Genomic DNA, 56,964 nt, shown 5'->3' with positions numbered 1-56,964 from the left:
CTCGAACGAGACCGACACTGACGCCTCGCTGCTTTCGAGCGTCCGCATCAACGCCTGAGTGATCTCCTCGGCGAGTTCCTGCTTCTGCGCCTCGGATTTTCCGGGCCAGAGTTTGACAAGCACATGCGGCATTTCAGGTCTCCATTTGGTCTGTTTGACAATTATTGTTTGGCCAGCGCCTCTTTTATGAGCGGAAGCGCCGACTGAAGGTCGGCGGCGCGCGCCTGCGCCGTCAGCGCTTCGAGCCGGCGGATGCGTTCCTCGTTGGGGCCGTCACGTCCCCACGCGGCGAGGACCCGGGCGCGCTCGGCCATGAAGTCGGAAAAGGGCAGCGGCTGCGGGCGTGAGTAATCATCCAGGATGCCGGCGTAGCGCTCGGCCCGGTCCCATTCATGGTGGCGGAGGGCGTCGTCGATGGCCGTTTCGCAGAACCAGAAATAATTGTGTCCGACGCAGCCGGCCGTGAGGATCGCTTCCCCTTCCTCCAGCGCCTTGAGTCTTGCGTCGCTGTCTTCCGCCATCGCCGCCCAGCTTGCAAGAATAGCCGGTCCGGTGAAGGTCAGCGCAAATGCGCGCGCCGTATCCAGCGCCTCCTGAATCTCTCTGCGCGCTGTTGCGAGATCTCCCTGTCCTGCCCGCACGCGGGCAAGCTCCCACTGCACGTTGGCCTTGAAATTGCCCGCGCCGATCCTCTGTGTCTGTTCCAGCGCGCGTTCGAGATAATCCACCGCGGTATCCAGATCTCCCAGTCTGAAACTCATCGAGCCGACAAGCAGAAGGCTGGTCACCTCGGCGCGCAGCTGGCTGACATGGGCGGCCTTTTCGGCCGCCGCCAGTCCGTCCTGAAGCGCTTCGCGGAACTCCATCTTGTGGAGGCGCGACCACCCGACCATGTGCCGGTTCGCCACCACGATGCGGCCGAAACCCTGCGCCTCGGCGAGCTGCACGCAGGTCTGGAAGTTGTCATAGGCGGTCAGCATCCGGCCCTTGAGGTAATGCGCGTCGCCAAGGCCGCTCAATGCGCGCGCCTCCGCCTCCAGCGAACCGACTTCGCGCGCCAGCCGGTAGGCGCTTTCGTGCTCCGACAGGCATTCCTCGATCCGGCCGAGCGGGAAATAGAGATTGCCGCGCAGGTAATGGATATGCGCCTGCTCGGCGAGCAGATTGCTGCGGCGGGCTGCTTCCTCCGCGTGGGTGAGCGCCTCGATCGCCCTTTCCTGCTGGTCGGCCATGCGCAGGGCGGCGGCGAGGCCCGTCCAGGCCTCGCAACTCTGTTCGTCAGTCCCGGCGTGCCCGGTCGCCTCCTCGTAGGCGGCGATCGCCTTCTCGGTCTCGCCGATGTTGAGCAGGGCGTTGGCGAGCGTGCAGTTGAGCCGGCACTTAAGGTCGCTGTCTGACGCCAGTGCGACGCCGCGGCGCGCCAGCGACGCCGCCGTTTCGAAATGCAGCGCGTCGCTCTGGCTGGTTGATGCGTCGAGATACGCATTCGGCGCAGACGGGTCGCCGGCGCGGTCCAGATGTTCGGCGTGCAGAACAAGATCCTGCTTGCGATACCAGTCGGCGGCGCGCATGTGCAGGTCCTTGCGTCGCGGCGCCAGAAGCGAATTGTAGACGCCTTCGCGCACCAGCGCATGGGTGAACAGCAATGCTTCGCCGTCAGGCCGGATCAGGTGGCGTTCGATCAGCTTGCCACAACCGTATTGCGGGCTGTCGACAAGCTGTCTGAGCGCCTGCAGGGTAAACCGCTGGCCGAGCACGGAGGCGGCTTGCAGGGCCTGCTTGTCGGGCGGATCGAGCGCGTCCACGCGCGCCTGGACGATACTTTGCACGGAGCCCGGAACCTGTTCTTCGGTCGCCGTTTCGGCGCCGCGCAGCAACTGTTCCAGAAACAGCGGATTACCGTCCGCGCGTTCGACGCAGGACCGCGCGAACTGGTTGGCGACGTCGAAGAACCCGGCGGCGAGCGCAAGGGCGTCTGCCGGCCGCAGCGGGCGCAGGTCGAAGGTGACCACGTTCGTCGCCGTGATCGAGGCGCGCCAGCTCTCGCTCAGCGGATCGCCCTCGATGCGCGACGTCATGACCAGGATCGCCGGCGCGTCGGCGATCGCGCGCGCGAGGCCGGCAAGATGATCGAGCACGATATCGTCGGCCCAGTGCACGTCCTCGACAAGAATGAACAGCGGCGTCGTCCGGGCGAGGCTCCGCGCCAGGTTCGCCACCGTCTCGCGCTTTCCCCGGTTGCGCTGCGTGTTCTGCATCGCATTGTAGAGAACCATGTCCTCCGGCGTCTGGTCGAGATCGAGCAGGTCTTTCAAAAACGTGATCTGGTTGTCGGCGACGACGCCGTCGGCGGCCGCCTTGCGGACTGCGGCGGCGCGGTCGCTGCTGTCATAGGGCGGCGGGATTGCGAGCAGGCTGCGCACCAGCGAGCGGATCGCGTCCTGTCCCTTGCCGGCGCCGAAGTCGAGCACAAGCGAGCGGTGCGCGCGGAACCCGCGTTCGCGCGCCCGGCGTTCGAATTCTTCCGTCAGCCGCGTCTTGCCGATGCCGGCTTCGCCGCGCAGATAGACGAGATAGCCGGCCTGCGTGTCGAGGCAGGCGTCGAGCAGCGCCGAAAACTGCTGCAATTCGGTCTGCCGACCGACGAACGGGCGGTCAGCGCTGTGCGCGGGCGCGGCGTCATAGGACAGGAGCCTGTGAATGCGCACCGGCTCGGCAATGCCCTTCAGCGACAGTTCGCCGAGCGCTTCGGTGCGGCAGTCGGAGCCGACGGCCTGGCGCACGGCGGAGGAAAGGTAGGTTTCGTCCGCGCCCGCCTCGTCGGTCAGCCGCGAGGCGAGGTTCACCGAGTCCCCCGTTACCGTGTAGTGGTTCTCGCTGCCGACCTGGCTCGCCACGACCTGGCCGCTCGCGACCCCGATGTGGACCTTGATTGCATGGCCGGCTTCCGCCGACACGCGCGGCATGGCTTCCTGGATGGCGAGCGCCGCCCTGACGGCCCGCTCCGGGTCGTTGCTGTGGGCGACGGGGGCGCCGAAAACCGCCATGACGCTGTCGCCGATATGCTTGTCGACGGAGCCGCCGTAATCCGCGATGATCGCGTCGACGGCGCCGAAATAGGTCGAAAGCAGGCTGTGGATCTCTTCGGCGTCCAGTACGCCGGAAAGGTTGGTGTAGCCGCAGATATCGGCGAACAGGATCGTGACCTGGCGGCGTTCGGCGGAAAGCTGGTCCTCTCGTGCGCCTTCAACGCTGGGGTCTTCGGCGTTGGCGGCGAGCGCGGCAATGGCGCGAAGCAGTTTCTTCCTCGGCCCCATGGGGATGCCGAGTTCCCTCAGATCATTCTCGTTGAGATCCCGCGCGGCGTCGAGGTCGATCTCGTTCTCCTCGAAAACCGCAGCATGATCTGCGAGGCCATGGGTGTCGAGCCAGTTCCTGATCAGCATTGCGTTCGAGGCCTTCCCACCAATACTGTGCGAATGTGATGAGTTTCCTCAATCTTGGCAAGTATCGCCGTCCTTTGCGACAGCGGTTTGGGGGCCGATTGACCTCAAGGCCTTGAGGAGGCAGACGCAGGCCGGAATAGCCGAAGACCGCCGCAGGCCCTAACGGATAAAGGGCGGCGCAATGCCCTCTGCGACAAGCATTGCACATGACGAAGACAACAAACAACGGCATCGGCATCTCGAAAGATCATCTGGACGCTCAATGCGATGTCACCGGCGCTGCCGCCAGGATCACCAGCAATCCGGTCGGGTTCAGGAAACTGGCGCTGGATTGGAGACAGGCAATCTCGTCTGCTGCTTTGTGAAGCAACCGGCTCGGGGAATTGACCGGCTGCCGGACGTCACACCCTGGGGCAGATCGCGGAGGCCTCCGCAGGACCTGGCAGCTGCGCCCAAAAGTGCATCAAAGCCTCGGCAACCGGCGCGGGCGTCTCCTCCGGCCACCAGTGGCCCACGCCCGCCAGATGCGCCATTTTCGCGCCCGATCGCTCTGCTGCCCACTCATGCTGCTCAATCGTCCCGCTGGCTCGTCCGAAGTCGTCGACGGCGATGAGAGCGAGTCCCGGACGTTGTGCGGCGCTCGGCAGGAGCTGTCCCGCCTCGGCCATCGCCGGTTGTCGCGCCGACCGTAGCAGCTTGAGCACGGCGTCGCCCATCTCGGGATCCATGCCTGCCGCGACCCGCTCCGCCATGCGCCCGGTCATGCCGAGGGATGACGCCACCTTGAGCCGCTGCTCCAGGTCGCCTCCCCACAGTTCCCGCACCGAGGATTCGCCCGGGCCCTCTTGCTGCCAGACCTGCGCCCGCGCGTGCCAGGCGTAATCGGGAGCGAACACGCCAAGCGCATCCGAGGCCCAGCTGCGGATCAGGTCCGGACGGCTCATCGCCAGCACGGCGACGTGGATTCCGCCCCAGTCGTGTCCCACCAGATCGACCGGGGCGCGGAACAGTTCCAGTTGGGACGCCAGCCAGTCTCGATAGGCTGTCATCGACGGTTCGAAGCCACGCGGCGCGGGGACGCCGAATCCGGGCGGGGACAGGGCGACCGCGTCGGCCCGATCGAGCGCCTTGATGAGCGGTCCCCAGATGACCGCCGACTCCGGGTTGCCGTGAACGAGGACGAGTGGAGTGCGCGACATGAAACTGTCTCCAATAAACTTGTTTGTTAACACACAAGTAAATAGACATGATTGGCATTCAGACGCAAGAGCCGATCTTTCCTCCCGCGCCGCTTGCGCGCGCTCTGTCGCGCGTGCTACCGACCGATGAGCGCACAAACCGGCGGACCATACGCTTCGTCGTCCCGATATCTGGACAGTCCCGATGCCTGATCAGCCTCCCGCTCGCCGTACGCAGCAAGAGCGTCGTGAGCAGACCGAACGCAAGGTGATAGCCGCCGCGACGGCGCTGATCGCCGAGCGCGGGTCGCGCGCGCTCACCCTGGCGGAGGTCGGCGAGGCCGCCGGCTACAGCCGGGGAATTGTCTCCCATCACTTCGGCAGCCGCGAAAATCTGCTCCGCGCGGTCATGCGCGATGCCCAGGCTTTCACCCTCCCGGATACCGGGGACAGCGCCGGAGCCTGGCTGTCGGACACAGTTCGCGCCTACCTGAAGAACGTGACCAACAAGCGTCCCGCCGCCCGTGCGTTCCTGCAGATGTGGGGCGAGGCGATTGCCGCCGATCCGGTCCTGATGCCGCTCTACGCGGAACAGGACGCCCGCTTCCGGCGTCTGCTCGCCGACAAGGTTCGTGAAGGAATCAGCGACGGCTCGGTACGGTCAGACGCCGATCCTGACGCGATGGCCGTGTCGCTCTTTGGCCTCCTGCGCGGCATCGCACTGCAACTGATCTCGACTCCGCCTCCGACGCGGGTCAAGGCGATCATCGACGAAGCCGAGCGGGCCACGCGGCGTGCGCTGGGACCCTGATCCCGAAACCTTCGGCGCTAGGTCTTGGAGAGGAGGAGGCGCAGGCCGGCATAGCCGAAGATCGCGGCAAGCGCGCCCTCGACGAAGCGGCGGGAATTGCGGTAGGCCCGCCCCATGAGCGCGGTCGAGAAAAGGAAGGCGTAGCCGACATTGACCGTCAGTCCCAGCGCCGCGCAGCCCGCTAAGATCGCCGGCAATGTGTAGGCGGGAGAATCGGGCCGCAAGCCAAGCGCCATGATCGCCATCCACCCGAACACTGCCTTCGGGTTGGAGAGATGCAGCAACAGGCCGCGTCGGAAGTGCGCGGATGTTTTCGCAGCCGCGAAGGACTTCTTCGGCTGCGGGTCGGCGGTCAGCGCCGACCGTGCGGATTTCCATGCGAGGTACAGGAGATAGAGACCGCCTGCGATCTTGATCGCGGTGAGCGCCTCCGCATAGGCCGTCAGGATCGTCGAGATGCCGGTCGCCGCAAGCAATGCCCAGAACAGGCTGCCCGACACGACGCCCAGCGCGAGCGCAATGGCGGGCGGACGGCCCTGGTTCATGGCGACGCCCATGATCGCCATGGTGCTCGGGCCCGGGCTGGCGATCGCCAGGAGATAGGCCGCGTATACGAGCAGAAGATGCTGGGCATGCTCGATGAACATGGGGTTCGCCTTATGGGTTGCGGAGAAATCGGCTGAGACGGAATCATATCATCCGACATCCGTTTGTCATCGGACTTCTGTCGCCCGCACGCCTGATTTCATGGTCTATCTGGACAGCGTCTGCAGTGTGGTGAATTCCGGCTCGAAAATGGCCGATATCTGTCCGAAATCCTCGACCACTTCGTAACGCACAAATGCGTTTTCTATGCGCGACAGTGCGCTGCGGTAGTCGCAATGCGGATCATGGGCGCCGAAGACGATCTTGATGTTGACGGCGTCGTCCGGGATGAGCGGTATCCAGTCGGCCTGCATCAGCGCATGGTCGTTGGCAAGGCCCGGTAAGCTCTGCGTGGCGGTGCGGATAACTTCCCTGACGACACGGTCCTGCGAATTCAGGATCGCCAGATCCGGTGGGCTGCCGGCATAGATCTTTCTGAAACTACCCCTGAACGCGTCGACAAGGCTCATCATCCGGACCAGCAGGCCGAGAGCGCCGATCATCGCCTTGCTGGATTTTCCCGCAAGCCGTATCGCTTCCGACATGAAGCCGGGAACCTGCTCGTGCGGTTTGCTGATATAGGTTGGCGAAAAAAGCACGACCTTAGAATGTCGGGGCGAATGCGCCATGAGCTTCAGCGCCGCGAACACACCGATCGTGTGGGAAATGACCGGCGCCTCGGACAGATTGAAGGTCTTCGCGAAATCGGCGACGTCGCGCGCAAAGGTCTCCATGTTGTCCAGTCCGTCGCCGGCGTGCACAGGGGTTCCGAGATAACCGGGCTTCAACGGCATGAGTATTCGGACATTCAGCCTGTCGAACGACTCGACCTGGTCCGGCATCGGATAAAACGGCAGGAAGGTCGAATGCATGACGATGATCGGCCGCCCGCCGGATGGCCCGACATCCATCACGAACAGCTTTCGCCCGCTGCTCATCGTGAGATTGTGCAGGCGCCCCGCATCGCCGAACAGCCTTCCGGTCGTTTCATCGGCGATCCTGCCGGCGTCGGCCGTGTCCTTGCGTCGCGCGCTGATGTTCGTCGCCGCCAGCGCCGACATGATCGTCAGCAGTTCCGACTGCCTCGAAAGCCCGCTTTTGGTGAGCAGCGCCTTGGCCTGGGTGCGGCGTGTCTCGTAGGTTGCGCCGGTTTCGGCGCTGATTTCGCGCAGCGTCCGGTTGGCGAGCAGCGATTTCAGGAGGGACATCTCGGCGCGAGTCGGCGTGTTCGCGAATCGCTGTTGAAAAATCTGCATAAGCTGCTCGTCGGAAATAAAGCCGATCGCATGGGCTTCGACGCCAGGGCTGCTCTCCATAAAACGCCCTTCACTATCGAGCAGAAGCCCGCCGGTCGCGCCTGCGCCGTAAAGATCTTCCGTCAACCAGCTACTGAGGATTTCCGGAGACAGACGGCTTTCGGCCGGCAGCATCGTCATCAATGAATCCAGAGTTTCGCGGGTCAGGCTGCGATCGAATCGAACAGGCTCGAAAGTCTCAAAAGAATTCATAAAGCAACGTTACTCCGACGTCATTTAAGGCTGATCGCAACGGGAATCGGGGCAATTTAACCCAATTGGGTGAAGTATTCTTGATACAGCTATTCAGGAAATTCCGCCATGAAATGCAAGTACCTTTTCTCGTATCGACAAAGCTTTATCCGGATGCTTGGAAGGCCATGCATCGATTCAACGATATGTTGCGGAGCGGCGGGGGACACACCGCTCTGGACATCGGGTCGGCGCCGGAGCAGCTGCGACGCCGCGGATGACGCGTGGCGTAAGCGCAAAAAAAGGATGGGCAATACATGGGGTCGATGGGAATAAAAGTCGGGCTGGCATGGGGGTGCCTGCTCGCAGTGCTGGCGGTGGGCGCCTCGGACAGTCGCGCCGAAAGCAGGCCGTTCTGCCGCCAGTACGCCTCCACGACAGCGGATGTCGCGAGGGACGCGATCAGCAAAAATCCGGCCTGTCAGGATTACAACAGAGGCGTTCACGCCAACTACGACATGCACTTCAACTGGTGCATGAACAATTCCCGTGACACCGTCATGGGCGCCGCGGAACATATCCGCAGCCTTGCCGCGAGCTGCGCGGGCGCCGCCCGCAATGAGCCGCCGGCCGGGCCTGCCGAACCGGGGGTCTATGCCCGCCACCAGGCATGGGTCGTTCGCAGGGACTATCCGGGTGCGTGCAGCGCGGAAATCATCGACAGGTCGAAGGGCCAGTATCTCGGAGAGCTGCTCCGGTTCCAGTTTTCATCCGGCGATTTCCGGCTGATCAGCGATTACACGGCCGGGGGAGACTTCACCCACATTCTGGTGGACGGTCAGGCCTATCCCACGAAATTCGCACATGAATCCGACGTTGTCGTCGCCCGCATCGATCGCAATCTGGTCGCGGCGCTCAAACGCGGGTCTGTGCTCAATCTGAATTTCGACCCGGGCGGGCCGCAATATTCGCTGTCCGGATCGTCCGCCGCGATCGACCTGATGATGCAGTGCGCGCGCGGGCAGAGTCCGTCGCCGCAGCCGGCCCCGCCGCCGGCGTCGGCGTCGACCGGCGGTTCCTACGTGATCCACGGCGCCTGCAGGCTCACGGTCGACGGCAGGTTGTTGCTTGATATCCGCCAGGACTGCCCGATCTGGATGGCGAATGACGGCACCGGCGCCTTCTGGATCAACACCGATCGCGACAGCTATCTCGGCGATTACATCGCGGAAGTCACCCCGTCCGGAAACGGCCTGGCCTCGGGTCACTGGAACGGCGAGCGCGGCGCGACCCACGCCCAGGCGTGGCTGGGGGACGATTTCCGTCTCGGCAATGGCGGCTGCTGGTCGAACGCCCGGGCGACGATCTGTGCGTCCAGGTAATGCCACCGGCCGGGCTCTGCCCGGCCTCGTTCCCGTCTTCACCGGCTTCGGATATCTCATGCGCACATTTATCGTTGTCATGGCTTTGTTCGCCACACTGGCCACCGCCGTTTCCGCAGTGGCAGGCACGAGCCGGCCCGTCGATTGCGAACTCACCGTCGACGGCACGACCTGGATCGAGGGCAGGTGCCAGTATTTCCCCTCCACGGACGGGTCGTTCCAGATCGGCAACGACGACTATTTCGCGCAGGTCGACGTGACCGGCAGGGATGTCGCCGAGGCGAACTGGAACGGCATGCGGGGCGCAACCCATGCGCAGTCCCGGATTGGCGCGGTGAGACGCGAGGGCGCATGCTGGGTCCGGCCGGGCGTCAGGATTTGCGCATGGGCATTGCCGGAGGCGGAAACCAGGGCGGCCCTGGCCGCGCAGCCGGACGGCATGATGCTGTGGCCTTCCTTCGCCCCGGCCGCCTGTATCGGCGTCGAAGGCCCGCTGGAGGAGGGGGCGACCCCCGTCCTGCACAATTGCCGTATTCCAGCCGATCTCATCTTTGCAGCCGCCGCCGACGGAACGCTGTCGATCGACAGGCATCCCGGGCTCTGCATCGATCTCGAAGCCCCCGGCATGTCGAAGCCGCCGCAACTGGTGCTTTCCGTCTGCCGGCCGGATTCGACGCGGTGGCGCCAGGTGCCGTCGGCCGACGGTTCCGGGCCCGTCGTCTCGGACGACGGACGGTGCTGGACCTTTCCGCAGATGAAAACGGACCCGACTGCGCGGTTTCCCTGGGTCGTCGCCGTCGCGTCCTGCACGCAGGACGCCGCGGAGGCGGGAACACTGAACCTGAGCAGGGACTGACCGCAGAAACCCCCGACATTGAAACGACAGGATTTTGATATGACCGGACTGTTTGATGCATCGATGAAATGGCTTGCCAAGGCAGGCGTAACCGGGGTTGCGGCCGCCGCCGCCATACTCCTGACATTCTCCGGGGAGAGCAACGCGCAGAGCAATATCTTCGCCCGCGCGACGCCATGGATCATCTACCAGGATGCGCCGGGCGCCTGCAGGGCGGACATGATCGACACGACCAAGCAGGAATATTTCGGACAGTTGCTGCGGTTCGAACTGTCGTCCGGCAGCTACCGTCTGATATCCGACTATACGCGGGCCGGGACGGATGTTCTCGTTCTGGTCGATGGCCGGCCGTTTCCCTTGGTGTTTTCACAGGAATCGGATGCGGTGATGGCCTGGATCGACGACCGGCTGCTGTCCGCAGTCCGCGACGGCATGACGCTCAATCTCAACTTCGAGCCGGGCGGCCCGCGCTATTCGCTGGGAGGCTCCGCCGAGATGCTGCATCTGCTTGCTCAGTGCGGGCGCGGCCAGGCTCCCTTCGCGCCGGCTTCCCTGCACGACTCTCCGGGCTGGGTGCAGCTTTCCGGCGGCCAGATCGATGGCCGCGCATTCCCGGCCGGCCGGGACACGAACGGCAAGGATCTCTTCGTCTGCGTCGCCGACTACCAGGGCGGACGGCACCCCGGCAAGATCGCCCACGGCTTCGGCGGTTGCAATTTCAGCTATGGCGGGCAAGAACTCACGGCGTCCGTCTATTCGCTGATGGTCGGCAAGGAGAAATGGTTTCCGGCCTTTTTCCATACGCCGCCCAACAATTCCTTGCCGGTGGGGATGGAATCCGACGGTCGCCAGCTCTACGCCTGCCGCACGGAATATAATGGCAGCCTGCAGCTCGGCAAGACGCGCCAGGGGTTCGACGGCTGCAATTTCGGCTATGGCGGCGGGGAACTGGTCGGCAAGCCGTTCGAGGTTATTATCGAGTGATTGAGCAAGCCCCGGCGTCCTTCGGTTCATCCGGGGCCGGGGCTTGCGATCGCAACCGGAGAGGCGGCATAGACGAGCACAAGGCGCCGGGCAAACGATGCCGTGCTGTTGGATGCACAGAACCATACGATCGCTTTGTGTCCCCTCGTCTGCAACGTCGCCATTAAGCCTCGCAAAGGGCCCATTGAAGGTGGTGCGGAACGGGAGCGGCGAAACGGCCCGCCGATGGGAATGAAGATCAAATCAACATGCGCGTTTGTCAGGGCAGGCATTTTTCCGCGTCATCCACGGTTATTCCCTCCTCACACGGCTTGTTCATCAGCAAGGTTGCAACACCATCTTCGTCGAGTTCATAGATGAAAACCTGCTTTACAGGGTCTCGTTCCGGGTCTGGACGTTCAATTCTCTCAAATATGGCGAGTCCATTAATTGGAAAAAATACGTAATCTCCATCATCGATTTCATCTATACTTCTGAATTCACCCAATCTTGTTTCCTCATTGAAATAGTAAGGGTGCGAATAAGCAGGTCTTTTATTGAATAAGGGAAGACGAAAATAATCCATACCGGCAACAGGGCACTCGATTCGTCTATGTACTCTTGTGATCGGTTTATCACTATCGCAAGAATATATTGCGCTATTTGCGAATTCAATAAAGTAGCTGTATCCGTCGGATAGAACATAAATGGCGCTGTCCAAGCTGTTCCATTCGCGTGACAATCTACCAGTGCGGACACGGTAGTAGTCTTCAGGAACAAGAAAACTACTCTTCGACTTATCCCAGAGTCTCCGAGAGAATCGCAGCACTATCTGTGGGGCCGGTATTGCCGTGCTTCCCGTGAAATTGGGTTCACTGCCTTTTTGCAGCCCGTTCGGGTCCACGCCGGCCGGGGTGAACGCGCGCGCTTCATGCCGCGCCGCACGTCGTATGGTCTCGGCGTCCTGTTGAGCTTGAGCGTAGGGGGCGTGGTTGTCTCCGGCGCGCAACGCGTCCGGCAGGCTGGACAGCTTTTCGATGACCTTTTCGAGTTTGCCCAAACGCTCTGACCACACGGTGCTGTCTTCGAGCTTGCCGGATCTCTCCGCGACGAAATACGCGTCCGTCCAGCCATCGTCGATGTTCTGCACGTCGATGCCGTAACTTCGGTAAAGGCCATCCGAAAGCCTTTTGAAGGCCGCGCCGAGCGCCCGGTATCGCTCCCGGTGCTCATAGCCGTTCATATAGGCGTCGTGCAGGTCATAAAGGCTGAGCGTCGCGTCTACGAGCACTGCATCGGTGATGGTCAATCCGTTCGCCCAGGCTGCTCGCGCGGCCTCTTCTTCCAGATAGGTATCAGTCCCGGCGAAAAGCAAAAGCTCATCCCAATCGGGACTGCCAGGTACGTTGAAGGACCACTCGCCCGGCTTGCCGGTAATGCCGACATCCGAGATGATGTGCATCAGCTTGCTGCCATCGCTTACGGTCAGCCGGATCCTGACGTCGACAAGCCTTGGCTTTTCCTGAAGGTCTTGCGGCAATTGCCCGAAACGGATGGTGTCGTATCCGCGCCCGTCGAGGGTCAGAACGGGGATCGTGAGAATTCCGGACGGATTGTCCCATTTGAAGCGTATGGAAGCGACAGGTTCTCCCATGAGCAATCCGAGGCGGGCTTCCGCCTCCCAGTCGAAATTCATCACGGCTCCGTCCGTCGGCGCCTTTACTCCGACAACCCGGCTATTGCCGGAAAACGTTCCCTCGACAACATTCGCGTTTGCCGTTGCGCAGAAAAACGAGAACAGACAAGCTGCCAGGAGGATGCGGAAAGCATTCAATTCAACCACTCCTCGATCTTTGCTCTTCGCTCATCCGTCAACTCCGGGCGTTCACCCGTGTCAACGGCCTCAAGGCTTTCCAGCGACAGTTGCGTCAGTTCAGGAGGGACCTCAGCGCCTTCAAGGACTATGCCTTGAGCGGCCATTTTCTGCACATAGGCCAACCACTTCGGGTCTGATCGCAGGCGGTCGGGGAAGCCGTCTCCCAACACTGCCATCGTGCCCTCCTGTGCGATATCGCAGACCATCGCAGGGCGGCATTGCGCATCCTCCGGCCATTCCGGGCAGAACGTATCGGCACGGCAATTTTGACCGTATTGCATCTCGCGAACGACGACCTGCTCCATGGACACTTCAAAGTCTCGATTGAAATAGGTATCGGCCTGCAGGGTTCTGTATTCATAGCCCAATGCCGGACGATCTGCGTCCGGCGGCCAACTCAAATGCTTCTCCTTGACGCCGAAGGTGCCTGTTCCGCCACCCGAGACAAAATAGGTGACCTCCAGTATCCCGTCGCCATCTATGTCTCTGGGTTCGAGGTCGCTTACGCACCACTCCTCTTTCTCCCATACGATTGGCTCGGGCGAGGCTTCCCGGTACAGCGCCAGCCCCACTCCCCCGTTCGAACAGTAGTAGGCGTAATGAAGGCTCAGTTGGGCGATCGAGCCACGGCCCCTCGGCTCTCCATGGCGAGCCGCCATAGCCGCGAAAAACGCATCGGCGTCCGCCGGTGGACCGCTATCTACGGCGCTGAGATATTTCGCGCTTGTCCAGCCCGAAATCGACGAGTCTTCTTCGAGCAAGACCTGCGCCCAACCGTCTTCGATCCGGGTTATTTCAAGCCGCGTGCCCTCGGGCATCTCGAGAACAACGCCATGTGACGTTCCCGGGCCGCTCCTCAGGTTGAGCCGCTCGGTGGCGACGACAGCCTGGTCGCCCTTTTCCAGCGCGGAAGCCGGGATAGGCACAACGGCCGCAAACAGGAAGGTCAGCATCGCAATCAGCAAGCCAGGCCGATCATGAGGTACGCAGAAAGGAAATCTGGTGGTCAAGAAATGCTCCTCTATAGCCTTCGTGCAGCAAGTGGCGCGCACATGAACGTTGTTGGTCTGGTGGTTCGCGTCGATCAAGTCGTCCCAACCAGACCAGCTTGCTTGATCGTTGGAACTCCACAGGTTTTTTTGCCGGAAGGTAGCATCTACTATTCTGGCGCGCGCAGGGCTTGCAGCTGAAATTCGGACGAGCGCCGGCTTTGGGCTGAAGGCTACGGTCTCCTCTCGACCACCTTTTGGTCATTCACCCAACTGCAGCGATGGCCTGGTATCCAACTGCGCGCAAAATCGCCACTTTACAATACGTGTACATTCGTACATATATACCAATATGAACACCAAGCCAGAACGCGTCCAGACCGGCGTCCGCATTGAAAAGCGCCTGCTGAAGGTCATGAAGGGGCTGGCGGAGCATCTTGATATGTCCGTCGGCGATCTCATCGAGGGCATTGCGCTGCACAGTTTCGAGAACAAGCCGCCCTTCTCGCCGGAGACGCTCGCGAAGATCGCGCAGTTGAAGGACGTCTACGATCTGGAGTGGACGGCGGCCGACAGCCACAAATTCAGGGAGCAGGACGAATGAGCGTTTGTGTTGACCATGCCGATATCACCCTACGGTTCGAGGCTGGCGACATCGACCCCGCGGCGTTCCGCCATGCCGAGCATGTCCATGTCGCCTTCGGTCTTTTGAAGAAGTATGATTTTCTGGAGGCCGCGACGATCTATGCGAACGGCATTCGCGCGCTCGCCGCAAGGGCCGGCGCGCCGCGCAAGTTCAATCTCACCATCACCTGCGCCTTCATGAGCCTGATCGCCGAACGCATGGCATCGAAGGCCTATGACGATCCGGAGATCTTTGCAGGCGACAATCCGGACCTGATGTCGAAGGATGCGCTGGCGGGGCTTTATGCGCCCGAGCGCCTCCACTCGGACATCGCCCGCCGCGTGTTTTTGATGCCCACGTCGCAGGGCGGCGCGGCGTAGGGCGTCTAGCAGTCGGGCATGGGGTACCATTCCTCCGTCGGCCGGCTGCCGCACGACCGGGTGTCCGTGACGTTCAGGGCCTCGTCGAGAAAGTAGAGGTCCCTGTAAACCTCGCCGCCGCCCGATTTGTCGATGCTGTAGAGAGCGAATGAATCATAGAGAAAATACACATAGTCTCCGTCGGAAACCTGGCTTGCGGTCGAGACTGCATATTCCCCGGTCGCCGGATTGTAGACGACTGGCGTCGTGGACGCCTCTTTTCCCTCCAGAACCGGAGCGAGAATGTTGCTGATGTTTGCATTGGGGCAGGGCGCGGCCAGAGAGGGAGAATTGCCCTCGCCCTGCAGATCGGAAAGCCGCTCGTACCCCATATAGACCGGGTCGCCGCTCTGATAGGCGCAGTTGGCAAAGTTTCGCGAGCCATGGGTAAAAGCCAGTTCGCCGGTGCTCACGCTCTGATAGGCGAAGTCGTAGTCGTAGTCCGAGATGTCTTCCAGCCCGGCCTTGCCGCCCAGACTTCCGTCTTCATTGACGGTGATATACTGGTCGAGATCATACCGGTCCTTCCATTTCACGACCACCTTCGGAGCGCGGAAATCACCGCCGAATTCAGGCTCGTAACCCTGTTCCAGCGTGGTCGGGTCGACGCCTTCGGCATCATAGGCGGCGAGATTGCGGACAATGCTGTCGCGAAGCTTCTCCGCATCCTGCACCGCCTGCTCGTAGGGCGCATGGTTGGCGCCGGCTTTCAGATTGTCCGGAAGCCGGGAAAGCTTGTCGAGATGCCGGCCGAGATCCCGCATCCTCTGTGACCATTCTTGCCGCGTTCCAATCTCGCCGGAGCGTTCCGAGACGAAATAGGCGTCCGTCCATGCGCCTTTCTCGGCGCCGATCTCGATGCCGTAGCTGCGTTTCAGGCCATCGGCCAGGCGGTCATAGGCGGATTTGAGCGCGCGGTACTTTTCCCTGTCATAGTCGCGCATGTAGGTCTCGTGCATGAGATGGAAATTGAGATCCGCGTCCTCGATAACGACGGTTCGGAGCGTCAGGCCGCCGGCCCAGGCCGCCTTGGCGGTCTCGGCGTCAAGCATCCCGCCACTGACGCCCTTTCCTTCGAACAGGTCGTCCCAGTCGGGGCTGCCGGGAATGTTGAACGACCAGGCGCCGGGTTGTCCCGTTGCGCCGACATCGGCCACAAGGTCGATTTCGCCGACATCGCTTCCAAACGTCATGCGCAGCTTGACGTCGGTCAGCCGCACGCCCTCCTGCAGCTCGGTCGACAGCTGGCGATACATCATCGTTTCGTAGCCGCGGCCCTTTTCGGTCAGGGTCGGGATCGTCACACGGCCGGCCGCGACGTCGTAGCGGAAGCGCAGAGAGACGATCGGCTCGCCGATCAGCAGGCCGAGTTTCAGTTCGGCGTCCCAGTCGATGTCCAGCGCCGCGCCCTCGGTCCCATGCGCGTCGCCCGCGATGCGGTCTTCGCCCGACAGGGCGAATTCCATGGTCTGGGCCCGGGAAATCCCGCCTGTCAGCGCAAGCGCCGCCGCGGCCAGGATCAGAATTCTCATGAATACGGTCATCATTCCGTCCTTTACTGGAGCCAGTCGTCGACCAGCTTTTGCCGTTCAGGGGTCATCTTCGGTGTGAAAGCTGTGTCATTGTAGCTGGCGGCAATCGCCTCCTGCGCCAGCACATACCCTTCGCTTTGCTCGACGCGTGCAACGAAATCCAGCCATTCGGCGTCGCCTTCAAGAGCGGCGAGCGCATCGTCGCCGACGACATGCATTTCCTGCACTTTCGGAGACGTGGGGCAGGTCTGGACGAGAATGCGGCATCCCCCGCCTTCGGGAAAGGACGGACAGAAATTTCCCCGGACGCATTGATCGCCGAGTTCGACGGACTGTTCCATGCGAAGAAGGAGGTCCACCTTGTCAGCGGGCAATCCGTATTTCTCAAGCAGGAAAGTCCCGTCGCGCTCCTCGAATGTCAGATACTCGCCTTGCGTTCTCAGTGCGTCTCCCCGAGGTGTGAGGAACCCCTGAACCTCGCGGGTATAGCCGTCTCCGTTATACGAGACGGTATAGCGAATATCAGGCTCGCCGTTCATGTCCATGTCGACCAGGTCAATGTCTTCCCCGCAGGGGGCGTTTACAGTCCAACTGCTCGACGTATTGCCGTTGACGCGGAACAGGATGAGGCTGAATCCCTCTTTGGAGCCGCAGTAGCGCATGTAGTGAATGTCGACGGGTTCCAGATATCCCTTTTCGAGCGGCTCGCCATAGGCTTTCGTGAAGCTCTCGTACATTGAGTCCACCGTTTGCGCTCTCGGCGCGCCTGCGCCGACAAGGGCCGCAATGATCGCCAGCGCCGACAGCTTCAGAACATGAAAAATCACGATGTGTGTCCCCGTTCGTCCCCTGAAAATGAAAAACCGCCGAATGGCGGGCATCAGGTTCATAACATGTTACAGGTCAAAGGCCAGCGTGATCGGGAAATTTTTTGCCTTTTCCAGTTATTTTCCAAGCGTTTGGGCGGTGCGGTGGGAAGCGCTATTCAACGAATTCAACCGCCTCGGGCGCTTCGCCCGGCACGAGGGTGACGCTCACCCGGCTGTCGATATCCGGCATTTCCTTGCGCGGATCGGCGCCGTAGATGCCCCTTTGCTGCTGCCGGGCCAGGCGCGCCATGTCCTCATAGGCCGCGCCGGCGCCGGGTTTCGGCTTCGCCCAGCCGTGGCCGGCGAGCCAGGCGGCCGGATCCTGCTTGTTGATCACGCAGTCGGTCACCAGCGTGTCGTCCCAGCTGTCGCCCGGTGTGACGCAGGAAAGCGCCCGGCCGCGCAGGAAATTGCGGAATGCGGTGCGCGCGATGACGCCGCAGGGCCAGTGCGATCCGTCCGGGGCCGTGCACATGTCGCCAGGCAGGACGAGGTCGATGCCCTGGAGCTGCAGCGTGCCCTGGTCGTAGCGGATCAACCCGGCGGCAACGACCTTGGGCCGGAACAGCGGCGTGCGTCCGGGGCCGGCGTCCTGCGTTTCGCTTTCCATCGCGGTTGTGGCAGGCGCGCGCGGCGCAATGCGCTCCAGGCCGGAGGAATCCCGGGTGAAGGGCGCGGCGAACTGATCCGGCGAAATCGGCCGTATACCCGCGTCGTTATCCTCGGTTTCCGGCGCAGGCGTTTCCGCGGTTTGCCAGCGGAAGCTTCCGCTTTTGATCCGCGCTTCCGTCGTGTGGCTCACCTCTGTTTTCGGCGGCTCGTAAAGGATGAGTGCGGCAAGCCCGCCGATCAGCAAGACAAGGCAGATGACAAGCGTGCGCATGTGGCCTTCCTCCTCCCTCTCTACTGGCTCGCCCAGACGATGCGGGCCGCCCATTCGATTTCGGAGCGGCTGAACGCGCGATCCGGATGCTCGGGATTGAGCGACAGCAGCTCCACCCTGTCCGGACCGAAGCGCTTCAGGATCTTCGCCATGATCTCACCGTTGCATGTCCGCACAACGACACGATCGCCCGCGCGCAGGCTTGCATGCGGCTCGACGATCAGCGTATCGCCGTCGCGATAGAGCGGCAGCATGGAATCGCCCTGCACTTTCAGCGCATAGGACTGGCCGCTTGCGCGGGTCGGCAACTCGACCGTGTCCCAGCCGAAGCCGGCCGGAAACCCGGCGTCGTCGAAATAGCCGCCGTCGCCGGCCTGGGCGAAGCCGATCAGCGGCACGGTGCGCGCATCGGCCGGTATGGGCGCGCCGCTCGCGTCGCCGGCGGCAAGCGCCTCGAATTCGCCCAGCGTGCAGCCGGTCGCCTCCAGAACGCGCGACAGCGATTCCGTCGAGGGCCAGCGGGCGCGGCCGTCGGCGCTCCTCCGCTTCGACTTGTTGAAAGCGGTCGGATCGAGCCCCGCGCCTCTGGCGAGCGCCGAAACCGACATCCCGTTGATGCGGGCAAGGGCGTCGATCGCGGCCCAGACGTTCTCGTGCGACAGCATCGCGTTCCACTCGAATGAGATCGTTGCAGCCTGAGTTTAACCCGGCGCCGGTTAAGAGGAAATCAACCGCGCCGGGCAATTCGTGTTTGTGCGTCGAAAATCAGTCGCCCGGTTTGCGATGCGTAACAGTCCAGCCTGCCAGGACTGGCGTCAGAGAACAGAATCTGCCAGTTCAGGCCAGCGAAACCGTTGGGAGGTCTGATTGAGAGACAGCGACTACATCCTGACCGGCTGGCTGCTGTTCATCGTATCGGCGATCGGCTTCATCATCGCGAGCTGGGGCGAATTCTGGCCGATGTTCGGCAGCGTATTCTTTCTGCTTGCCTGCCTGGTGTTTCTGATCCCGGTCTTGCGAGGGCGATAAGTCAGACCGGGGTCTGCCGGGGGCGTCGAGCTTTCACCGGTCGCAACAGTGATCGCGCCTGCTTTCACAGCGCCAACCGAATGCTAAATCGCGTCGTTCAGAATCGCCTGGGCGGTGGGCGCGTCTGTGACGAGGTGGGTCACGTAGCCGCCGAGCATGGCGGCGCGCATGCCGGCCACCTTGTCGAAGCCGTTCGAGACCAGCATACCGACGGTCAGACCGCGCAGCGCGTCTGGCGTAATGCCGACCATGCGCTCGTCGAGCCGGCCGACGACGTGGTTTCCCCTGCCGTCGATGAAGCGGCCGCAGACCACGCCGACGGCGCCGCGCGCGATGTAGTCCTGCAGATCGTCGAGCGAGGCGATGCCGCTTTCCACCACATGGCTGCTGGCCTCGCAGGAGCCGACGGCGAAGACCGCCTTGTTGATGCGGTCGAGTTCGGCGAATTGCGACCGGATCACCGGCTCCTGCTTGAGGATGCGCGCGGCTTCGACCGAGGACAGAATGGCCGGCGCGTAGAAATTCGCGACCCGAGCGCCAAGGCGTCTCGCAATGTTTGTGGAGCAGCTTTCGGCGGCGAAGACATACGGGCTTTCCATCGATCCCACCATCTGCACGATGGTGACGTTGTCGATGCGGCGCGGCGTGATCTTTTCCGACATGGAGAAGATCGTCATGCCCCAGGCGACGCCGACCACGTCGCCCTCGTCGAGCAGGTCGGGAAAGCGCTTTGCCGCGCCGAGCGCCACGCCGCCGAGATCAAGCTCGCTGCCGGGAATGACGACGGCCTCCTGCAGGCCGAAGTTTCGGCACAACTCCACCGACAGGCGCTGGCGGTTGAAGGCGACGGGGTCAAGCCGGATCTCGACCAGCCCGCGTTCGCGCGCCTGCTGCAGGTAATTGACCACGGTGGCCCGCGACACGCCGAATTCCTGGGCTATGTCGCTCTGGTTCTTGTTCTCGTAGTAATACATCCAGGCGGCGCGCAGCAGGATGTCCTCGATCTGCTCGTCCGGCCGGTAACGGCGGCGGCCCCTGGTGCTTTCTCCCTCCAAATCCCGGCGCCTCCCCGATCGCTGAATTGAAACACGCTGCGCGCAGTCTGTCATATCAGACATTCCGCGCTATAATGCGGGCCGTCAATCTCCTCTCGACGGCGACAACTTGACGATTGTCACACTACCATGACTATTGTCAATTAAATAGGCCTGCGATACAAGGGCCGGGAATGATAAAGCCGGGAGAGAGAGCCGATGGACAATCAGTGGAACGACGCGGCCGCGCAGCAGGCGATCGAGGATTACGGGCATGCCGGCGAGGACCTTGCTCTACGCACCTATACGACGCGGCTTCTTGGCAAGGTTCCGCAACTGGTGCTGCACGGCGGCGGCAACACATCGGTGAAAACGCGGGTTACAGATCTGCTCGGCGACGAGTACGACGTGCTGTGCGTCAAGGGCAGCGGCTGGGACATGGCCTTCATCGAGCCGCCCGGCCTTCCGGCCGTCAAGATGGAGCCGCTCTTGAAGGCGCGCGCGCTCGACGCGCTGAGCGACGAGGCGATGGTGGCGCTGCAGCGGAGCAGCCTGATTGATCCGGGTTCGCCCAATCCCTCCGTCGAGACATTGCTGCACGCCTTCCTGCCGCACAAATTCGTCGATCACACGCACTCGACTGCGATCCTGGCGCTGGTTGACCAGGAAAGCAGCCGCGAACTGATCGACAAGGTCTTCGGCGCCCGCATGGGCTTCGTGCCTTACATCCCGCCGGGCTTCGAACTCGCCAAAGCCGCCGCCGATGTCTTCGACGAGAACCCGCAAGTCGAGGGGCTGATCCTCGACAAGCACGGCATCTTCACCTTCGGCGACACGGCGAGACAGGCCTATGACCGGATGATCGCCGCGATTAACGAGGCCGAGGCCTATATCGCCGAAAACGGCAAGCCGCCTTTCACGCCGCGCACGGACCTGCCCGCCAATCCGGCGAGCGCGCTGCAGATTGCGCCGGTGTTGCGCGGCGCGGTGGCGGAAGCGTTGGGCGAGGGTTGCTACAACCGTTTCGTGTGCGACTTCCGGACCTCGCCGGCGATCCTCGATTTCATCAATGGCGCCGATCTCGAAGACTACGCGTTGCGCGGCGTGACGACGCCGGATCTGACGATCCACGTCAAGAACTGGCCGGTGATTTTGCCGCCCTGTCCCGCAGACGATGTCGAGGCCTGGGCCGAGGAGGCCCGCAAGGCGGTGCAGCGCTATACGGAGATGTATCGCGCCTATTTCGAGACCAACAACGCCCGCGACGATATCGAGCGCACCATCCTCGATCCGATGCCACGCATGGCGATCGTGCCCGGGCTCGGCATTTTCGGCTTCGGCCGCACGGCCAAGACGGCGAGCATTTCCGGCGACGTCGCGGAAGTGTGGTCGGCCAACGTCGCCGACGCCGAGGCGATCGGCAAATTTTATCCTCTGCCTGCGGAGGAACTGTTCAAGCTTGAATACTGGTCGCTCGAACAGGCGAAACTGAAAAGCCGCAAGGTGCTGCCGCTGACCGGCCAGGTGGCGCTGGTGACCGGCGGCGCAGGCGGGATCGGCGCAGCCACAGCGAAGCTTTTCGCCACAACCGGCGCGCATGTGGTCGTCGCCGATCTGGATGGCGATGCGGCGGCGAAAGTCGCCAAGTCCATCGGCAACCAGTCGATCGGCGTCGCCTGCGACGTGACCGACGCGCAAAGCGTGCGCGCCGCCTTCGATGCGGCGGTGGAAGCCTTCGGCGGCGTCGATATCGTCATTTCCAACGCCGGCGCCGCCTTCCAGGGCGAGATCGGAACGCTGGACGACGCCGTTCTGCGCACCAGTTTCGAGCTCAATTTCTTCGCACACCAGTCTGTGGCGCAGAACGCGGTGCGGATCTTCAAGATGCAGCAGACCGGCGGCGTGCTGCTGTTCAATACGTCGAAACAGGCGATCAATCCGGGCGCGAATTTTGGCGCCTATGGTGTGCCGAAAGCGGCGACGCTGTTCCTGTCGCGGCAATATGCGCTGGAATACGGCAAGATCGGCGTGCGCTCGAGCGCCGTTAACGCTGACCGCATCCGCTCCGGCCTGCTCGACGACAGCATGATCGCCAGCCGCTCGAAGGCGCGCGGCGTTTCGGAAAAGGAATACATGTCAGGCAACCTGCTGAAGCAGGAAGTGACGGCAGACCATGTGGCGAAAGCCTTCCTGGACCTTGCGATGGCAGAGCGCACCACGGCCGGCGTTCTCACCGTCGACGGCGGCAATATCGAGGCGGCGCTGCGATAGGTTTCCGGCCGGAATTCTGCCAGGCCTCGAAGACTTTTCGTGCCTTGATAGTTTTTCCGTGGCACCTCCGGCACTGACAGGCTGCGGTCCAGACAGGCGGGAAGAAGATGGTGAAGTCCGGCAAATCACCTCACCCCGGCAGTTTGCTCAAAAACAAACCCGGAGGGACCCCGGTTTCCCGTTGAAAAGCACGGGCAAAATTAGCCGGTGTCGAATAGGAAAGTTCCAGAGAGACCCTGGTAACGCTCATATCCGGAAGACGCATAAGTTCCTTTGCACGCTCGATCTTCAGCCGGCCGGCCAGGGAACGGAATCCGATACCGTCGGCATCCAGTGCGCGTTGAAGGGTCCTGGGTCCCATGCCCAACGCCAGGGCGACATCATCGAGCAATGGCTGCCCTTCGCGAATGCGCAACCGGATCTGCTCGGACACGGCGTCAACGAGCGTGGCCGGGGGACGCCGGAGCCGTTCCCGCATGACGTCTTCCATGCTGACCACATCGGTCACGCGCCGCGGCGGTCGCTGCATTGCGAGCATTCGAACCGGGACAGGGAACGCAACGGTTTCAGCGCCCAGTTTCGCGATGCAGCCAAAGGTATCTTCAATACGCTGCACCGATCGACGCGGCGCGATGTTGAATTCCAGCCACTGCGGCCGCCAGCCGGATCCCGCATAGGCGCGAACGATACTCAACATGATCGACGCTGCGACGAACGCAACGTTGTCGTAGTCTTCTCCTCTCGACTCGGCGAAGCGATAGGTGAAACGCATATGGTTGCCGCGCGGTTCGAGAGCCACGCAATCGCCGCTCGCATGCAGCGTCACCGCTTCTCTTGCACGCTGCAGAGCTCCGCCGAGAGTCGGCGCCGTGAGCACGTAGTCACTCCAGAGACCATAGTCGGTGACCGAGAGGACAGGCGCCGCGAGGAGACCGATGTCCCGGTCACCCAGCAGACGACTTCCCTCCGCCACGAAAGCCTTTAGCGATATCTGGGGAATGAAATAGTTGCGGTCTTCAATCAGATGGAGCGGCAGTTTGGCCGCCGCAAATGTCCGCTCCAGCGCCCGCTCGCCGCATTCCCGCAGGATCAGATCGGGCATCTGTCCGAGTGTTCTTGCGGTAATCGTCGCTATCGCCATGACAGGCCGGCCCTGGAAACGCTTTCAATTCGATCCGACGGATTGAATGCGCTTGTCACAAAATGAGTGGTCGTGTGGGCGGACGGTACCATAGCGTTCCGGCGCCGACAAACCGGTGACACTGTCATGGAGGGAGTGACATGCAGTTTCCTGTCCCGTTGATAGCCCTGTCCGGGTTGAGGGCGGGCCTCATATGGGCCTTCGTCTGGTATGGCGTTGCCATGGCTCAGGACAAGCCGACCTATTCCGCAGACATTCCGCCGTCGATTGTCACGGCCGACACGATTGAAACCGACGCACTCGGAACCCTGGAGTTTTTCGACGGCATGCCGCTGCCGGATACCGCCAGACGGCTCTACGACTATCTTGATTTCCACCGCGGGGTCGAAACCTTTCATACAGGCATGCCGGCCGCTTCTGTCTATTCGATCATAGAAGGGCTTCGTTCCACCGGTGTGGAGCCCGGCGATCTGGGCATCTTCGAGGACCTTCTCGATGCGCGCTCCCTGTTTCTGACGCCCAACACGACCTCGCTCTACGCCTGGGGCTCCATCGATCTGACCGATGGACCTGTCGTGATGGAGGTTCCTTCCGGCGTTCTCGGCATGGTGAACGATGCCTATTTTCGCTATGTGATCGACCTTGGAAGAGCCGGTCCGGATGCCGGTGAAGGCGGAAAGTACCTCTTCCTGCCGCCCAACTACGACGGCGCCACGCCGGATGGATACTTTGTCATCCCGACAAGGACGAATTTCCACGAGTTCATCTTCCGCGGATTTGTATCCGACGGCGATACAGCCAAAGCCAGCCAGGAAATCAAAAACGGATTCCGCCAGTATTTGCTGTCAGACGACGGCGCGGGTGGCGAGCAGAAATTCGTCAATCTTTCAGGCAGGCATCTGAACACGATCCATTCCAACAATTTCAGCTTTTTCGAGGAACTCGATGCCGCAGTACAGCGTGAACCGGATGGCGCATTCCCTCCGGAACTCGCCGGACAATGGGCAGCCATCGGCATTAGAAAAGGCAAGGAATTTGCACCGGATGCGCGGATGCGCGCGATTCTCGAGGACGCGGTGAAAGTCGGCAACGCCACCGCGCGCGCATTGAACTTTTCCCCGCGTGACGATCGGTTTTATTTCTACAAGGACCGGCAATGGTGGTCTCCCTTCGCCGGCGGTAGCCATGAGTTTCTCGATGGCGCGGTGCGCATGATCGATGACAGAATCATGTTCCACTATTATGCAACCGGCATCACGCCCGCCATGGTCCTGCCCAAACCCGGAAGCGGCTCGGCATACGAAGTCGCCAACACCGATGCATCCGGAGCCTATCTTGACGGCGGGAAAACATACTCGATGACGCTTCCGGGCCCCGTGCCGGCAGGCGATTTCTGGTCACTCGTCGTCTATAGCGGCCAGACACGGTCAATCCTCGAGACCAATCAGAAACTTGCCGGCCTGGACAGCACCACGGGCAGGGTCGAGGCGAACCGTGACGGATCCTACACGATATGGTTCGGACCGGAGCCTCCGGCAGGCAAAGCGGGCAACTGGATCCAGACCGTACGGGGCAAGAGCTACTCGGTGATTCTGAGGCTCTACGCACCGCTTCAGCCCTGGTTCGACAAGTCATGGAAACCCGAAGATTTTCAACTCATCAACTGATCGAGAGGAGCAACCTGATGATCCGCCAGATTCTGGTTACCGCAGCTGTTTTCGTTGCCGCGACCGCTGTCGCAAAATCCGTCGAACCGGTGTCACTCGACACCTATGCCCGCGCCGAATCCGACGAGCAGATGAAGGGATATATCGAAAAATACGATTCCTTCGGCAAATTCGGCCACTTTCGCGAGCTCTACGACGTCGACAACCAGATTACGATCCGGGGTAACCGCGATACCGTTTATTCGGTGGCGGTTTTCGATCTGACGACACCGCTGACGATCACCATGCCGGAGACCGGAGACCGCTTTCAATCGCTCCTGATCGTCAACGAGGATCACAGCATCTTTCCCGCGATCTACGAGCCCGGAGAGTACGAATTCACCGAGGACGAATACGGGACGCGTTATATCTTTGCGATTGTGCGCACTTTTGTCGATCCCGGCAGCGAAGGAGACCTGGACAAGGTGCACGCGCTGCAGGATGCGATCGAGGTTTCCCAGGCATCCACCGGAACGCTCGAAATGCCGGATTGGGACACCGACCGGATGCATGCGTTCCGCGATGCTCTGAACGTGCTCGCATCGTCGGTTTCGGATACGTCAGCCTTCTTCGGCATTAGGGACGAGGTCGAGAGGCTGAATCACATGATGGGTGTTGCCTGCTGCTGGGGAGCCAACCTGCCGCGGGATGCAATCTATCTCAGTTACGCCCCCGACAAGAACGACGGTAACATTCCTCACCAACTCACGGTCAAGGACGTCCCCGTGGACGGTTTCTGGTCGGTGACGCTTTACGACGGCAAAGGCTTCATTCCGAAAAGCGAGACAGGCATCTATTCCTACAACAATGTCACGGCCAGTCCCAACGATGACGGTTCCTTTACGATCAACTTCGGACATTGCGACGACGACCGCCTGAACTGTCTGGAGATTGTCGAGGACTGGAATTATCTGGTCCGCCTGTACAGGCCGGAGGAATCCGTTGTCGATGGCAACTGGAAATTTCCCGAGGCAATACCGGTTCATTGACCGGCCCACCATCGGAATTCTTGCGTGCTCCGGTTCGCCGCAACCGCTCCGGTGTCAGAGATCGCCGGCCGCTTCCGGACCTTCTCTGGCATGGGGATCAGGCTGCATTTCGGTGTCCGTTCCAGATATCGACCTGGAACAGAGAACTGTAACCGTCATCACTGACCCATGTATGGGGTTCAGTCCAGTCCCTTTTCACACTGGAGCGGGTAGCGGGAATGGAACCCGCGCTGTAGCGCGCCAGCTGGTTCGGTTTTTTTGCCACGAGGTTCTGGAGCATGTTCGGCATATGCGGCTCGAGTCAGCGACCCGTGGAAGGAAGAGGGCTCGTATGTCGGCTTCGAGCCTTTCAACGTCATTCATCTCGATAACCTGAGTGGCAGATTCGCGCTCTCATGCGGGTCGTTTAGCCCCTTCGGATCAGCACCGCATAGCTGCCGTAGCCGCAAGGACTGCAAACGCAACCAATCAGTAATCGGACGGTCAATGCGGCGTTTCGCGCGGGCAACAGGATACAGACAAGCACTATCGACTAAAGGAACTTTCAGTGGGGCCAGTCGTTGGGGGACTAACCATACAGAAGGAGTCCGACATGACGATGAACTCACTCAAAGACATTTACCTCGATCAACTGCAGGACATCTGGAGCGCCAACACCCAGTCCCTGCCTGTCGTGACCGAACTGGGCCGCGCTGCCCAAGACGAGGAATTGTCCGAGGCGCTGATCGATGGCGGCAACGGTATTGCCGATGGCATCGCCGAAATAGAAAAGCTGTGCAACGACCACGGCATTAAGCCGAACGCGGAGCACTGCAAGGGTATGGAAGGCCTCGTGAAGGAAGCGCGCGCGCATGGCTTGTCCGACGAGATCACGGACGCTGACGTGCGCGACGCAGCCATCATCCCGCAATATCAGCGCATGGTACATTACGCACTTGCAGGTTACGGGACGCTGGCCGCCTTCGCCAACCGCCTTGGTTTGGACGGTGACGCGGCGATTCTGCAAAAATGCCTCGATCAGACTTATGACGGCGACCGCCGCATGACAGCGATCGCCATGAAGGGCGGGGTCAACAAGGACGCCGCCTCCTGAATTTTGTCCATCACGGACGAAATTGGGCCGCACCGGAGATCGTGCGGCCCTTTTAATGTCATGGACATTCATCGAGTGAACTTCTGTGCGATGGCATCGACGTCTCGATCAGCGTGCCAGTCAAGTGTTTTGATCTCAAACCGTGTTTTTTCTCTCAGGGACGCCCTGACGCGAAAGGGATCAGCAATGAGACCCATATGCCCGAGGGGCATACGGACTAGAGTCGCGGCATTCTTTCGTTTTGTGTCTGAATGCGGGGACCGGCCTTCATAATCATTGAGCCGAATTTCGGAAGTAATCGCTCCAGCCAACGCAGTCTGAACCGGCTTGGGCGAGGTTTCGCGGCCGCCTCTTCCAAAGCCTCGCGTCGGCATTTCTCAATCAGCGCCGCGATCTCGTCCTTGCGACTGTCAGGACCGATATCGAGAACGACCAGTGTCTCCAACGGGACTCTGGAATGATTGGCCGAGAACGTCGCAAAATCGACGACATCTTCCAGCGTTTCGTCGTTGTGCCACGACGTTATGACAAATTTGTCGTCGGGAATGTCGCCGGGGAATTTTTCGATGTTCGCACAGTCCACGCTGTCGTCCCACAGGATGCAGTCGCGGCCCCATGCCATCATGTAGAGGCACCCCGACGCCACCAGCCAGCGGCTCATCGCGACCCGCCATGTATCCGTCACGTCTTCGCGGATCAGGACAAGGCATTTGAACGGCTTATCGAAACCGAGATCCGGCGGTTGATCCCCGCCGCGCAAATTGAAGTACTCGAACATCGGCTTCGTTGGCTTCACGTTTGTTGATCTCAAGATTGCGAACCGAGTGTGATGACAGACCTGTGAAGAATGCAACTGATAGTACGAAAATATTGCGTCCAATACTTGCCTCGGTGGCGTGGTTCATAAAAAAATAACTTGTGAAGAAATCCACAGGGTATGATGGGTAGTATGTTTTTCAGATTCTTATTTCGTCTTTCGCTTTCATTCGCCATTGCAGTCGGCGTGAGCCTTTCCGCCTATCCGGGTCAGACTGCGTCCAAGAAATCGTCGGGAAACCTGTCTGGCCAATACGGCAAGTTGCGGCGCGCGCTGCCGAAAAATCCGGACGATCCATGCACCGAGGCCGCCCAGGAATACAAGGCCGCAGGCGGTCATTCAGCCTATGCGCAAAGCAAGATCAATTATGAATATGGCGTGTATGTCTGCGGCGTGTCGCTCAATCGACGGTCCGTCGAGGACGCCGAAAAGAACGCGATCCAGCGATGCAAGAACGCCATGAAACGGTGGAAATTCCACCACAATGGCAATTGCCGGGTCTACGCATCAAAATAGCGCGCTAAAAGTCGCGCGGTTCGCCTTCGCTTTCGAGAGGCCGGGAGCGGCCATCCAGCCGGTCGGCTAGAGGCGCGCGGGATTTCGAACATAAAATCAGGTGCTTCGAAGACAAATCCAGCTCCGTGGCAGCGACGATCCTGTTTTGCTGCCCGCAGTTTCCGCATTTCATCAAGAGTTCCATCGTATCAAAGCGCCTTTGTCGTCGGTCAGAAATTTTCCGTCATCATAGGAAACTTCGCCGGGACAATAAATCCGACGCTCGCTGTCCTTGCGCCACCCTTGCGCAATCCTCAATTGCAGCAACTTGCGTAATTTGTACTGTTTGCGTTGAATGACCAAATTGCCTTGGTTCGTTTAATACTGGACGGTCCGATGCCCTCGAACACTCGGGAAACCCGTGTGCAGATCATGTTCGATGAGGAAGAGCTTGCGGCGATAGACGACTGGCGCTTCTCGCAGCGCATGCCGAGCCGGGCGGCGGCGGTGCGGAAATTGCTCCGCCTCGGCATGCAGGCGGCGAAACTGCCTATGGATCCAAAGACGCGGTCAAAAGACTTTGGAATCGTGCGGGATGATGATCCCGACGAAATCTGACGCTGTGCGCATTCTCGCATTTTATTTCACAACAAAGATGATACACGTAAAAAGTTATTTGGTTGGCGTGTCATCCAAATAATAAGATTTGGTTTTACATCTGAGCTGTCATGCGTCTGTAAGAACTCTGCAATCGTCACTTGGACCACGCAGCAGAAATTCTTCGAGCGGACAGTTCCGTATCAGGATAGGACATCATGAAACGAAACGGTATTGGAAGTCGCCGGATAATCACGGGGTGCGCGACGCTGGCGTTTGCGTTGACAATAACAGGTGGTCTGGCCTTCGCCCAGATATCTGAAGAGACCGTGCGGTCGCTCTCGGCGCCCGACACGATCGACACGCACCTCGGAACCCTGGAGTTCGTGGACGGCGTCCCGACCGAAGCGACCGCCTCGAAAGTCTATGACACGCTTGATTTCACCCGGGCGCTGAACGTCTACAACAACAGTTTTCGCGGCGCGTCGGCCATGGCGCTCGTCAAGGGCTTTGAAAGCATTGGCGCGAAGCCCGGAGACGTCATCATCTTTTCCGAGTTCATGGATTCCAGCTCGCTTTTCCTCACGGCCAATGCGGATACGGTCTATTACCTGACAGGTCTCGACCTGAGCCAGGGTCCGATCGTGATCGAACAGCCGTCCAACGCCGTGGGAACCATCAATGACATGTGGTTTTCCTGGATCATCGATATCGGCGGGCCTGGACCCGATCGCGGGCTTGGCGGAAAATACCTGATCGTCGGCCCCGACTATGACGGCCCGCTGCCCGAGGGCGGTTACTTCGTGGCGCATTCGAAAACCAATCTCGCGCTCTATGCGGCGCGCGCCTACCTCGTCGACAACGACCCCAAACCGGCTGTCGAAAATGTCAAGAAAACCCTGAAGATCTACCCTTACAAGCCCGGCGCATACGGCTCCAGCATCGCGCAGGCCCTTGAGGGCGCGGTGCGCATTGCCGGCGAACCGGAGATCCCCGAGACGAAGTTCATCGAGGGAACGGGACTGGCCTACAATACGATACCGCCCAGCGATTTCGGTTTTTTCGAATTGATCAACGAGGTTGTCCAGAGCCAGCCGGCCACCAGCTACGACGTGGAGCTGGCCGGCCAACTCGCCGCAATCGGCATCGTCCACGGAAAGGCGTTCAAGCCTGACGATAGAATGAAGAAGATTCTGTCAGACGCCGCCGCCTTCGGACAGGCGACCGGTCGGTCCCTGAACTGGCGCTACGCGATGAAACACCCCGACTGGGCCTACTACGACGGATCGCACTGGGGCAGCATGCTGTGGGAGAGCGGAGCGTTCTTCGAAACGCCGCCGCCATTGTTCGAAGACGGTATGTTCAAGCCGCTGCCGCCGACGGGCGCGCGCACGCTCGATTCGCGCGCCGCCTTCTACTATGGCTACACGCTGGATTCACCAGGAATGATCATGCGCATTCCGGGCGTCGGCTCGCAGTACCTGATGAATTTCCTCGATTCCGGCGGAAGTCCCTTCGATGGATCGAAAACCTACAAGGTGACCCTGCCGAAGGATATACCCGCCGAAGCCTTCTGGTCGCTCACGCTCTACGACAACCAGACTCGCTCGATGCTCGCCACGCCGCAGAAATATCCACGGGCCGGAAGCCAGAGTTTCCCGTCTCCGGCCGCAACCGCCGCTGACGATGGAACGACCACCGTTTGGTTCTCGCCTGAGCAGCCCGATGGGGTTGATCGTGGCAACTGGATCCAGACCGACCCGGACAAGGGCTGGTTCACGATCCTGCGTCTTTACAGTCCGGAGCCGTCCTTCTTCGACAAGAGCTGGCGGCCGTCGGAGATCGAACCGGCCGAATAGGTTCAATGCCGGAGGCGGCGACGCCGCCCCCGGCCGCGCAGCAAGCGACGCAAAAAAATCACGCCGCGCGTTCGAACGCGCCGCTTCGACGCTCCATGATCAGGCGGGCCATCAGGGAAGGTGTGTTCGCGTCGATCATGTCGGGCAGTGCGAGCGCGCAGCCAAACCGCTGCGCGACGTCTCCCAGAATTCCGGCGGCGATCATCGAGTGGCCGCCGAGGTCGAAAAAGTCCTCATCGGGACCGACATCGTCGATATTGAGCGCCTTGGCCCATATTGATGCGACTTCCAGCGTGACCTGTCCGATCGATGGTACGGCGGAGTGAGCCGGATAAAGCGTGACGGGCATGGACTTCTCCTGATCTTGATGCCGTATGATCTTTCTACGCCGAATGTTTCGCGCCGGATCATACGATCCTGCCCAAACGCCTTTTGACGCCTTGACAGCCGGGCGCCCCGGCGCCATCTGCAAGGCGCACTCTCCAGCCAACGGTCCGCAATGCAACAGCTCCGATCAATCATCGAAAGCCGCAAATTCGAATGGACCATCACCGTGATTATCGTGATCAACGCGGTGACGCTCGGTCTCGAGACGGTTCCGGCGGCGGTCGCCCATTTCGGCGGTTTGCTGCTTTTTCTCGACAAGCTGATTCTCGCGATCTTCGTGGTCGAATTGCTGACCAAGATGGCCGTCTATCGGCTGAAATTCTTTTCAGACCCCTGGCGGATATTCGATTTCATCGTCGTCGGCATTGCGCTGCTTCCAGCCACCGGAAGCCTGTCGGTGCTGCGCGCCCTGCGCATCCTTCGCGTGCTGCGGCTGGTCAGCATGGTGCCGTCGCTCAGACGCGTGGTCGGCGGGCTGATTGCGGCGCTGCCCGGCATGGGCTCGATCGTGCTGCTGCTTGGCCTCGTTTTCTACGTCTTTTCCGTGATGGCCACCAAGCTCTACGGCGCGGCCTTTCCCGAATGGTTCGGCTCGATCCCCGAATCTGCCTATTCGCTGTTCCAGATCATGACGCTTGAAAGCTGGTCGATGGGGATCGTGCGGCCGGTCATGGCCGAATATCCGATGGCCTGGGCCTTCTTCGTGCCTTTCATCGTCGCCACCTCGTTCACCGTGCTCAATCTGTTCATCGGCATCATCGTGTCGGCCATGCAGTCCGAGCATGAAGCCGAGGCGTCCGCCGACCGCGAGGCGATGCACAGCGAGCAGGAAGTGATCCTGAATGAAATCCGCGCGCTCAGGGCCGAGGTGCGCGCCATGAAAGCGGAAGCGGAGAAATCCTGACGTATTGCGTTCAGCCTTCTGGCGAGCGGAAGTGCTTTGAAAGCTTCAGGCCCTGGGCCTGATAGTTGGAGCCGAGGTCGGATCCGTAAAGCGCGCGCGGGCGATTGAGCATGTGCTCGTAGACAAGGCGACCGACGATCTGGCCGTCTTCGAGGATGAACGGCACTTCGTGGCTGCGAACCTCCAGCACGGCGCGGCTGCCTTTGCCGCCCGCTCCGCTGTGGCCGAACCCCGGATCGAAGAAACCTGCGTAGTGGACGCGGAATTCTCCGACCAGCGGATCGAAGGGCGTCATTTCGGCGGCGTAAAGCGGCGGCACATGCACCGCCTCGCGCGAAACGAGAATGTAGAACTCGTCCGGATCGAGGATCAGCGACCGGTCGCCGCGGATGTGAATGGGCTCCCAGAAATCAAGGATGTCGTGCGCCGCCTTGACGTCGACGTCGACCACTTCGGTGTGATGCTTGCCCCGGTAGCCGACGAGACCGTCCGGACCACCGGCCAGATCGACCGAAAGCGCAATGCCGCCGCCGGATATGTTCGGATGATCGGCGGCGACGAGCTGATCGGCGGCGTGCAGGACGGCGAGCTCCGTTTCGCTCAGGCCGGCGCTGCCGGCCCGGAAGCGGATCTGCGACAGGCGCGAACCGCTGCGCACGACGATCGGAAAGGTGCGGGGACTGACTTCCATGAACAGGGGACCGCTATAACCTGCCTCGATCTTGTCGAATTCCTGGGCGCGGTCGGCCATGACGCGGGTGAATATGTCGAGCCGGCCGGTCGAGCTTTTCGGGTTTGCGGAGGCCGATACGCCGTTTGGCAGATCCAGCCTCTCGATCAGCGGCACGATGTAGACGCAGCCGGTTTCGAGCACGGCGCCGTTGGCGAGGTCGATCTCGTGCAGCTTCAGCCGCTCCAGCTTGTCTGTAACGGTGCTGCGGGGGCCGGGCAGGAAGCTGGCGCGTACGCGGTAGGCCTTCGCGCCCAGCCGCAGATCCAGGCTCGCTGGCTGGATCTGGTCAGGGGCCAGCGGCCGTTCGGTGATCAGCCGCCCGTCCCGAAACAAGCCGGAAATATCGTCGTCGCAGAGTATGCCGGTTTGCCGCATCGCTCCCCCTTCCTGTCATGGCGCTATCAATTGCAGCCGCGCATGATTGACGCAAGCAGAGCGAGGCTGTAAAGGATGCTTATCCCGTGGTGATTTGGCCGACCGGCTTGCTGCCACGTTAAACAAGTCGCTAAAAGGTCGGGGTGAAAGCCGGCTCGCGACGCGAAGCCGGTTTTTTTGTTTGGGTGAACGCAATGACGGATTTTGGAAAGAACGACGCGCAATCGAACCGCGACACATGGCGGCCGGCGACACGGATGGTCCACTCGGGAACCAGCCGCTCGCAGTTCGGGGAAACCTCGGAGGCGATGTATCTCACGCAGGGCTTCGTCTATGAGAGCGCGGAAGCGGCCGAAGCGCGCTTCAAGGGTGAAGACGACGGTTTCATCTATTCGCGCTACGCCAATCCGACCGTCGACATGTTCGAAAAGCGCATGTGTGCGCTGGAAGGCGCCGAGGATGCGCGCGCCACGGCCTCCGGCATGGCGGCGGTTTCTGCGGCTCTTCTGTGTCAGCTCAACGCCGGCGATCATGTCGTGGCTGCGCGGGCGCTGTTCGGCTCCTGCCGCTGGGTGGTCGAGACGCTGATGCCGAAATACGGCGTTGAAACCACGCTGATCGACGGCACCGACCTCGACAACTGGCAACAGGCGGTAAAGCCGAACACGAAGCTGTTTTTCCTGGAAAGCCCCACAAATCCGACGCTGGAAGTCATCGACATCGCCGGCGTCGCCACCATCGCGCATGCGATCGGCGCGCGCGTCGTCGTCGACAATGTGTTCGCCACGCCGCTCTACCAGAAGCCGCTGGAACTCGGCGCGGACGTGGTGGTCTATTCGGCGACCAAGCATATTGACGGCCAGGGCCGCTGTCTCGGCGGCGTCGTTCTTTCCTCGAAGGAGTGGATCGACGAAAACCTGCACGACTATTTTCGCCACACCGGTCCGTCGCTTTCGCCATTCAACGCCTGGACGTTGCTCAAGGGACTCGAAACCCTTCCGCTGCGCGTCAAACAGCAAACGCAGAACGCCGGCGTGATCGCCGATTTCCTGGCGGATCAGGCAAGCGTGTCGCGGGTGATCTATCCCGGCCGCGCCGACCATCCGCAGGCGGATGTCGTACGGCGGCAGATGGCGGCGGGCTCGACCCTGATCGCCTTCGATATTGCAGGCGACAAGAAGGCCGCCTTCGATTTCACCAATGCCCTGCAGGTGGTGAAGATCTCCAACAATCTTGGCGATGCAAAGAGCCTGATAACCCATCCGGCGACGACGACGCACAAGAACCTGTCGGATGAAGCGCGCGCCGAACTCGGCATCGCCGACTCCACGGTGCGCCTGTCCGCCGGACTGGAGGATGTCGAGGATCTGATCGCCGATATCGAACAGGCGCTTGCCGCAGTCGGACGTTCGCGCCGCGCCGCCTAGCGCCTTTCCTGCACCGAAAGAAGCATAAAAGGCCCTATGCCGTCGCCAGTTTTCGCGCCACGGCGATCTGGTTGAGAAAGGCCCGAAGCGCAGCAGGCCTAAGCGGCTTGTTCAGGATGGTGATCGATTGCGCTTCGGCGGCGACGCGCACGTCCAGCGTCCTGTCGGCCGTTGCGAGAACGGCGGGAAAATCGACGCCCCATCGCGCTCTCACCATTTCGATCGCCTCGATGCCGTTGCCGTCGTCGAGATGGTAGTCTGCGATGATCGTGTCCGGCGGGCGCTCCGAGGCGGCGAGCAGGGCTTTCAGCTCCCGGATCGATCCGGCGCTCCTGATGCGGCAACCCCAGCCGGACAGCAACTGTTCGAGCCCGTCGAGAATCTTCGGTTCATTGTCGATGCACAGAACTTCCAGGTCGTCGAGGACAGACGCCGACGGAGCGGGCTTCGCCGGCTTAACTTTCAGGGTCGCCTTGCTGAAGGATTCGAGCGGAATCCTGACGCGGAAATCGGTCCCGCGCCCTGCCTCCGAGTAGAGATGAACCGGATGGTCGAGCACTTTCGCGATCCTGTCCACGATAGACAGGCCGAGGCCGAGGCCTGCGGCTGTTTTTGCCCCCTCGTCGAGCCGCGTAAATTCCTTGAAAACCGTTTTGAAACTGTGCGCCGGAATACCGATTCCGGTGTCGATGACCTGCACCACGACATTGTCGCCGGCGTGACGCACGCCGACGAGAACCGTTCCGTCGCTGGTGTATTTGATGGCGTTCGACACCAGGTTCTGGATCAGCCGACGCAGAAGGTTGGGGTCGCTGCGCACGATGGCCGACGTGCGCACGACCCTGAGGCGCAGCTTCCTTTCGGCCGCCATCGGCAGGAAGTCGGTTTCGATGCGCCTGAGCACCTCGTTCAATGGAAAGCTGGAAATTTGCGGACGCATGTCGCCCGTGTCGAGCCGGGATATGTCGAGGACTGCGCCGAGGATCGATTCCACCGATTCCAGGGATGAATCGATGTTGCGGACCAGGCTCTGCTCGTTCGACCGTCCGAGCCTTTCCACCAGGGATGATGAATAGAGCCGCGCCGCATTCAGAGGCTGCAGGATGTCGTGGCCGGCGGCTGCAAGGAAACGGGTCTTGCCGAGATTGGCCTCTTCGGCGCGCGACTGGGCGAGCGCCAGCTCCGCGTTGACCCGCATCAGCTCCGCCGTGCGCTCGGCGACGCGCTGTTCGAGTGTTTCGTTGGCCTGACGCAGCGCCTTGGCGGAGGCGACCCTCTCGGTGATGTCGGCATAGGTGGTGACCACGCCGTTGTCCGGCATCGGATTGGACCGGATTTCGATAATGCGCCCCGATTCCGCAAGGTTCAGCGTCCAGGATTTGTCCATCGACAGGAAATTCCCGATCGTTTGCCGAACCTGATCCGGCGCAACGTCGCCGCGCTTGACCAGAATGGCGACGATGTCTTCCAGCGCCACGCCGACCTGGCCCACCGTCTCGGGCAAATCCAGCAGCGCGCGAAAGCGTCGGTTCCAGATGCTCAGACGATTGGTCTCGTCGAACACCGTCACGCCCTGGTCCATCTGTCCAAGCGCCGTCTCCAGCAGGTCGCGATTGTATTGCAGCGCTTCCGAGGCTTCGTCCAGCAGGCGCGCCGTGTCGGAAGAGGTGTCGTCCTTCTGCAGGAGCAGCGACAGCACAAGCCGCGCGGAAGCCGACCCGATGGCGCTGCCCAGCAATTGTTCGGAATAGCGCACCACATCCATATCGGCCGGCGCCGACGGTTCCAGCCATTTGCCGTGCTGGGTCTCGTAGCTGTGGAAAGACCGTTCGGTTCGCTCGGCGCCGAGATAGCGCGCGGTGGTGTTCTTCAGGTCGGCGATCGTGATGTTGGTCTGCCAATCGCCCTGGGCCGGCCGGATGACCGAGCGTTTCGGAATGAACACGCCGGCCTGGATGCGCTCCAGCGGTTTTGCGGGGCGACTGAGCGAGCCGCCGATAAAGAGCGCGATGTTGACAATAAGACTGAGGATAACGCTGTTGACCAGCGGGTCGGCGCCGGCGTGCGAAAATGCGTCGAGGCCCGGAACCAGGAAATGCAGGATCGCCGTGGCGATGTGCGAGTTGTCGGGGCCGCCGAAGCTCGGAAGGAACAGGAGATAGGTCCAGATGAGGATGCCGCCGCCCAGGCCGAGGATCGCGCCGCGCGCATTGGCGCGCCACCAGATCAGCCCGCCGAAGAGCGGCGGCGCGAATTGCGCGATGGCCGCGAAGGAGAGCAGGCCGATCGACGCCAGTCCGGCGTTGATATCGGCCGACCGGTAATAGGCGTAGCCGAGCGCGAGAATAAGAAAAATGGCGGTGCGCCGAACCTTCAGGATCGTACCCGAAAAGTCGCTCCTGTCGCCGTCGCTGCGGATGATGTTGCGCCGGAGCAGGATCGGCATGACAAGGTCGTTGGACACCATGATCGCGATCGCCACGGAGGCGACGATGACCATGGCGGTTGCAGCCGAAAAGCCGCCGATGAAGGTGACGAGCGACAGCAGTTGCAGATCGTTCGCCAGCGGCAATGAGAGCACGAACTGGTCGGCGTTGCCCTGGCCGTCGAAAACCAGAAGGCCCGCAACGGCGACAGGTATGACGAAGATATTAATGGCGATCAGATAGAGCGGGAACAGATAGCGCGCAGTGCGCAGTTCGTCGTCGGTCCGGTTTTCGACGACGGTGACGTGAAACTGGCGCGGCAGCATGATGATCGCGAAGGTGGACAGCATGGTCAGCACGATCCAGCGCGACGGGCTTGTCTGATGGCTGAGCGCCGCGACGACGTCCGGATGCTGCCTCGCTTCCTCGATCAGGTGTCCCGGCCCGTCGAACAGGTAGAACGTGGCGAAGAGCCCGACCGCGGTAAAGGCCAGCAGCTTGACCACCGATTCGGTGGCGATCGCCAGGATCAGGCCGTTCTGGTGTTCCGTCGCATCGGTGTGACGCGTGCCGAAGATGATGGCGAAGGTGGCGAGCAACATCGCCACGATCAGCGAAATATCGGTGAGGAAAACGCCGCCGGGGGAACCGGCGAACGGCGTATCCGTGACAATGATGGTCACCGAGGACGAGACGGCCTTCAGCTGCAGCGCGATATAGGGAATCGTGCCGACGATGGCGATGATCGCGACCAGTCCGGCGACCATCGGGTTCTTGCCGTAGCGCGCGGCGATGAAGTCGGCGATGGATGTGAGCTTTTCGGCCTTGGCGAGATTGATGATGCGCCGGATGACGGGCAATCCGATCGTGAAGGCGAGGATTGGCCCGATATAGATGGTCAGGAATTCAAGGCCGCGATTGGCCGCCAGGCCAACCCCGCCGAAATAGGTCCAGGACGTACAATAGACGGCAAGGCTCAAGGCGTAGATAAGCGGTCTGCCCCTGTTGGCGGTGCGCGCAGTGACGCCCCTGCCGTCGCCATAGCTTGCGATGGCGAACAGAAGCAGCAGATAAAGCAGCGCCGATGTGACGATCACCCAGCCCGGCACAAGGGTCCTCCCGGCCAATCCATTCTGCCAAGAACGGCCTTCCGCCGTTCCGCGCCAGAATAGCGGCAAACAATGCCGGCGCAAATGCGCACAAAGTGCTAGCGTGGTGGATTTGAAGTTCCTGACATTGTAGCAGCTGTCTCATACAGGAACTGCAAATCCGTAAACCACACTAGAATCATTTTCTTGCTAATGCCCTTATCGAATCTGAAGTTCGAACAAAGCGTGCTGCAGGATGTAACGAACTTCAGATTCGGTGCGCCAGGGTCAGAACTCATCGGTTGATCCGGGGAAAGACCAGTTTCAGATCAAAAAGTCTGTCCGAGCTTCGCTCGGCCATCAGGCCTGAATCGTTCCTTCAATCTGGATTTCGCCCGTGAACCATTCAAGACGTTTGCCGGTGGTTCAATCGATAACCCGAAATCGTACGCCTTCCGAGCTGATATACCGGCCTGGTCCGTCGCGTCGAAAGCTGACACAACTTGTGCCCTTGGCAGGACCGCTGGGAAAGGTCGAGCAGATCTCGTTGCCACGCGCCGCCCAGGCGCCCTCTACGGCGCCGAGCATGGCGCTCGCGGTGACTGCGCCGCCGCTCCGGTAGCGCATGGTGATCCGCATGCCGAACCGCCATGTGACGATGGTCCGGTCCAGCATTTCTGCCTTGATTTCATCGGCGGACAGGGTGCTTGCCCACACTGGCGGCGCTGCCAAAATCGCGACAAGCACAGCTAACGAGCCCCATCGTTTCACGACCATGCACCTCCATTCAGCGGCTGCTTTGATTGTCAAACGGGAGATAGGGTCCACCCGTGTCTCTTCAACCGGGACATGGGCCCAATCGCAACACTTGCGGTCATTTTATGTCTGCGTTGGACGCGAAGCGGACATCGGACGAATTGCCAATGGCGACCGGTGATGGCGCCGTTTGCCCCGGTCAGAATTTTTTGGTCCTGAGCCCAAGCGCAATCTGATGAAGATTTACATCAGAACTTCAGCAATGAGACTATTTTCAAGTAAAAGAGAAGCATAGTAGATAAGTACGGCTATGCCGGCTGTATTACAGAGAAAAAGAGGGACGACATGCTCAACGAGTTCAAGGAATTCATCTCCCGCGGAAATGTCATGGATCTGGCGGTGGGCGTCATCATCGGCGGGGCTTTCGGCCTCATCGTCAAATCGCTGACGGACGACATCATCATGCCGATCGTCGGGACGATTTTCGGCGGTTTCGATTTCTCCGACTACTATATTCCGCTGAGCGGCAACGTGACGGCGGACACGCTCGACGCCGCGCGCGAGCAGGGCGCGGTTTTCGCCTATGGCAATTTCCTCACCGTGGTCGTCAATTTCGTCATCCTGGCCTTCATCATCTTCATGTTGATCAAGGGCGTGAACTCGATCCGCAGGGAGCAGGCCAAAGCGCCGGCGGAACCGGCGGCGCCGCCTGCCGATATCCAGCTTCTGACCGAGATTCGCGATCTGTTGAAGAAATAGCGGGAACAACCTCCGCTTCCATCAGGAGGCGGGATGGACGCATCAACCTTTTTTGCGTGTTTTTTGATGCTGGACAGGCTATCGCCTGACAGACAGGAGACAAGCGATGTCATTGATCGACCATCTTAGCCCGCCCGCGCGCAATGCGCCTGAAAGCCAGATCGTCGCCATGTTGAATTACGGGCGCGATCGCGAGGGGCTTATTCCCTTATGGGTTGGCGAGGGCGACCGGCCTACTCCCGATTTCATCGCCCGCGCCGCCAGCCAGGGTCTCGAGAACGGCGAGACATTCTATACCTGGCAGCGCGGCATTCCGCCATTGCGCGAAGCGCTCGCCAGCTATTACGAGCGGCATTTCGGCGGCAGCCACGATCCGGAGACGTTTTTTGTCACGGGATCCGGAATGCAGTCGATCGTGCTCGCCGTAACTGCGGTCTGTCCGCCGGGAAGCGAAGTGGTCTATGCAACGCCGTCCTGGCCCAACATTTCCGCAGCGCTCGCCATTTCGGGATCCACGCCGGTGTCTGCGCCGCTCGAATTCGGCGAAACCGGCTGGACACTGGATACGCAGCGCATTGCGGACGCCGTCACGCCGAAAACACGCGCGATATTCCTGAACACGCCGTCGAACCCCTGCGGCTGGGTCGCGAGCCGCGAAAACCTGGCCGATATTCTCGACATCGCGCGTCGCCACGGCCTGTGGATCATCGCCGACGAGATCTATTCGCGCTTTTACTACGCCGGACATCGAGCGCCGTCCTTCCTCGACGTGGCGGATGCGGACGACCGCATCATCTTCGTCAACTCATTCTCCAAGAACTGGTCGATGACGGGCTGGCGGGTCGGATGGATCAAGGCCTCGGCCGAACTCGGGCAGGTCTTCGAGAACCTCATCCAGTATTCGACGTCCGGTGTGGCGCAGTTCATGCAGCGGGGCTGCGTCGCGGCGCTGGAAGAAGGCGAAGACTATGTCGAGGACCAGAAAGCGCGCGCCCGTTCCGCCCGGGACGCGCTGTGCGACGCGCTTCTCGCCACGAACCGGGTGCGGATGGTCAGACCGGAGGGGTCGTTCTACGCGTTCTTCGCGATCGACGGCCTGGATGACGCGTCAAGCGCAGGCTACCGGATCATCGATGAAGCCAATGTCGGCCTTGCGCCCGGAACCGGCTTCGGTCCGGGTGGCGAACAGTTCTTCCGGGCCTGTTTCCTGCGGCGTCAGGATCAGGTCGAGGAGGCGGCCAGCCGGCTCGCCGATTTCATTTCAGGAATTTAGATCAGGTCGGACTGCCCAAGCAGGCAGGCCGATCGGCGCGACAATCCGTGTGCGGGGCTTTCGCTCACCATCGCGATCGAAGGATGGGTCTTAACCGCCCGCCTTCGAGACCGGCAGACGGACAATGCGGTCGTTGCGGGCGTCTTCGGCGCTTTCATTTCCCGCGAAGGGAATTCCCAGCGTGTTCCATACCTCGGTCAGGGCGCCGACGAGATCGGCGATCAGCGCGTCGTCGTGGAACGGGCTCGGCGTAATACGCAGGCGCTCTGTGCCGCGCGGCACGGTCGGGTAATTGATCGGCTGGATATAGATGCCATGCACGTCCATCAGGCGATCGGACGCTTTCTTGCAGAGTTCGGGATCGCCGACCAGAACCGGAACGATATGGGTGTCCGACGGCATGACCGGCAGTCCGGCGGCGCTCAAGGCGTCCTTCGTCTTGCGCGCCTGGAGCTGGTGCAGCGCGCGCTCGGTCTGCGAGGTCTTGAGATGCCGGATGGATGCGGTCGCAGCCGCTGCGATCGAAGGCGGCAACGCCGTCGTGAAGATGAAGCCGGGAGCATAGGAGCGCACGGCGTCGATCAGGGCGCGGGAGCCGGTGATGTAGCCGCCCAGCGCGCCGAACGCCTTGGCGAGCGTTCCCTCGATCACATCGATGCGCGACGCAAGACCGTCCCGATCCGTGATGCCGCCGCCGCGCAGGCCGTACATGCCGACGGCGTGGACCTCGTCGATATAGGTCATGGCGTTGTATTTGTCCGCCAGATCGGCGATCGCCTCGATCGGCGCAATGTCGCCGTCCATCGAATAGACGGATTCAAAGACAATCAGCTTGGCGCGCAAAGGATCGGCGCTGGCCAGCAGGTCTTCGAGGTGTTCGAGGTCATTGTGACGGAAGATCTTCTTTTCCGCGCCGGACCGCTTGACGCCTTCGATCATCGAGGCGTGATTGAGTTCATCGGACAGGATCAGGCAGTTCGGCAGGAGTTTTGCGATCGTCGAAATCGAGGCGTCGTTGGAAATGAAGCCGGAAGTGAAGACGAGCGCTGCTTCCTTGCCGTGGAGATCGGCCAGTTCGTGCTCAAGCTCGACCAGCGGATGGTTGGTGCCGGAGATATTGCGCGTGCCGCCGGCGCCGGATCCCATCTTGCCGGCTGCATTGCACAGCGCGTCGATGACGTCGTCATGCTGGCCCATGCCGAGATAGTCGTTGGAGCACCAGACGGTGACTTCGCGCATCGTGTCGCCGGAGCGGTGAAGCGCGCGCGGAAACCTGCCCGCGATCCGTTCGAGATTCGCAAAAACGCGATAACGCTTTTCCGCATGCAGCTGATCGACTGCGTTTTGGAAGATGCCGCGATAGTCCATTAAGCAAAGTACTCCGGGTCGTTGTCGGGCCGGGTTTGAACGACCTGCCCGAGGCAGTTTCATAGTTTATACCGCAGCCGAAAAGACCGCTAGCAGAAATTAGATTAGATCTAAACCTGCAAATGTGACGCAGCCTTGATCCTGATCAATCATGCGCGGTTGCCTCTTTGGAGGCCTGTGATTGATAAAGGCTCTTAGACGAAAGTCTATAATACGAAGGTCTTATAACCGAATGGCTTATTGCGGGTTCGTAACATTGCGTTAGCATCCCGGCAGTTCTGGTCGGGAGTCAGAACAGTCTTTCAGTTATATTCGGGAGGAATACATGTCCAAGATCGCATTGACACGCCGTAACCTGCTCAAGGCAGGCGCAGCATCGGGTGTCGCCCTCGCTGCGCCGATGAGTTTCGTGCGCGGCGCCTATGCCGAAGAATTCTGCAACATGCCTACGGGCAGCACCGTGACCCTCGGGTTCAACGTTCCGCAGTCCGGTCCCTACGCCGACGAAGGCGCGGACGAACTGCGCGCTTACCAGCTGGCCGTCAAGCACCTGAACGGTGAAGGCGACGGCGGAATGCTCAACACGTTCTCGTCCAAGGCCCTCAAGGGCAACGGCATTCTGGGCAAGAAGGTCGAATATGTGACCGGCGACACCCAGACCAAGTCCGACGCCGCGCGCGCTTCGGCGAAACGCATGATCGAAAAAGACGGCGCCATCATGATCACCGGCGGATCTTCCTCCGGCGTGGCTGTCGCCGTGCAGGGCCTGTGTCAGGAAAACGGCATCATTTTCATGGCCGGTCTGACCCACTCCAACGACACCACCGGCAAGGACAAGAAGCGTTTCGGCTTCCGTCACTTCTTCAACGCCTACATGTCCGGTCAGGCGCTTGGTCCAATTCTCGCCGAACAGCTCGGCAAGGACCGCACGGCCTACCATCTGACGGCCGACTACACCTGGGGCTGGACGCAGGAAGAGTCGATCAAGAACGCGACCGAAAACCTCGGCTGGAACACCGCCAACGCAGTGCGCACGCCGCTCGGCGCCGGCGACTTCTCGCAGTACCTGACGCCGGTCCTGAACTCGGGCGCTGATGTTTTGATCCTGAACCACTACGGCAAGGACATGGTCAACTCGCTGACCCAGGCCGTTCAGTTCGGCATGCGCGAAAAGCAGGTCAACGGCAAGAACTTCGAGATCGTCGTTCCGCTGTTCTCCCGCCTGATGGCGCAGGGCGCCGGCGAAAACATAAAGGGCATTCTCGGCACGACAAACTGGAACTGGTCGCTGCAGGACGACGCCTCCCAGGCGTTCGTCAAGTCGTTCGGCCAGGAGTACGGCTTTCCGCCGTCCCAGGCTGCGCAAACCTGCTACGTGCAGACGCTGCTTTACGCCGACGCTTGCGAGCGGGCCGGCGCGTTCACGCCGCCGCAGGTCATTGAAGCGCTCGAAGGCTTCGAGTTCGACGGCATGGGCAACGGTCCGACGCTCTACCGCGCCGCCGACCACCAGTGCTTCAAGGATGTTCTTGTCGTGAAGGGCAACGAGAATCCGACGTCGCAGTTCGACCTGCTCGAAGTGGTGAAGATCGTTCCGCGCGATCAGGTCACCTACGATCCGGCGATCTTCGGCGGTGAGCTTGGTCCGGCAGACGTCAAGAAGTGCTAAGGCGCTGAACAACGGACAATGACAACGGACCGGCCGTAAGGTCGGCCGGTCCAATCGGCGATATGTCGCCCTGGGGACGTAAGCACAGGCTTTCGAGATGGACGCACTATTACTTCAATTCCTCAACGGTCTTGACAAGGGCGGAGCCTACGCGCTGATCGCCCTCGGATTGACCCTGGTCTTCGGAACGCTGGGCGTGGTGAATTTCGCCCATGGCGCGCTGTTCATGCTCGGCGCGTTCTGCGCCGTCACCTTCAACAAGATCCTCACGCTGGAAAAGGTCGTTCTCGATCCGGAACAGAAAACCGCGTGGGGCACGCCGCTCGAAATTCGCACGCCTTACGTCGAGGCCTGGCTCGGAGATTTCGGCGCCTTTCTCCTGAATTACTCGGTCCCTGTCTCGATCATTGTCGCAATCCCCGTCATGCTGTTGATCGGCGTGGTGATGGAGCGCGGGCTGATCAAATATTTCTACAAGCGGCCGCACGCCGACCAGATACTGGTCACCTTCGGCCTCGCCATCGTCATCCAGGAAATCATCAAGCATTACTACGGCGCCAATCCGATCCCGCAGGCTGCTCCCGAAATCGTATCGGGCAGCGCCGACATCGGCGCCTGGTTCGGTCTTGCAGGCACGATCGTCTATCCCTGGTGGCGGCTGGTCTTCTTCGGATTTTCCGTCGTCGTGATCGGCGCCGTCTTCGCGTTCCTGCAGTTCACGACCTACGGCATGGTCGTGCGGGCCGGCATGCGCGACAGCGAGACGGTGGGGCTTCTGGGCATCAACATCCAGAAGCGATTCACGGTCGTTTTCGGTCTCGCCGCCGTTGTGGCCGGGCTCGCCGGCGTGATGTACACGCCGATCCTGCCGCCCGACTATCACATGGGCATGGATTTCCTTGTCCTGTCCTTCGTCGTGGTCGTCGTTGGCGGCATGGGATCTCTTCCAGGCGCCGTTCTTGCAGGCTTCATGCTTGGCATACTGCAGTCCTTTGCGTCGATGAACGAGATCAAAAGCATCTTTCCCGGCATCGACCAGATCATCATCTATCTCGTCGCCGTGATCATTCTGCTGACCATGCCGCGCGGCCTGATGGGACGCGAAGGCGTGATGGAGGAATAGACCATGACAAAGCTACTAGACAGAGAACCCGTTGCGCTTGTGGTCTTTTCAGCCGTCATTCTGCTGATGCCGCTCTGGCTGACGCCGCTCGGGGCGAACTATCCCGACCTGCTCCAGAAATTCGCGATCTTCGCGATCTTCGCCATGGGCTTCAACATCCTGTTCGGCCTGACCGGATACCTTTCCTTCGGGCACGCGGCCTTTCTCGGCGTCGGCTCCTACGCAGCCGTGTGGTCCTTCAAGCTCTTCACGATGAACGTGCTTCCCGCGATCGCCTTTGGCATCCTTTTCTCCGGCGTCTTCGCTTTCCTTATCGGTTATGTGAGCCTTCGCCGTTCGGGGATCTACTTCTCGATCCTGACGCTGGCTTTCGCTCAGATGTGCTACAATCTGGCCTATTCGGTGCTGACGCCGATCACCAACGGCGAAACCGGTCTGCAACTGACCCTGCAGGATCCCCGCATCATCGACCGCATGTTCGGACCGGCGGGCGCGGGACTGCCCTCGACGAACTTTTTCGGTCTGCCGATGAGCGGCTATCCCGGCTTCTATTTCTGCGCCGTCATGCTGATCATCTGCTTCTTCATCAGCCGGCGTATCTTCAAGTCGCCCCTGGGCCTGACCCTACTCGGCATCAAGTCGAACCAGAACCGCATGAACTACACCGGCTTCAATACGCGGCCATATACGCAGACGGCCTTCGTCATTTCCGGAATGTTCGCCGGGCTCGCCGGCTCTCTCCTGGCGGTGACAGACCCGCTGGCGGGCGCCGAGCGCATGCAGTGGACGGCTTCCGGCGAGGTCGTTCTGATGACGATCCTCGGCGGCGCAGGCACGCTGATCGGCCCGATGCTGGGCGCCTGGCTGATCAAGTATTTCGAAAACATCTTTTCGGCCTTCAACGACGCCACGCTGGAGCAGACCTTTTCCTTCCTGCCCGAGCCGCTGGCGAATGCGGCCGTGGCCATTTCCGGACTGTTCGTCGGCGAAGGCTGGCACCTCACGCTTGGCGTGCTCTTCATGCTGATCGTCATCTTCCTGCCAGGCGGCATCATGGAAGGCTGGCGCAGACTGGTGCGCTGGATCGGCGGGGGCGGCGGCGGCAAGGCCAAGACCGAAAGCGCCGCCGTGGCGCAACCGGCGGAATAGGGAGCAATCGACATGGTCGCCAATGCAGTTCTCCACGTCGCCGACGTCCACAAGAATTTCGGTGGTCTGCGCGCGCTCAGCGATGTCGATCTTCGGGTCGACGAGGGCGAGACCCACGCAATCATCGGGCCAAACGGCGCCGGCAAATCGACCCTCTTGAATGTCTGCGTCGGGCGCATCAAGCCCGACAAGGGACATGTGGTCTTCGACGGCGAGGTTCTCGACAGCCATACGCCCTACCAGATCAATCAGCTCGGGGTCTCGCGCGTGTTCCAGACGCCGGAGATCTTTCCCGATCTGTCGCTGCTCGACAATGTGATGATCCCGGCCTTTGCGAGCCGCGACGGCGCCTTCAGACTGCGTCCCTTCAGAAAGCTTCGTCTTGAGGGAGACGTGCGCGCCGAGGCGGAAAAGAACCTGGAAGACGTTGGCCTCGCCGCATTGAAGGACACGGAAGCCGGATCGTTGTCACGCGGCGACAAGCGCCGGCTGGAACTGGCCATGTGCCTGATCCAGAAGCCGAAACTACTGCTGCTCGACGAGCCGACAGCCGGCATGTCGCGGCATGACACCAATCGAACGGTCGATCTTCTGAAGACGATAAAGCAGCGCGGCATGACCAAGGTCATCATCGAGCACGACATGCATGTTGTGTTCTCGCTCGCCGACCGGATTTCAGTGCTTGCGCAGGGCCGGATCATCGCTTCCGGCAAGCCGGAGGAGATCAAGGGCAACCCGGTCGTGCAGGAAGCCTATCTGGGCGGGGCGCATTGACATGCTGACGAGAACAGATACCAATGAATTGCAGTTCCAGGGGACGGATGTTTCAATGTCGGAAACCGGCCAGTCTTTTTTCAGTGTCAGGGACATACATTCCTACTACGGCGAGTCCTACATCGTTCAGGGCATTTCGCTGGAACTGAACGAGGGCGAGATTCTCGCATTGCTTGGCCGCAACGGCGCCGGAAAAACCTCGACCATGCGCACCATCGCCAGGGTTGACGACCCGGCCTTGCAGCGCGGTGAAATCTACCTCAACGGCGAGAGCCTTCACGACAAGAAGGCCTGGCAGGCGGCCCAGCTCGGCATCCAGCTCGTTCCCGAGGACAGGCGCATCATTGGCGGCCTGACGGTCGAGGAAAACCTCGTCCTGTCGCAGGTCGCCGAGCCGAAAGGCTGGGAGCTCGAACGCATCTACGAGCATTTCCCGCGACTGGCCGAAAGGCGCACGCAGATCGGCACCACCCTTTCCGGCGGCGAACAGCAGATGCTTGCCGTCGCCCGCGCGCTGGCCCGCGAGGTCAAGCTGCTTCTTCTCGACGAACCCTATGAAGGTCTGGCTCCCGTCATCGTCCAGGAGATCGAATCCATCGTGAGGCAGATCAAGGAACTGGGCATCACGACCATCATCGTCGAACAGAACGCTGTGGCGGCCCTCAAGCTCGCCGACAAGGCCGTGATCGTCGATATGGGCGAAGTGGTCTTTTCCGGCAGCGCGCGCGAGGTCCTCGACAATGAGGAACTGCGCAACGAATATCTGGCGATCTGAGGCAGTCAGACCTGCGCCCGCAAGGCGCCGCGTTACGGTACGGTCGATCGTATCTGGAATATCATCGCGTCTGCAGGCGCGCCATGAGGTGCGCGTCGACATAGTCGCCGCGTCTGTAGGCGTAGTCCTTCATCGTTCCTTCCACGACGAACCCCATCTCCTCGTAAAGCGCCCGCGCAGGATTGTCGACGAATGCGGTGAGATAGAGCCGCCGCAAGTTGAGCCAGTTGTCGGCCAGGTCGATCATCGCGGCCATCAAGGTCCGTGCGGCGCCTTTCCTTCGCCATTCGGCATGTGTGACGATCATGTTGATTTCGCCGACATGGCTGAACCTGGCTATGCCGGGATGGGTAACGAGTTCGCTGAAAGCTGCAAGCTCTTCGCCGGCAAGCGCGACGAGCTGTATGTAGCCGTCACGCGGCGTGATGCGCGCGCGGGTACTGGAGAGCGAAGCGACTGGCAGGCGCATCGTCCCCTCCATCACGTGGGCGCTGGTGAGAATTTCGTGCAGCGCTTCGGCGTCTTCGACCCGCGCGTCCCGTATCTCGAAATGCATGCCTGATTCTCCGCTGCAACCAATGATAGAGCGCGCACATATATCACCGGCGCTGTTTGTAGAAAATATGGTCATGGTTTGCCGGCAGTCATTCCTGTGCTAGCGTGCTGGCCAGGATCGGGGAGGCTTCCGGATATTTATCAGATAGTTAGCTTCGTGGGATACGATGCGGACAGGGAAAGGAACATCCATGCGCCTCACACGCAGAACCCTCATGAACGGCGTTGCGAGCCTGTCGGGCGCAACGATGCTCGGGCTCCTTCCGGCAAGAGCGTCCGAATGGCCGGAGGCGGATGTCTGGGCCGCGCTTTCCAGGGAGGTTGGCGGCCGGCTGCTGCCGGTGCCGTCTCCGTTTGAAGCCTGCGTGATCGACCCCGCTGGCGAAGGCTGTTCGACAATGCTCGCAAATTTGAAGAATCCGTTTTTCGCCCAGCGTCATGCAGGCGCCACCCAGACGAACGGATGGCTCGACGCCTGGAAATCGGTCGTCAGTCCCTATGCGGTCGCAGCGAACTCGTCGAAGGACATCGCCGCTGCGGTCAACTTCGCCCGTGAAAACGGCGTCAAACTGGTCGTCAAGGGCGCCGGACACGATTATCTCGGCCGCAATTGCGCGCCTGATTCCCTGCTCGTCTGGACCGTGAACATGCGGGACGTGTCCTTCATCAAGAGCTTCAGACCGGATGGCGCGCCAAAAGGCGTCAAGGCGCTTCCGGCGATCAGCGCCGGAGCCGGCGCGCTGTGGATCGACGTTTACCAGGCGGCGAGCGCCAATGGCCGTTATGTTCAGGGCGGCGGCTGCACCAGCGTCGGCGCCGCGGGAGGCTTCGTCCAGGGCGGTGGTTACGGCAGTTTCTCCAAACGGTTCGGATCAGGCGCCGGCGGCGTGCTGCAATATGAGGTCGTCACCGCGGACGGTGAAATACTGACGGCGAACGCCTACCGGAACGAGGATCTTTTCTGGGCGCTGCGCGGCGGTGGCGGCTCGACCTTCGGCATCGTCACGAAGGTGTTCTACCGCACCCATGAAACGCCGGAAACCATGGGTCTCGTGCAGGGCAGTCTGAAGGCCAAAGAAGACCTCGCCTTTCACCAGCTCTTGAAGATGCTGTTCGATTTCTTTCCGGATCATCTGAACAATCCCCACTGGGGCGAGCAGATCAGGGTCAATCCGGACAACTCCGTCGACATCTTCATGACATGGCTCGATATGACCGTCGAGGAGGCGCAGGCCGTGTGGCGGCCGCTGCTTGACAAACTCGCGCAACACCCGGACGTCTTCAAAAGCGAAATGGCGTATCAGAGCCACCCTTTCAAGGATCTCTGGAATATCGACTACTGGAAGGAAACGGACCCGGATTTCATCGTCATCGACGAACTGCCGGGCGCGGTGCCCGATCATTTCTGGTGGAAGGCGAACAGCGGCGAAGCGGCCGCCTATATTGACACCTATCAGTCGCGCTGGATTCCTCTGAAGCTGTTCGAAAATCCAAGCGAACTCGCGACGTTGTTCCTGCAGGCGTCGCGCTTCGCAAGTCTGAGCCTGCACGTCAACAAGGGACTGGCCGGCGTTCCGGCCGACGTGATGGAGCGCGAGCGGGAGACGGCCATTCACCCGGCTGCGCTCGAAGCCGGCGCCCTGGTCATTTCCGCCACGCGCCAATCCGGGCGCTACCCGGACATGCCGGACCGTGAACCCGATATAGACGGTGGACGCGAAAGGTCCCGCCAAATCTCGGCCGCCATGAATTTGCTGCGCGAGGCGACGCCGGGCGGTGGCGCGTATCTCAACGAATGCGACTATTTCGAAGCAGACTGGAAACAGGCGCTGTATGGACCGCACTACGGTCGGTTGCTCGCGATCAAACGCAAATACGATCCTGGAAACCTGTTTCGCGTGCATCACGGCGTCGGAAGCGATCAGCCCTAAACCTGAAATGCATCACACGGATGCAGCAATGCCCTTGCGGTTGTCCAGAAGGCGCCACACCGGCTGGTCCGGTAGGCCGGAAATCGACTGGACGCCCATATTCTCCAGTTCGAACTGCTCGCTGAGGGCGCGCGCCATCTCGTCCTGGACGCTGATCTGCATCGGTTCGGAAAAACTCTGAAGCCTGGTGGCGTGATTCACCGCCGGGCCGAAAATATCGTAGACATATTTCTGAATGCCGACGACTGAACCGACAACGGAGCCGACGCCGAGCCCGATTCGGCATTGCCATTGATGCGGATGGCTGGCGTTGCGCCGTTCCAGATAGCGAATAAAGCGGATCGCCGCGTTCGCCGCCGCTCGCGCATGGTCAGGCGTCGGATCGGGCAGGCCGGCGACGGTGATGTAGGCGTCGCCGATCGTCTTGATGCGTTCGCAGCCGAACTGCTCGCCGATCCGGTCGAAGGAACTGTATATGTCGTTCAACTCGGTCACGGTGACGCTGGGGTCGAGCGCAGTCACGGTTTCCGAAAAGCCTACGAAATCCAGCATCAAAACCGAAACGGGTTCGTAAAGCTGTGGCGTGACGACTCCGAAAGTCTTGTATTCCTCGTAGACGGAGCGCGGCATCAGGTTGAGCAGCAGCTTCTCCACCTGCTCCTTTTCCCGCTTGATCTCGCGCGTGTTGCGCTCGACCATCATCGAATAGGAATCGATCATCGACTCCAGTTCCCGTATGCGGGTGATGTTCTGGCACACGAGCACGGCGATTTCCGGCTCGCGTTCCTCGGTTGCGGTGAAGTCCAGCGCAATCACCATGGTGCGCCGCTTCTTCTTGAACTTGACCTCGGTCGTATAGCGGCCCGTCTCGTTCAGGCTCTTGTTCAGTTCCTCGACGTCGAAATCGCTGAATATGTCCTGCAAAGTCGCCGGGCCGTTCGGATTGCCGAACCATTCCTCGAAAGTGTCGTTGTGGAAATGAAACTGCAGGGTTTTCCTGCCAAGCAGGGCCACGCCGACCCCGATGGCGCGCAAAAGCTGTTCATTGATGGCTTCGATCGACATTGACTAATCCACAATCAGTTCTCTGCGCGCCTCGATAGCATCAAGCGCAGTCTGGATATCCTCCGGTTCAAAACCGTGGTTGGCGAGCGTCTCCTCCAACACGACCTTCAGTTCGTCGAAATGAGCGTTGGTGATGTCCAGGTTTCTGTGGAACTGGCGGAGCTGCACGTCCGTATAGGACGCCGGTCCGCCGAGCAGCGACGATATGAACTTGGTCTGGTGGTCCACCATGCGCGACATGTCGACATCGTCGAAGAACGGACCGATCTCGTCGCTGTCGAGCAAAGTATCGTAGAAGGCGAGCACCACCTTGCTCACACTTGCAAATCCACCGTATTTCTCGAAGAGCGTTCTGTCCGACATATCTCTGGCGCCTTTGCTCGATGGTCGAAGTCCACTGTCGTGCTGCGGACAGAAACAAATCCACGAACGACATCAACTGGTGTCTGCGAGGACCACTTTGTCAGGCAACCTTCCTGTCCGATTTCATCCGGCGCGCGAGACAAGACTGCACGGAGACCCGGTCGAGCCAGTTGGAGAAAAAGCGGCGTGCTGTAGTTCCCCATGTTATTTCGCCGATTTTTCCGGAGCTTGCAACATTGCAATGATCCAGAGGCTCGCGAATACTGTGCCCCGACAGCCGATCCCGGAGATATTCTTTCTGAAGCGTGTCCTCCTCATATTCGAGATGATTGAACATGTAGACCGATCGCGTCACCCGGTCTTCCACCAGCGCGGGGCCAGTCCGGTCGCATCCTGCAATCAGTTTCAGAGAACCGGGATGTTTCAGAACGTCGATAGGCTTGATGGTCGTATGGCGGGACACCGGCGTCGGAAACACCGGTCCGAGCCCTGCGACGATCTCCGAACGAGGTTCGAGGACGTGTTGGGGGAAGACGCCGAAAGCCTTCTCTTGCAATGGTTGCTTGGCGACGCCGTAATAACGGTAAAGCGCCGCCTGGGCGGCCCAGCAGATGAACAGGGCCGGCATGTGGGAGTCGCGCGCGAAATCCAGGATCGCGGCCAGCTTCTCCCAGTAGTCAACTTCGCAAAACTCCAGATGTTCGATCGGCGCGCCGGTCACGATCAGGCCGTCGAGCCTCGCGATCGTTCCGATTGTCGCGGGCCGGTAGACCCTGTTGAGATAATCGGTCGGGCAATGGCGCGCCCGGTGACCTGCCATGTGCAGAAGCGTCAGGTCGACGCTGTGACGGTCGGTCGAAAGCAGCCGCGCGAACTGGCGCTCGGCGATCTTCTTCTTCGGCATCAGGTTGAGGAGCCCGATGCGGAGGCTTTGCTCCGGACGTCCGACCTGGACCGGGCGTCCCTCAGCGACCAGTTCACGCACGGCGTCGAATCCCTTTGGAACGAACAAGGTCATGATCTTTCCCTCACGCGGCCAGCGAACCGGCCGGATGGTTGAGCTGCCTGGCGATCAGCGGCGCCAGGTGCTCGGCGTCGCGGCCGACGCCGTCGATGAATGTCGACGCCCTGCGGCGCATGAAGGGCAGGCCAAGCACGAACAGGCCAGGCGCGGCTGTGGCGCCCAGGGTGTTTTCGATTTCGCCGTGGCGGTCGAGCACGGGAACCTGCATCCAGGAATAGTCCCGGCGAAAGCCGGTCGCCCAGATGATCGTCTCGATCCCCTCGGCCTGCAAGTCGAGCCATCCTGCCGGATTGTCAGGCACATAACCGCTTTCCCATGCAGCGGGATCTTCCGGCGCTTCAAGGGCGGTGTCGTCGATATGGGCGTCGATGCGCGCAAGCAGTCGCTGCCGGCGCTCCCGGGCGGCCGCGCACTCCGTATCGAGATCGGACGCGAACTGCATATGCCGATCCTCGGCGTTGATGGCGCGTCCGAGAACCCGGATGCCTTGTCGGGAAAGCTCGGCAAGACCGATGGAGCGGCGGTTCTCGCTGCCGATCAACTGCAGTGAAGGCTGTCTTGCCAGCTGTTGCGGGTCGGCGTCGGGCCGGCGCTCATCGGAAAGGAAGCCGCAGAGATCGAGCCATTCGGTGATGTCGCGGCCGCGATAGCTACGCGGGACCGACACGTGCCGGCCGGTCGAGATTGCGACGTTGCGGCCTGAACGGTGGATCTCCTCGGCGAGCTGGATGCCGGAGGCAGAAGCCCCGACGACCAGCACTCCGCCTTTTGGCAGATGCGCCGCGTTTTTGTAATCGGAAGGCGCCAGGTGCACAATCCGGTCCGTCAAGCGTTTGGTTATCGTTGGAACACAGGGTTTGTCGCAGGCGCCGGTGGCGATCACGACCGTGCGCGCGAACCAGTCGCCCCTGTCTGTGGCGATCCGGTAGCCGCCGTTGGCTGCGCAAAGCTGTATGACGCGGGTGTTGGACATGACGGGGGCGGCGAAAGCCTGACGATAGTCTTCGAGGAGCCGGACAACGTCCCGGCAATCCATGAAGCCTGTCGGATCGTCGCCCGAATACAGGCGCCCCGGCAATCTGGTCATCCAGTTGGGAGTGAGCAGGCGAAGCGAATCCCATCTTTCGGTGCGCCAGCGTTCGCCGACCCGGCCGCGTTCGATCAATACGTGATCGACGCCAAGTCTCGTCAGGCAGTGGCTCATCGCGAGACCTGCCTGTCCTGCTCCAATGATGACTGTATCGCTGCGAAATGACACGGGAATTTCTCCGGGGGAAATGGGAAAGGCGGCGGGCGATATGCGCCCGCCGGTCTTGTCGTCAGGCGGTCTGCGCGACAATGTCGACGGGAACGCCATTGGTCAGCACGTCGAAGACGGCCGAACGGGCGATCGACTGTTCGACGATCTTGCGCAGCTGTTCGGAGGAAGCGTCGCCGCTGATCTTGAACGTGGCGCGAATGCCGCTGAAGCCGTTGCGCACGTCTTCGTTGAGGCCGAGAATGCCCTGCACGTCGATATCGCCTTCAACGGTCGTCTCGACAGAGTTCAGCTTGATCTGGCGAGCGGAGGCGATGTTGCCGATACCGGCCGTGATGCAGGCTGAAAGGGCGGCAAGCAGCAGTTCCACCGGGGTCGGGCCTTCGTCGTCGCCGCAGAGCACTGTGGTGTGGTCGGCGTCGACCGTCATGGTCCGTTCGCGATCCTGTTCGGCGCCTGCGCCGAAATAGTCGCGTATGGAAACCCGGCTGTGGGCGCCGCTGATCCAGTCGCCCTTGGCGCGGAAGGTGAACTTTGCGAGTTCTCGCGCATCGCCGACTGCGCCGATCGTGGCCAGAAGCGTGGGAACGTCGACGCCGTTCATGGCGACCTTGGCGGGCCTGGTGCTGGTTTCGGTTGTCATGGTGTGGTCCTTTGCAAATGTGTTTTCTTTGGATTTCGCGTTGTCGCTGTCCTGCGACGACCGCCGTTCTAGGCTCGCCTTGTTTCAGTCTGATACCGGCCGACGGCGCATCGGGTTTCAATTGTTGCACGCAGGAGTTGCTTGCCGACGGGCGGCGCGTAAAGCCGGTTTCCGGCAAGCCGCGTCCTGGCGCGGGATCTCGGAAGCGCATGTCCGGTCTGGCTTTTTTGCGCGCGACGTCGCAGGATCGGAAGGGCGGGCTGAGAGGAAGGACAGCGGAGGCCGAACTTTTGCGCTGATACAATTGAAACAATTCGCGCAGCCGCAGAAAACCGGTTGAAACGTTGATCGGGTACTGAATGACAATGCAAAATGAAACGAGCCACAGCGAGGACGACAAAGCGCGGGATCTTCTGCGCGACGCGGTCGAATCCCTGGCCGAGGCGTTTGCGCTCTGTGACGAGGATAATCGTCTCGTCCTGTTCAACCGCCGCTTCGTGGAGATGTTCCGGCCCATAGAGCCGCTTCTCGAACCCGGTCTCAATTGGGAGATCCTGCTGCGGGAGGCCGCGCGCCGCGGCATGCGTCTTCATGGCGTCGGCCGGGACGACGCCTGGACCGCCACGCTGTTTGGCGATACGCTTGAATATGTGCAGGATCTGGAGCTGGAGCATATGGACGGGTCCAGCTACCTCGTCTCCATTCACCCGACCAAGCTCGGCGGCTTCGCTGTCACCGGCGCGGACAACACGATCCGCAAGCAGGCGGAGGCGGCGGAGCGCGACAGCGAACTCCTGATCCGGACCGTGCTGGAATCCAGTCCCGCCAATGTCATCATGTCGCGGCTTGGCGACGGCATGATCATCTACCGTTCGGATGCCGCCCGCGAACTCTTCGGAGACAAGAAGTCCACGCGCGAATTCTTCCTCAGTCCGGAGGATCGCGCCGACTACATCACGGTCATGATGCCCGAAGGCGGTGTCGACGACTACCGGATCAACCTTCTCAACGCCCGCGGTGAGCCGTTTCCGGCGTCGATTTCGGGACGCATGGCGGAGTACAAGGGAGAGGAGGTTGTGGTGGCCACCACCATGGACCTGACATCCCAAGTCGAGGCGGAGGCGCTGATCCGCCAGGTGCTCGAGGCCTGTCCCGTTCCCATCCAGATGACCATCGCCGAAACCGGGCAGATCCTGTTCGCCAGCCCGGAGACCACAGCGCTTTTCGGTCCGGTTGAATCGTCCAGATCCTATTATGCCGATGAGCAAGCCAGGATAAAATATCTGGATGAACTGAAGCACCGCGGCTGGGTGAAGAATTACCGGGCCGAATTCCGCAATGCGCGCGGCGACAGGTTCTCGGGCGCCGTGTCGTCACGCATGATCGAATTCCAGGGACAGGAAGTCATTGTCTCCAACACGCGAGATTTGACCGACGACCTTGCGATGCAGGACGAACTGGAGCGCCAGCGCGAACTGCTTTTCCAGAACGAGAAGATGTCGGCGCTCGGCGAATTGCTCGCCGGCGTCGCGCATGAACTCAACAATCCGCTGACCGTCGTCGTCGGGCATTCGATGATGATGCTGGAGGACATCGACGATCCGGAGGCGCGCAAGCGAGTTGAGAAGATAAACGCAGCCGCCGAACGCTGCGCCAAGATCGTGAAGACCTTTCTTGCGATGGCCAGACAGCAGCCGGCGCGGATGGAGAAGATGGATATCAACGCCACAATCCGAACGGCGGTGGATGTCGCCGGCTACGGCCATGCCGCCGACGGCATCGAGATTGATTGCATTCTGGACCAAAGCCTTCCGGAAATCGTCGCCGACGCCGACCAGATCACGCAGGTGCTCATCAATCTCGTCATCAACGCCGAACATGCGATCTCCAGGTCCGGAACGGGCGACCGCATCGAAGTCTCGACCATTTTGGGCGCGAACGGATCCGTCGAGATCTATGTCGACGACAACGGGCCGGGCATTCCGGAGGCGATCAGGCCGCGAATCTTCGAACCCTTCTTCACCACCAAGGACGTTGGAGAGGGCACCGGCATCGGACTTGCCTTCTGCCATCGCATCATCCTTTCGCATGGCGGCCAGATCTGGCTGGACAGGGGCCGCCAGGGAGGAAGTCGTTTCGGCATCCGG

51 protein-coding genes and 1 riboswitch (2 of these 52 cut by a window edge) are annotated in these 56,964 nt (G+C 61.0%); of the genes, 26 read left to right on the top strand and 25 right to left on the bottom strand.

The features are described from left to right. A protein-coding gene (locus tag K1W69_RS10885) for a tautomerase family protein (protein WP_220228383.1) crosses the window boundary here: on the bottom strand, window positions 1-132 show its 5' portion. The gene continues 96 nt to the left of window position 1, outside the view; 132 of the gene's 228 nt are visible here — the first part of the coding sequence; the start codon lies at window positions 130-132; its stop codon lies beyond the left edge, outside the window. A 29-nt stretch (window positions 133-161) separates the two neighbouring features. After that, entirely contained in the window at window positions 162-3,446 is a 3,285-nt protein-coding gene (locus K1W69_RS10880) for an adenylate/guanylate cyclase domain-containing protein (RefSeq protein WP_220228382.1), read from the bottom strand. Between the two features lie 206 nt (window positions 3,447-3,652). Here K1W69_RS10880 and K1W69_RS10875 point away from each other — a divergent pair, with 206 nt between their 5' ends. Continuing rightward, window positions 3,653-3,811, top strand: a complete 159-nt coding sequence (locus tag K1W69_RS10875) for a hypothetical protein (RefSeq protein ID WP_220228381.1) — start codon at window positions 3,653-3,655, stop codon at window positions 3,809-3,811. A 36-nt stretch (window positions 3,812-3,847) separates the two neighbouring features. Here the strand turns inward: K1W69_RS10875 and K1W69_RS10870 are convergent, their stop codons facing one another. Beyond that, window positions 3,848-4,645 carry an alpha/beta fold hydrolase gene (locus K1W69_RS10870; protein ID WP_220228380.1) on the bottom strand — a complete coding sequence of 266 codons (798 nt, stop codon included), beginning with the start codon at window positions 4,643-4,645 and terminating at the stop codon, window positions 3,848-3,850. 184 nt (window positions 4,646-4,829) lie between these two features. Here K1W69_RS10870 and K1W69_RS10865 point away from each other — a divergent pair, with 184 nt between their 5' ends. After that, window positions 4,830-5,435, top strand: coding sequence for a TetR/AcrR family transcriptional regulator (locus tag K1W69_RS10865; RefSeq protein WP_220228379.1), 606 nt, complete (start codon window positions 4,830-4,832; stop codon window positions 5,433-5,435). Window positions 5,436-5,452: 17 nt separating this feature from the next. On the opposite strand, the gene K1W69_RS10860 is transcribed toward K1W69_RS10865, so the two are convergent. Together K1W69_RS10860 and K1W69_RS10855 are read right to left on the bottom strand one after the other, a co-directional pair. Next, window positions 5,453-6,082: a LysE family translocator gene (locus K1W69_RS10860; protein WP_220228378.1), complete on the bottom strand. Its 630-nt coding sequence runs from the start codon at window positions 6,080-6,082 to the stop codon at window positions 5,453-5,455. 105 nt (window positions 6,083-6,187) lie between these two features. Beyond that, complete coding sequence (locus tag K1W69_RS10855) at window positions 6,188-7,588, bottom strand: alpha/beta hydrolase (RefSeq protein WP_220228377.1); 1,401 nt, start codon at window positions 7,586-7,588, stop codon at window positions 6,188-6,190. Between the two features lie 296 nt (window positions 7,589-7,884). On the opposite strand from K1W69_RS10855, the gene K1W69_RS10850 reads away from it, so the two are divergent. From K1W69_RS10850 to K1W69_RS10840, 3 genes are read left to right on the top strand one after another with little or no spacing between them, the layout of a single operon-like run. Further along, entirely contained in the window at window positions 7,885-8,949 is a 1,065-nt protein-coding gene (locus K1W69_RS10850) for a hypothetical protein (protein ID WP_220228376.1), read from the top strand. Beyond that, window positions 8,936-9,805, top strand: a complete 870-nt coding sequence (locus K1W69_RS10845) for a hypothetical protein (RefSeq protein WP_220228375.1) — start codon at window positions 8,936-8,938, stop codon at window positions 9,803-9,805. The genes K1W69_RS10850 and K1W69_RS10845 overlap by 14 nt, the downstream gene beginning before the upstream one ends. Before the next feature lie 39 nt (window positions 9,806-9,844). Beyond that, a complete protein-coding gene (locus tag K1W69_RS10840; protein ID WP_220228373.1) occupies window positions 9,845-10,789 on the top strand; it encodes a DUF3421 domain-containing protein in 945 nt (314 codons plus the stop codon). 259 nt (window positions 10,790-11,048) lie between these two features. Here the strand turns inward: K1W69_RS10840 and K1W69_RS10835 are convergent, their stop codons facing one another. Both K1W69_RS10835 and K1W69_RS10830 read right to left on the bottom strand, forming a co-directional pair. Next, window positions 11,049-12,602: a hypothetical protein gene (locus K1W69_RS10835; protein WP_220228371.1), complete on the bottom strand. Its 1,554-nt coding sequence runs from the start codon at window positions 12,600-12,602 to the stop codon at window positions 11,049-11,051. After that, window positions 12,599-13,654: an SH3 domain-containing protein gene (locus K1W69_RS10830; protein WP_220228370.1), complete on the bottom strand. Its 1,056-nt coding sequence runs from the start codon at window positions 13,652-13,654 to the stop codon at window positions 12,599-12,601. The genes K1W69_RS10835 and K1W69_RS10830 overlap by 4 nt, the downstream gene beginning before the upstream one ends. Window positions 13,655-13,985: 331 nt before the next feature. On the opposite strand from K1W69_RS10830, the gene K1W69_RS10825 reads away from it, so the two are divergent. Then, window positions 13,986-14,237: a hypothetical protein gene (locus tag K1W69_RS10825; RefSeq protein ID WP_220228369.1), complete on the top strand. Its 252-nt coding sequence runs from the start codon at window positions 13,986-13,988 to the stop codon at window positions 14,235-14,237. Beyond that, window positions 14,234-14,638, top strand: coding sequence for a hypothetical protein (locus tag K1W69_RS10820; RefSeq protein WP_220228368.1), 405 nt, complete (start codon window positions 14,234-14,236; stop codon window positions 14,636-14,638). The genes K1W69_RS10825 and K1W69_RS10820 overlap by 4 nt, the downstream gene beginning before the upstream one ends. A gap of 5 nt (window positions 14,639-14,643) precedes the next feature. On the opposite strand, the gene K1W69_RS10815 is transcribed toward K1W69_RS10820, so the two are convergent. The 4 genes from K1W69_RS10815 to K1W69_RS10800 all read right to left on the bottom strand — a co-directional run bounded on the left by K1W69_RS10815 (window position 14,644) and on the right by K1W69_RS10800 (window position 18,626). Continuing rightward, window positions 14,644-16,221, bottom strand: coding sequence for a hypothetical protein (locus K1W69_RS10815; RefSeq protein WP_220228367.1), 1,578 nt, complete (start codon window positions 16,219-16,221; stop codon window positions 14,644-14,646). Between the two features lie 11 nt (window positions 16,222-16,232). Beyond that, window positions 16,233-17,036, bottom strand: a complete 804-nt coding sequence (locus K1W69_RS10810; RefSeq protein ID WP_220228366.1) for a hypothetical protein — start codon at window positions 17,034-17,036, stop codon at window positions 16,233-16,235. 154 nt (window positions 17,037-17,190) lie between these two features. Continuing rightward, window positions 17,191-17,961: a thermonuclease family protein gene (locus tag K1W69_RS10805; protein WP_220228365.1), complete on the bottom strand. Its 771-nt coding sequence runs from the start codon at window positions 17,959-17,961 to the stop codon at window positions 17,191-17,193. 20 nt (window positions 17,962-17,981) lie between these two features. Continuing rightward, the gene (locus tag K1W69_RS10800; RefSeq protein ID WP_220228364.1) at window positions 17,982-18,626 is read right to left on the bottom strand and encodes a S24 family peptidase; all 645 of its coding nucleotides are present in this window, start codon (window positions 18,624-18,626) and stop codon (window positions 17,982-17,984) included. 202 nt (window positions 18,627-18,828) lie between these two features. Here K1W69_RS10800 and K1W69_RS10795 point away from each other — a divergent pair, with 202 nt between their 5' ends. Next, window positions 18,829-18,990: a cytochrome oxidase subunit III gene (locus K1W69_RS10795; protein ID WP_220228362.1), complete on the top strand. Its 162-nt coding sequence runs from the start codon at window positions 18,829-18,831 to the stop codon at window positions 18,988-18,990. Between the two features lie 83 nt (window positions 18,991-19,073). Here K1W69_RS10795 and K1W69_RS10790 read toward each other — a convergent pair whose 3' ends face one another. Next, complete coding sequence (locus K1W69_RS10790) at window positions 19,074-20,045, bottom strand: sugar-binding transcriptional regulator (RefSeq protein ID WP_220228361.1); 972 nt, start codon at window positions 20,043-20,045, stop codon at window positions 19,074-19,076. Window positions 20,046-20,243: 198 nt separating this feature from the next. On the opposite strand from K1W69_RS10790, the gene K1W69_RS10785 reads away from it, so the two are divergent. Beyond that, window positions 20,244-22,295: a bifunctional aldolase/short-chain dehydrogenase gene (locus K1W69_RS10785; RefSeq protein WP_220228359.1), complete on the top strand. Its 2,052-nt coding sequence runs from the start codon at window positions 20,244-20,246 to the stop codon at window positions 22,293-22,295. Window positions 22,296-22,425: 130 nt separating this feature from the next. On the opposite strand, the gene K1W69_RS10780 is transcribed toward K1W69_RS10785, so the two are convergent. Next, entirely contained in the window at window positions 22,426-23,436 is a 1,011-nt protein-coding gene (locus K1W69_RS10780) for a helix-turn-helix transcriptional regulator (RefSeq protein ID WP_220228358.1), read from the bottom strand. Window positions 23,437-23,576: 140 nt separating this feature from the next. Between K1W69_RS10780 and K1W69_RS10775 the strand changes: the two genes are divergently transcribed. The 3 genes from K1W69_RS10775 to K1W69_RS10765 all read left to right on the top strand — a co-directional run bounded on the left by K1W69_RS10775 (window position 23,577) and on the right by K1W69_RS10765 (window position 27,224). Beyond that, window positions 23,577-25,103, top strand: a complete 1,527-nt coding sequence (locus K1W69_RS10775; RefSeq protein WP_258570988.1) for a DUF1254 domain-containing protein — start codon at window positions 23,577-23,579, stop codon at window positions 25,101-25,103. 17 nt (window positions 25,104-25,120) lie between these two features. Then, window positions 25,121-26,131, top strand: a complete 1,011-nt coding sequence (locus tag K1W69_RS10770; RefSeq protein ID WP_220228357.1) for a DUF1214 domain-containing protein — start codon at window positions 25,121-25,123, stop codon at window positions 26,129-26,131. A 592-nt stretch (window positions 26,132-26,723) separates the two neighbouring features. Further along, window positions 26,724-27,224 (top strand): ferritin-like domain-containing protein, encoded by a 501-nt coding sequence (locus K1W69_RS10765; RefSeq protein ID WP_220228356.1) that lies wholly within the window; start codon window positions 26,724-26,726, stop codon window positions 27,222-27,224. Window positions 27,225-27,441: 217 nt separating this feature from the next. Here the strand turns inward: K1W69_RS10765 and K1W69_RS10760 are convergent, their stop codons facing one another. Then, window positions 27,442-28,020: a DUF7684 family protein gene (locus tag K1W69_RS10760; protein ID WP_220228354.1), complete on the bottom strand. Its 579-nt coding sequence runs from the start codon at window positions 28,018-28,020 to the stop codon at window positions 27,442-27,444. A 153-nt stretch (window positions 28,021-28,173) separates the two neighbouring features. On the opposite strand from K1W69_RS10760, the gene K1W69_RS10755 reads away from it, so the two are divergent. From K1W69_RS10755 to K1W69_RS10745, 3 genes are all read left to right on the top strand, one after another. Then, window positions 28,174-28,557, top strand: a complete 384-nt coding sequence (locus tag K1W69_RS10755) for a hypothetical protein (RefSeq protein ID WP_220228353.1) — start codon at window positions 28,174-28,176, stop codon at window positions 28,555-28,557. A 375-nt stretch (window positions 28,558-28,932) separates the two neighbouring features. After that, complete coding sequence (locus K1W69_RS10750) at window positions 28,933-29,154, top strand: hypothetical protein (protein ID WP_220228352.1); 222 nt, start codon at window positions 28,933-28,935, stop codon at window positions 29,152-29,154. Between the two features lie 197 nt (window positions 29,155-29,351). After that, complete coding sequence (locus K1W69_RS10745) at window positions 29,352-30,992, top strand: DUF1254 domain-containing protein (RefSeq protein WP_220228351.1); 1,641 nt, start codon at window positions 29,352-29,354, stop codon at window positions 30,990-30,992. 58 nt (window positions 30,993-31,050) lie between these two features. Here K1W69_RS10745 and K1W69_RS10740 read toward each other — a convergent pair whose 3' ends face one another. Further along, on the bottom strand, window positions 31,051-31,341 hold the full coding sequence (locus tag K1W69_RS10740) for an acyl carrier protein (RefSeq protein WP_220228350.1): 291 nt from the start codon (window positions 31,339-31,341) through the stop codon (window positions 31,051-31,053). A 150-nt stretch (window positions 31,342-31,491) separates the two neighbouring features. On the opposite strand from K1W69_RS10740, the gene K1W69_RS10735 reads away from it, so the two are divergent. Beyond that, window positions 31,492-32,283 (top strand): ion transporter, encoded by a 792-nt coding sequence (locus tag K1W69_RS10735; protein ID WP_220228349.1) that lies wholly within the window; start codon window positions 31,492-31,494, stop codon window positions 32,281-32,283. 10 nt (window positions 32,284-32,293) lie between these two features. Here K1W69_RS10735 and K1W69_RS10730 read toward each other — a convergent pair whose 3' ends face one another. After that, the gene (locus tag K1W69_RS10730) at window positions 32,294-33,391 is read right to left on the bottom strand and encodes a 2'-deoxycytidine 5'-triphosphate deaminase (protein WP_220228348.1); all 1,098 of its coding nucleotides are present in this window, start codon (window positions 33,389-33,391) and stop codon (window positions 32,294-32,296) included. Window positions 33,392-33,467: 76 nt separating this feature from the next. Then, a riboswitch (SAM riboswitch) is annotated at window positions 33,468-33,545 on the top strand. A 40-nt stretch (window positions 33,546-33,585) separates the two neighbouring features. Between K1W69_RS10730 and K1W69_RS10725 the strand changes: the two genes are divergently transcribed. Further along, window positions 33,586-34,818 carry an O-succinylhomoserine sulfhydrylase gene (locus tag K1W69_RS10725; RefSeq protein ID WP_220228347.1) on the top strand — a complete coding sequence of 411 codons (1,233 nt, stop codon included), beginning with the start codon at window positions 33,586-33,588 and terminating at the stop codon, window positions 34,816-34,818. Between the two features lie 34 nt (window positions 34,819-34,852). Here K1W69_RS10725 and K1W69_RS10720 read toward each other — a convergent pair whose 3' ends face one another. Next, window positions 34,853-38,371 (bottom strand): PAS domain-containing hybrid sensor histidine kinase/response regulator, encoded by a 3,519-nt coding sequence (locus K1W69_RS10720; protein ID WP_220228346.1) that lies wholly within the window; start codon window positions 38,369-38,371, stop codon window positions 34,853-34,855. 387 nt (window positions 38,372-38,758) lie between these two features. Further along, window positions 38,759-39,103 (bottom strand): hypothetical protein, encoded by a 345-nt coding sequence (locus tag K1W69_RS10715; RefSeq protein WP_220228345.1) that lies wholly within the window; start codon window positions 39,101-39,103, stop codon window positions 38,759-38,761. 330 nt (window positions 39,104-39,433) lie between these two features. Here K1W69_RS10715 and mscL point away from each other — a divergent pair, with 330 nt between their 5' ends. Then, on the top strand, window positions 39,434-39,847 hold the full coding sequence (gene mscL, locus K1W69_RS10710) for a large conductance mechanosensitive channel protein MscL (protein WP_220228344.1): 414 nt from the start codon (window positions 39,434-39,436) through the stop codon (window positions 39,845-39,847). Window positions 39,848-39,953: 106 nt separating this feature from the next. Beyond that, window positions 39,954-41,120 carry a pyridoxal phosphate-dependent aminotransferase gene (locus K1W69_RS10705; protein WP_220228343.1) on the top strand — a complete coding sequence of 389 codons (1,167 nt, stop codon included), beginning with the start codon at window positions 39,954-39,956 and terminating at the stop codon, window positions 41,118-41,120. Window positions 41,121-41,210: 90 nt separating this feature from the next. Here the strand turns inward: K1W69_RS10705 and hemA are convergent, their stop codons facing one another. Then, window positions 41,211-42,488, bottom strand: a complete 1,278-nt coding sequence (gene hemA / locus K1W69_RS10700; RefSeq protein WP_220228342.1) for a 5-aminolevulinate synthase — start codon at window positions 42,486-42,488, stop codon at window positions 41,211-41,213. A 325-nt stretch (window positions 42,489-42,813) separates the two neighbouring features. On the opposite strand from hemA, the gene K1W69_RS10695 reads away from it, so the two are divergent. From K1W69_RS10695 to K1W69_RS10675, 5 genes are all read left to right on the top strand, one after another. Then, complete coding sequence (locus K1W69_RS10695; protein WP_220228341.1) at window positions 42,814-44,157, top strand: substrate-binding protein; 1,344 nt, start codon at window positions 42,814-42,816, stop codon at window positions 44,155-44,157. Window positions 44,158-44,254: 97 nt separating this feature from the next. Continuing rightward, the gene (locus K1W69_RS10690) at window positions 44,255-45,280 is read left to right on the top strand and encodes a branched-chain amino acid ABC transporter permease (RefSeq protein ID WP_220228340.1); all 1,026 of its coding nucleotides are present in this window, start codon (window positions 44,255-44,257) and stop codon (window positions 45,278-45,280) included. A gap of 3 nt (window positions 45,281-45,283) precedes the next feature. After that, the gene (locus K1W69_RS10685; protein ID WP_220228339.1) at window positions 45,284-46,429 is read left to right on the top strand and encodes a branched-chain amino acid ABC transporter permease; all 1,146 of its coding nucleotides are present in this window, start codon (window positions 45,284-45,286) and stop codon (window positions 46,427-46,429) included. 12 nt (window positions 46,430-46,441) lie between these two features. After that, window positions 46,442-47,203 (top strand): ABC transporter ATP-binding protein, encoded by a 762-nt coding sequence (locus K1W69_RS10680; RefSeq protein WP_220228338.1) that lies wholly within the window; start codon window positions 46,442-46,444, stop codon window positions 47,201-47,203. Between the two features lie 55 nt (window positions 47,204-47,258). Continuing rightward, on the top strand, window positions 47,259-47,978 hold the full coding sequence (locus tag K1W69_RS10675; protein ID WP_258571079.1) for an ABC transporter ATP-binding protein: 720 nt from the start codon (window positions 47,259-47,261) through the stop codon (window positions 47,976-47,978). Window positions 47,979-48,039: 61 nt separating this feature from the next. Here K1W69_RS10675 and K1W69_RS10670 read toward each other — a convergent pair whose 3' ends face one another. Next, on the bottom strand, window positions 48,040-48,534 hold the full coding sequence (locus K1W69_RS10670; RefSeq protein ID WP_220228336.1) for a GNAT family N-acetyltransferase: 495 nt from the start codon (window positions 48,532-48,534) through the stop codon (window positions 48,040-48,042). Window positions 48,535-48,724: 190 nt separating this feature from the next. Here K1W69_RS10670 and K1W69_RS10665 point away from each other — a divergent pair, with 190 nt between their 5' ends. Then, a complete protein-coding gene (locus K1W69_RS10665; RefSeq protein WP_220228335.1) occupies window positions 48,725-50,464 on the top strand; it encodes an FAD-binding oxidoreductase in 1,740 nt (579 codons plus the stop codon). 12 nt (window positions 50,465-50,476) lie between these two features. On the opposite strand, the gene K1W69_RS10660 is transcribed toward K1W69_RS10665, so the two are convergent. From K1W69_RS10660 to K1W69_RS10640, 5 genes are all read right to left on the bottom strand, one after another. After that, entirely contained in the window at window positions 50,477-51,529 is a 1,053-nt protein-coding gene (locus K1W69_RS10660) for an adenylate/guanylate cyclase domain-containing protein (RefSeq protein ID WP_220228334.1), read from the bottom strand. A 3-nt stretch (window positions 51,530-51,532) separates the two neighbouring features. Further along, window positions 51,533-51,892, bottom strand: coding sequence for a group I truncated hemoglobin (locus K1W69_RS10655; protein ID WP_220228333.1), 360 nt, complete (start codon window positions 51,890-51,892; stop codon window positions 51,533-51,535). Between the two features lie 100 nt (window positions 51,893-51,992). Continuing rightward, window positions 51,993-52,910 (bottom strand): homoserine O-acetyltransferase/O-succinyltransferase family protein, encoded by a 918-nt coding sequence (locus K1W69_RS10650; protein WP_220228332.1) that lies wholly within the window; start codon window positions 52,908-52,910, stop codon window positions 51,993-51,995. Between the two features lie 10 nt (window positions 52,911-52,920). Further along, entirely contained in the window at window positions 52,921-54,174 is a 1,254-nt protein-coding gene (locus tag K1W69_RS10645; RefSeq protein WP_370688231.1) for an NAD(P)-binding domain-containing protein, read from the bottom strand. Window positions 54,175-54,235: 61 nt separating this feature from the next. After that, on the bottom strand, window positions 54,236-54,817 hold the full coding sequence (locus K1W69_RS10640; RefSeq protein ID WP_220228330.1) for an OsmC family protein: 582 nt from the start codon (window positions 54,815-54,817) through the stop codon (window positions 54,236-54,238). Between the two features lie 359 nt (window positions 54,818-55,176). On the opposite strand from K1W69_RS10640, the gene K1W69_RS10635 reads away from it, so the two are divergent. Then, a protein-coding gene (locus K1W69_RS10635; RefSeq protein ID WP_220228329.1) for a hybrid sensor histidine kinase/response regulator crosses the window boundary here: on the top strand, window positions 55,177-56,964 show its 5' portion. The gene runs 447 nt beyond the window's last position; the window shows 1,788 of its 2,235 coding nt (coding positions 1-1,788); its start codon is at window positions 55,177-55,179; its stop codon lies beyond the right edge, outside the window.

It is taken from the genome of Flavimaribacter sediminis (assembly GCF_019492055.1).
Taxonomy (GTDB): domain Bacteria; phylum Pseudomonadota; class Alphaproteobacteria; order Rhizobiales; family Rhizobiaceae; genus Flavimaribacter; species Flavimaribacter sediminis.
Note: the sequence above shows the minus strand (reverse complement) of the source record. Positions and strands in the feature narration are given on the sequence as shown.

What these genes read in the sequence shown, in the direction of transcription:
- K1W69_RS10820 (WP_220228368.1), top strand. Translation starts at nt 14,234, where the DNA reads ATGAGCGTTTGTGTTGACCATGCCGATATCACCCTACGGTTCGAGGCT.
- K1W69_RS10655 (WP_220228333.1), bottom strand. Translation starts at nt 51,892, where the DNA reads ATGTCGGACAGAACGCTCTTCGAGAAATACGGTGGATTTGCAAGTGTG.
- K1W69_RS10745 (WP_220228351.1), top strand. Translation starts at nt 29,352, where the DNA reads ATGAAACGAAACGGTATTGGAAGTCGCCGGATAATCACGGGGTGCGCG.
- K1W69_RS10780 (WP_220228358.1), bottom strand. Translation starts at nt 23,436, where the DNA reads ATGGCGATAGCGACGATTACCGCAAGAACACTCGGACAGATGCCCGAT.
- K1W69_RS10665 (WP_220228335.1), top strand. Translation starts at nt 48,725, where the DNA reads ATGCGCCTCACACGCAGAACCCTCATGAACGGCGTTGCGAGCCTGTCG.
- K1W69_RS10755 (WP_220228353.1), top strand. Translation starts at nt 28,174, where the DNA reads ATGTTTTTCAGATTCTTATTTCGTCTTTCGCTTTCATTCGCCATTGCA.
- K1W69_RS10725 (WP_220228347.1), top strand. Translation starts at nt 33,586, where the DNA reads ATGACGGATTTTGGAAAGAACGACGCGCAATCGAACCGCGACACATGG.
- K1W69_RS10815 (WP_220228367.1), bottom strand. Translation starts at nt 16,221, where the DNA reads ATGACCGTATTCATGAGAATTCTGATCCTGGCCGCGGCGGCGCTTGCG.
- K1W69_RS10740 (WP_220228350.1), bottom strand. Translation starts at nt 31,341, where the DNA reads ATGCCCGTCACGCTTTATCCGGCTCACTCCGCCGTACCATCGATCGGA.
- K1W69_RS10750 (WP_220228352.1), top strand. Translation starts at nt 28,933, where the DNA reads ATGCCCTCGAACACTCGGGAAACCCGTGTGCAGATCATGTTCGATGAG.
- K1W69_RS10855 (WP_220228377.1), bottom strand. Translation starts at nt 7,588, where the DNA reads ATGAATTCTTTTGAGACTTTCGAGCCTGTTCGATTCGATCGCAGCCTG.
- K1W69_RS10730 (WP_220228348.1), bottom strand. Translation starts at nt 33,391, where the DNA reads ATGCGGCAAACCGGCATACTCTGCGACGACGATATTTCCGGCTTGTTT.
- K1W69_RS10650 (WP_220228332.1), bottom strand. Translation starts at nt 52,910, where the DNA reads ATGACCTTGTTCGTTCCAAAGGGATTCGACGCCGTGCGTGAACTGGTC.
- K1W69_RS10850 (WP_220228376.1), top strand. Translation starts at nt 7,885, where the DNA reads ATGGGGTCGATGGGAATAAAAGTCGGGCTGGCATGGGGGTGCCTGCTC.
- K1W69_RS10770 (WP_220228357.1), top strand. Translation starts at nt 25,121, where the DNA reads ATGATCCGCCAGATTCTGGTTACCGCAGCTGTTTTCGTTGCCGCGACC.
- K1W69_RS10705 (WP_220228343.1), top strand. Translation starts at nt 39,954, where the DNA reads ATGTCATTGATCGACCATCTTAGCCCGCCCGCGCGCAATGCGCCTGAA.
- K1W69_RS10805 (WP_220228365.1), bottom strand. Translation starts at nt 17,961, where the DNA reads ATGCGCACGCTTGTCATCTGCCTTGTCTTGCTGATCGGCGGGCTTGCC.
- K1W69_RS10660 (WP_220228334.1), bottom strand. Translation starts at nt 51,529, where the DNA reads ATGTCGATCGAAGCCATCAATGAACAGCTTTTGCGCGCCATCGGGGTC.
- K1W69_RS10865 (WP_220228379.1), top strand. Translation starts at nt 4,830, where the DNA reads ATGCCTGATCAGCCTCCCGCTCGCCGTACGCAGCAAGAGCGTCGTGAG.
- K1W69_RS10860 (WP_220228378.1), bottom strand. Translation starts at nt 6,082, where the DNA reads ATGTTCATCGAGCATGCCCAGCATCTTCTGCTCGTATACGCGGCCTAT.
- K1W69_RS10690 (WP_220228340.1), top strand. Translation starts at nt 44,255, where the DNA reads ATGGACGCACTATTACTTCAATTCCTCAACGGTCTTGACAAGGGCGGA.
- K1W69_RS10785 (WP_220228359.1), top strand. Translation starts at nt 20,244, where the DNA reads ATGGACAATCAGTGGAACGACGCGGCCGCGCAGCAGGCGATCGAGGAT.
- K1W69_RS10880 (WP_220228382.1), bottom strand. Translation starts at nt 3,446, where the DNA reads ATGCTGATCAGGAACTGGCTCGACACCCATGGCCTCGCAGATCATGCT.
- K1W69_RS10765 (WP_220228356.1), top strand. Translation starts at nt 26,724, where the DNA reads ATGACGATGAACTCACTCAAAGACATTTACCTCGATCAACTGCAGGAC.
- K1W69_RS10680 (WP_220228338.1), top strand. Translation starts at nt 46,442, where the DNA reads ATGGTCGCCAATGCAGTTCTCCACGTCGCCGACGTCCACAAGAATTTC.
- K1W69_RS10735 (WP_220228349.1), top strand. Translation starts at nt 31,492, where the DNA reads ATGCAACAGCTCCGATCAATCATCGAAAGCCGCAAATTCGAATGGACC.
- K1W69_RS10670 (WP_220228336.1), bottom strand. Translation starts at nt 48,534, where the DNA reads ATGCATTTCGAGATACGGGACGCGCGGGTCGAAGACGCCGAAGCGCTG.
- K1W69_RS10870 (WP_220228380.1), bottom strand. Translation starts at nt 4,645, where the DNA reads ATGTCGCGCACTCCACTCGTCCTCGTTCACGGCAACCCGGAGTCGGCG.
- mscL (WP_220228344.1), top strand. Translation starts at nt 39,434, where the DNA reads ATGCTCAACGAGTTCAAGGAATTCATCTCCCGCGGAAATGTCATGGAT.
- hemA (WP_220228342.1), bottom strand. Translation starts at nt 42,488, where the DNA reads ATGGACTATCGCGGCATCTTCCAAAACGCAGTCGATCAGCTGCATGCG.
- K1W69_RS10695 (WP_220228341.1), top strand. Translation starts at nt 42,814, where the DNA reads ATGTCCAAGATCGCATTGACACGCCGTAACCTGCTCAAGGCAGGCGCA.
- K1W69_RS10775 (WP_258570988.1), top strand. Translation starts at nt 23,577, where the DNA reads ATGCAGTTTCCTGTCCCGTTGATAGCCCTGTCCGGGTTGAGGGCGGGC.
- K1W69_RS10685 (WP_220228339.1), top strand. Translation starts at nt 45,284, where the DNA reads ATGACAAAGCTACTAGACAGAGAACCCGTTGCGCTTGTGGTCTTTTCA.
- K1W69_RS10825 (WP_220228369.1), top strand. Translation starts at nt 13,986, where the DNA reads ATGAACACCAAGCCAGAACGCGTCCAGACCGGCGTCCGCATTGAAAAG.
- K1W69_RS10640 (WP_220228330.1), bottom strand. Translation starts at nt 54,817, where the DNA reads ATGACAACCGAAACCAGCACCAGGCCCGCCAAGGTCGCCATGAACGGC.
- K1W69_RS10800 (WP_220228364.1), bottom strand. Translation starts at nt 18,626, where the DNA reads ATGCTGTCGCACGAGAACGTCTGGGCCGCGATCGACGCCCTTGCCCGC.
- K1W69_RS10840 (WP_220228373.1), top strand. Translation starts at nt 9,845, where the DNA reads ATGACCGGACTGTTTGATGCATCGATGAAATGGCTTGCCAAGGCAGGC.
- K1W69_RS10675 (WP_258571079.1), top strand. Translation starts at nt 47,259, where the DNA reads ATGTCGGAAACCGGCCAGTCTTTTTTCAGTGTCAGGGACATACATTCC.
- K1W69_RS10875 (WP_220228381.1), top strand. Translation starts at nt 3,653, where the DNA reads ATGACGAAGACAACAAACAACGGCATCGGCATCTCGAAAGATCATCTG.